This is a genomic window from Hafnia psychrotolerans (assembly GCF_014639435.1).
GTDB lineage: Bacteria > Pseudomonadota > Gammaproteobacteria > Enterobacterales > Enterobacteriaceae > Ewingella > Ewingella psychrotolerans.
Genome location: NZ_BMFZ01000011.1, coordinates 57,672 through 115,342 on the forward strand (window position 1 = coordinate 57,672; position 57,671 = coordinate 115,342).

Genomic DNA, 57,671 nt, shown 5'->3' on the forward strand with positions numbered 1-57,671 from the left:
TTTGTGATGCACATCGACACCAAACCAGTCTGCGCCAATGTTGCTCGTCCATTCACCGGCTTTCACGCGCTCGGCAACATTCACCACGCGGCGTGCGGTGGCAAGCACCAGCGCCATCACCGTGTCGGCGACCGTTTCGGTCAGCACGGTCGGCGTATGCATCAGTGGGATCTCGCGGCGGGTCAGTTCATCGACGTCAAAATTGTCGTATCCCACTGAGATAGTCGACACGCCACGCAGACGCGGCGCGTGATCCAGCAGCTCTTTATTCACCGCACCGCCCGAACCAATGAGCCCTTCCGCTTGTTGCAGTGCGTCAAAAACTTTCGGGCGGTTCTCTTCGGTAATGCCTTCGAACTCGACGATTGAAAAGTGTTTTTCCAGGCGCTGATGCAGGTCGGCGGGCAGTTTTTTATATAAAACGATCGATGGCTTCATTGCACACTCCATAATAAAGGATTGATTAAATTTGATATAAAGTTAAACCGACTGCGGCCTCGCCGATGTTTGCTCAGGTTTCACCATGAGTGTCAGTACCACGGAAACGAGCAAGGACACGGCCATGAAAATAAACGAGGCCGCCGGGCTGCCAGTATTGCCGTTGAGATAACCGACAAACCACGATCCGAAGAAAGAGCCGAGTGCCCCCAGACTGTTGATGAGTGCCATCGCGCCGCCAGCGACATTCCTGGGTAGCATCTCAGGAATAATGGCGAAGAACGGGCCGTAAGGGGCATACATGGCGGCGGCAGCTATCACCAGCAGCGAATAAGATACCCAAAAATGATTGGGTCCGACGGCCCATGACGCAAAGAACGCCAGCGCGCCAACCAGTAGCAGTGGCCAGACGAAAATCTTACGGTTCTGCAATTTGTCAGACGCCCATGATACGACAATCATCGCGACAGTGGCCGCAAGATAAGGTACCGAAGAGAGCCAGCCTGCTTCGACCATCCCCATCTGCATGCCGCTGCGCAAAATTGACGGCAGCCACAGCACAAAACCGTAGACACCAATGCTCCAGGCGAAATATTGCATACACAACAGAATCACATTGCGGGATTTAAACGCCTCGGCGTAGTTATGTACCGCTTTAATGCCTTCTTGCTCTTTTGCCAACTGATCGGCCAGCGCTTTTTTCTCTCCCTGCGTCAGCCAGTTAACCTGCTCCGGTTTATCTTTCACCAGGACCCACCAGCAGAATGCCCAGATCACCGCCGGAATGCCTTCGAAAATAAACATTTCTCGCCAGCCGAAGGCGTGGATCAAATAGCCGGACAGCACCGACATCCACAGCACCGTGACCGGATTCCCGAGTATCAGGAAGGTGTTGGCCCGCGAGCGTTCAGATTTGGTGAACCAATGACTGATATACACCAGCATGGCGGGCATCACGGCCGCTTCAACGATTCCCAGTGCAAAGCGGATCGCCGCCAGCATCGGAATGTTATTGACCACCCCGGTCAGGGAGGCAAAACCGCCCCACAACAGCAGGCACCAGAAAATCAATGTCCTGACGCTGCGGCGTTCGGCGTAAATGGTGCCGGGAATTTGAAAGAAGAAATAACCAAGGAAAAACAGCGCGCCGAGCAAGGATGACATCCCTTTAGTAATACCGAGATCCTCATTGATGCCCGCTGCTGATGCAAAGCTGAAATTGGAGCGATCGACATAGGCCAGACTGTAAGTGATAAATACGATCGGCATGATATACCACCAGCGTCTGATGGCGATTTTGGCTTCGTTCATGACTTTTATCCTCAGTTTCGTGACTGATGTGGTTTATTTACTGTTATATAGGGTGCTCAGTAAGTGTAGGGAACAGAGTAAAAACGGTGTGCGTCATGCGTCCACGAGCTGTGCCCGCGTCGGCAGACCTTCGCTGTCACCGATGGCCTGCACCGCCAGGCTGCCGATTTTATTCCCGCGTTTGACTGCCTGCTCTAGTGTCAGCCCTTCAAGCATGGCACTCACCAGCCCGACGGCAAAACCGTCCCCCGCGCCGACGGTATCTACCACATTGTCCACCTTGCAAGCGGCAACCTGCGCCTGCTCGCCGTCTGCATTTTTATACCAGGCGCCGTCTGGACCGGTTTTGATGATCACGGCTTTTACTCCCTGTGTAAGATAAAAATCAGCAATGCCTTCCGGTGTTTTCTTTCCGGTCAGCAACTGACCTTCGCCGAGGCCGGGTAATACCCAGTCGGCAGCAAAGGCGAGGGCATTAATCTCTTCCCGCATCGTCTGCTGACTACCCCATAACACAGGCCGAAGATTAGGGTCGAACGATATACTCCTTCCCGCTTTTCTCATCTCCTTAGCCGCCAGTTTCGACAGTTCCCGCGAAGTGTCCGACAGCGCAGCGGCGACGCCGGAGAGGTGCAGATGCCGGGCTGCGCAGAAATAAGCCGGGTTAAAATCGGCCACTGAAAGATGACTGGCCGCCGAATTTTTACGAAAGTACTCAACGCGGGGATCGCAGCCTCCGATCTCTTTTGATTTCAGCTGGAAGCCGGTTGCATAGTGATCATCCACGGTGACTTGACTGGCATTAATCCGTTCTTTTTCCAGCTGCTTGAGCACGAAACGGCCGAACACGTCATCGCCCACGCGGCTGGCCCATCCGACCTTCAGCCCTAAGCGCGATAGCCCGATGGCAACATTCAGTTCGGCACCCGCGACCTGGCGTGTGAACTGTGTCACCTCTTCAAGCGGGCCGGTTTCGCAGGCGACAAACATCGCCATGGCTTCACCGAGAGTCACCACATCCAGTGCGGCTTGAGACGATAATTCCGACATGCTTTGGTTCCTTATGCTTGCGCGGTGTCCTCACGCAACATTTCAACGTAGTGACGGGTCACGGCGGTCAGATCCTCACCTTCTAGTGGGAACTCAATCCCACGCGGCACATCTTGCGGCAGTTTTTCCAGCAGTGGCTTCCAACTGCCATCGGCGTCGTCCAGCGCCACGGCGTGCCATTTTTCGCCGCACTTCTGGGCTGCTTTTACGTGAATGTAGCCGACATGCTGCGCCACTCGATCGGCTGCGGCCATCGGGTCCTGTCCGACCCACAGCCAGTTGGCCATATCAAAGGCCATAGTCAGCGGTAAATGCAGGGACTGTGCCGCGAACATAAACGCGTTCAACTGCGATAAAATGCCGCAGTCGGAGGTTTGGTCATTTTCCACCACCAGTTTAACTGGGTGCGACCCCAGTATGACTTTTAGCGGAGTGAGGTCTTTACCGGCTTTGAAATATCCCAGCGCCAGTTTTAGTGAGCGTGCGCCGAGTGTTGCCGCTTCCTCCAAAAATGTTGCCAGTGACGGATTCACCTTTCCGCCCTCAACAAACAGCGATTCAGGCACGGAATAAACGGTAAATAAATTTTTCTGGCGGATTTTTTCTGCCAAATCTGGCAAGTTGCTCAGATCTGCGGGCGTAAACAATTCGCGGCGAATCTCAACGCCGTCGGCACCGGCATCGGCAATCACCGGAAGTAGTGCAACCTGCCCGCCCAGTGCTTTCACGTTGTCATTACCATAAGCAGACATGACCACCACAATCTCTTTTTTCATCTCAATATCCTTGTAAAAACCGGCCCGGTATTGCGGGGCAATATTCAATTTTAGACGGATAAATAGGGTGCAGATTTTTGTTAACTCTTTGCTGTCTCTCAATTCACGCTATATGGGACCGGTTCCATTGGGAAGTGGCAAGAATAAAAAATATGATCCCGCTCACGAAGAAACGGCGCGGCAGGAGGAGATTAGAGAAGAATTATCGGGTTTGATGAGCTTAATGCTTTGATGTTGACCCGCGCACAACCAGTTCGCCGGAAAATTCCTGCTCACGGATCGGTTCCTGGTTGCCCTGAATGCGGGTCACCAGTTGTTCAAGTGCCGCGACGCCCATGTCGTAGGTCGGTTGTTTTAGCGTGGTGATACCCACGCCAGCCAGTTCCGCCCATTCCAGTTCGTCAAAGCCCAGCAAGCCGATGTCTTGGCCCCAAACCAAGTCTATCCGGCGCATGGCGCGTGCGACTTGCAGGGTCAAGGCACCGTTGGCTGACAGCACGGCTTTATGTTTGTCCGGATAGCGCGCGACGAAATCACGTAGCAAGGTTTCCAGCGCGGCGGTGTCGCTAAGTTCAACTTCACCCTGTTCAGCGACGTGCTGTGGCTCGCGTTGCATACGCTGTAAGAACGTATGCAGACGATCGAGGCGGGTGTTGATGGTCACCGGTTCACTGAGGAACAAGATGGCCTCGAAACCTTGATTCAGGAGATGATCGGTCACCATCATTGTGGCTTGGGCATTGTCCAGCCCGACCACATCGCAGGAGAAGTTCGCGACTTTACGGTCAATCAGCACCATCGGTAAATTGGCTTGTTGTAGCGTAGAAATGGCCGCCTCGCGCATGCCGACCGCGTTGACCACCATGCCATCGACACGGTAGCTACTAAGGAGTTGCAGATAGTGCTTTTCCTGATCCAGCTGGTTATTGGTGTTACACACCAGCAATGTCAGCCCTTGCTGGCGGCAGGCGGCTTCAACACCGCGCATGACATCAACAGAATAGGGATTGGTAATATCAGCGAGAATCAGCCCAATCAGCCGTGTCTGACCGCTTTTCAGGCTGCGGGCCATCTGGCTCGGCTGGTAATTCAGCAGGGAGATGGCCTGTCCGATGCGCTCTTTGAGATCATCGGACAGCAGGTGTTGTTCACCGTTGAGATAACGCGAAACGCTGGTTTTTCCGGTCTGTGCTGCACGGGCAACGTCACGTATCGTGGCGCGGACTGCTGCGCCCGGCTCCTGTTTTTTGCTCACAACCTTTCTCCCCTCATGCTCATCCCACGGAGACTAGCACAGAGTGTCGAAAGGCTGTAACCGCTAGCCATATAAAGTCAGTGCACTCCTTCCACCGTCCTCGCCGCCGGAACAGCCTGTCTCTGTGGACGACTGCTCAACGTGAAGGCGGAAATTATCGTGACGCTGAAGGCAATTCCCCCGAGGATCAGGTAGGTATCACTAAACCCGATGCGGTCATACAAACTGCCCGCAAAGGCGGAAAGGAAAATCGCCGCCAGCTGTTTGGCGAAGTTAAAGCCAATCAGATAAATGGTCGCCGAGAACCGGACATCAAAAATCTGCGTGATGTATTTGAACACGCCGACCAGCAGGAACGGCACTTCCAGCGCATGCAGCATTTTCAGCAGGATCACTTCTACCGCCGTGGTGGCAAAAGCAGAACCCACGATGCGAATCGACATGATAGTCCCCGCCAGCAGCAACGTGTTTTTCGCGCCGATGCGGTTAATAATCCACGGCGAACAGAACATGATCAGCGCGTTGCACAGCTCACCTGCGGTGGTCACGTAGCCGAACATCTCGGTACCGTGCTGCGGTGAGGAGAAGAAGCTTTTAAAGAAGGTGGCGAACTGCTGATCGAAGACGTCATAGACGCAGGCAACGCCCACTACGTACAAAATCAGCATCCAGAGTTTGCGCTCTTTAAGTAACAAAGCCGCCGTTTTCAGCGAGAATTGCGACTGATTGGCACCGAGTTTATCTAGCACCTGCGCATTTTTATTTTCCTGCGGTCGCGAGATCAGCAGCAAAATCATCAAAATCACCGCCGCGCCAGACCCCATCCAGAACACAATATCCGGATTGATGTTAAACAGTACGCCTGCGGTTGAGGCGCAAATCCCCCAGCCGAAACAGCCGAACATCCGCGCTTTGCCGTATTCGAATGAACTATTGCGGCTAACCCTTTCGATATACGCCTCGGTTGCGCCGGAACCGCCCGCAAAGACGAACCCGATGTACGCGCCGCCCAGAATGGCGCCGAGCACGATATTGATTTTCAGTAATGGCGCGAACACGTAAATAAAGAACGGCGCGAAGAGGAACAGGAGGACGGCGATGATCCACAGCAGGTGTTTCTTCAGGCCGAGCTTGTCAGAAATAATGCCGAAGAACGGCTGAAACAGAATGGCAAATAGCGACATGCTGGAGAAAACAATGCCGGTTTCCGTTTTGCTCAGGCCAATAACGTCAGACAGCCAGATCGGTAAAAAAGGATAACAGGTGGCCATAATGAAGAAGTAGAGAAAGAAATAGCTGCCAAATATCCAGAAGTTGGTATTTTTTTTATAGAAGCAACGATCGCCAGTTTGTGTAGGGTTCATAGTGATTTCCTTGCCGAAACCATCAAAACCGGCACCGAAGCGCCGGCGTTTTTTTATGTTTATCTGTTTTTGATACCAACCGATTAAACGCGCTCAAAACTCAGCAGCAGCGCGCTTTCCGGGTCCAGCACCGGCAGCGTCAGCCCGACATTCGCCAGCCATTCACCGTTCAGCACCGGAGAGTCATGCAACCACGCGGGTTGTACGCGCATGGTGTGGCCACTGCCACCACCGGCCAGCAGTGCCGGTTCATCCAGCACCGTCACGCGATAACGGGCCGTGGGTTTCAACCCAGGGACCCGGAGCGAGCCGGGCAATGACCAGGTGGGCATCCTGAGTTGGCTGACCAAAAACACGGCGCGATCGCGCTTTTGGCTGACGACGCCGTTAATTAGCATCGCATTGTCATGGCTGTCCACGCGGAACACATTTCCGCTGTGCAGCAACGGACGTAACTGCTGATGCAAAAGGGTATATTTCGCAAAACCAGCGCGCTCGGTATCGCCTTCTTTCACCGGATCCAGCTCAATGCCCATATGGCCGAACAGCGCGGTCAGGCCACGGAATGCAATGCTGTGCTGGCGCGAGGTGGCGTGGCACAGTTTGTTGCCGATGTGCGAACCCATCACTTCCGGTGGGAAGAAATAGCTCATGCCGCGCTGAATTTTCTGCCGCTCCAGTGCGTCGTTGTTGTCTGATGTCCAGAAGCGGTGGCTGCGTTTCAACACTTCATAATCAATGCGACCGCCGCCGGAGGCACAGGATTCAAATTCAATCTGCGGGAAGCGTGCTCCCAGGACGTCGAGCAGGCGGTAGAACTGCTGCGTTTGCGCCGTCAGTGCTGCCCGGCCTTCGTGCCCAGGCTGGACGATCTCGCGGTTCATGTCCCACTTCACGTAATCGACATCGTGTTCGCCGAGCAGCCAGCTCATGCGTTCCACCAGATAGTCAAACACCTGCGGATTATTCAAATCGAGCACGAACTGATGACGACCGCTCGGTTGCTGATAACCCGGCAACGCCAGCAGCCAGTCGGGGTGGGCGCGGTACAGATCGGAGTCCGGATTAATCATTTCTGGTTCGACCCAAATCCCAAATTCCATACCGAGATTTTTAACATGGCTGATCACCGGTTCCAGCCCATGCGGGTATTTCTTCTCATCGAGATACCAGTCGCCAAGTGCGGCACGGTCGTGGTCGCGGCCGCGGAACCAACCGTCGTCGATAATGAAGCGTTCAACGCCCAATGCGGCAGATTCTGTCGCCATCTGCATGATATAGTCTGGATCGTGATCGAAGTAGATGCCTTCCCAGGTATTCAGATGCACCGGGCGGGGTTTTCCGGCCGGGAAACGCAAAATTTGCTCACGCACGAAGCGGTGAAATTGCTGGCTCATGAGGTTTAGCCCGCGGGCAGAATAGCTGGCGTATAGCCAAGGTGTTTCCAGCGTGTCACCTTGTTCAAGGCGTTGTTCGCCCGGTAGATAGAGCGCTTCGGCTTGCACCAGACGGCGACCGTCGATTTTGATGTCGGCGCGTAGGCGGTGATTGCCACTCCAGCCCAGATGCATTCCCCAGACTTCTCCCTGTTCTTCGCTAAACCCCTGATGACCGATCATCATGGCTGGAAAATATTCCGAAGATGTTTTGCCGCGCCGGTTTTCCTGAATAATGCCGCCGTGCTCCAGCAAGGTGCGGTGTGGCTGGAATTCCTTGATCCAGCGGCCATGAAACGCCATCACTTCGGCGGCGCGTTCGGGCAGTGGCAGCGTGACAGCCAGGCGCGTCAACTGATAGGTACCGGGCTTGAGGTTGGTCAGTGCATTGCGTGCTTGTAAAACGCCGCTGTCATCAAGGCGCAGTTCACTGCGAAATTGCAGGCCGGCGATGGCATCTTCCGTGGTGATCGTCAGCTGATTTCCCTGCTGTTGTACGTCAACCGTATTGAACACCGGCGACCAGTCCAGACCGTCACGATGTCCTTCCACACCCGGCGTACCGAAAGAACCGCGCCCGGAATCGACGCTGAAATTGACCGGTGCTTCGACATCAATCCGACCGTTGGGCACCGCGCGGCTGAGGGTGATCACATCGTCAGCCGAAAACTGACTCAGGCGGTTTCCCCAATAAAGGATTTCGGCGAATGGCGTACAACGCACGATCAGGCTGGTTTGTTCACTGGTTAAATGAACGATCTGGTTTTCCATAGTGTCACGACTCCACAGGGTAACTTGCAGCGATAAGATGCTATCTGGTGGAGTAACTATTGATCCGAAACGTTTCGGATAGGAAATGTGATGATGCAAATTTGTGATGTAGGGTGGAAAAATAATCTAAAGGAGAACTATAACTGCGGTGGATGCGCGGTGACGCCGGCCTGCAATTCCGGCTGCCAGAGAACCTGCAAATTCCCCATGGGTTCGTTGCGGATCAGCGCCATGGTCATCTCGGCGATTTGCAGCCCGACCGCTTCGCGGGTGCCTTGCCGGATCGCGGTGACTGCGACGTCCGGCAGGCTGTCAGACGGCAAACCGTCATAAATAATCAACGACACTGCGCCACTGAGCAGCAATCCGGCCTCGTACAATGCCAGTGCTGCGCCTTCGCCGTGCATATTACAGTCGCAGACAATCGCCGTCGGTGGCTGAGGTAACGCCAGCAGCGCCTGCGTCGCCTGATAACCGGCGCGGCGGCTTGGGCTGACTTTGTTCACGTATTGCGGATTCAGCGGCAATTTATTTGCCACCAGCCCGTCGAGATACCCCTGATGGCGCTGGCTGATAAAGGATTGCTGATTGTTTTCACCAAGAAAAGCGATGCGCTGGTGGCCGAGTTCAGCGAGATGATCGACGGCCATTTGCATTCCTGCGCGGTTATCGAAATCGAACCAGGCGTAATCCTGCGTCAGGCAGTGGCTGCGTCCGAGTGCCAGAAACGGAAAATTGCGCTGCTGCAAATCCAGCAGGCGCGGATCGTCATTCAGCGTATGTGCCACCAGCATGGCGTCCACACGCTTGCTTTCGATCAGCCTTCGCCACGAAAACGTCCCCAGTTCATCCGGCACCAACAGCAGGTCGATTTCATGCTTCGCCAGTTCGCGGGTGATACAGCCGACCATTTCGACAAACGCCGAATTGCTTAACGGGTGGGAAGTGAAGGGGAAAATGAGGCCAACGGCGTCGATCTTACCCATCTTCAGGCGACGAGCGAGGGTATTGGGCCGGTAGCCGCGCAGATCCGCCGCCGCTTGCACTCGCGCTTTGGTGTCTGCTGAAACGTCATGGTAACCGTTCAGCGCACGACTGACGGTGGTCACAGAGAGACCGAGATCTTTGGCGATAGCTTTCAGAGACATACTGGCATCCGGTGCGCAATGGAGAGAAGCGGTTGCCGGAGGATAACATAAAACGCAAAAACGGAGCCTCGCGGCTCCGTTCATATTTTGGATATCAGCGATTTTACTGCAACGGGCTGAGGGTGATCTCAACGCGGCGGTTCTGCGCTTTGCCTGCTTCGGTGCTGTTGCTGGCGATCGGGTTATCCGGGCCGGCACCGGTGGTGCGTACGCGGCTGCCCGCCACACCCTGAGTGATCAGCGCGCTACCGACGCCGTCAGCGCGTTGCTGTGACAGCCTCATGTTGAGCGCACGGGTACCGGTGCTGTCGGTATAACCCACCACGTTAACCGCCGTTTTCGGATACTCTTTCAGCACCATTGCCACGCCGGTCAGCGTGTTAGCGCCTGCCGGTTTCAGCGTGCTGCTGTTGGTGTCAAAGGTCACGTTATTCGGCATATTCAGCACGATGTTGTCGCCCTGGCGGGTTACGCTGACGCCGGTACCTTTCATTTTGTCTCGCAGTTTAGCTTCTTGCACATCCATGTAATAACCCGCACCACCGCCAAGCGCAGCGCCTGCTGCGGCACCGATCAGCGCGCCTTTGCCACGATCATGTTTAGATGATGAGAGCATCCCAACGCCCGCACCCAGAACGGCACCCAGACCAGCACCAATGCCGGATTTACCCGCTTCGGATTCGCCAGTATATGGGTTGGTGGTACAGGCTGACAGGCCCATCGTGATGCAAAGTGCGCCTGCAACTACAAGAAGTCGTTTTTTCATCTTATTTCCTTTTTGGATGTTTTCTTTCTGTTCTTTTCTCAGAACCTGACCGCTGCATTATGACTGCACGTCTTCCGGTAAGTTGCACCGAAAATGGTGACAAAACATAAACAAATGCAACACAAGGACTTCAGCCCTGCGGCGTTCTTACGCTCTTTATGCGGAATTTCGTGTCGTTAAGCAGTAGGAGAATTCCGGTTATCCGTTTTCATGTCTTTAAGGGGGGTTGGGAACTTATTCACAAAGGGGCTGATACCAACGCAGAACCCAGGTAGGAAGACCGGTTCCGGGATGAACGGTGTCGTTGATCACTAAGAACTCTTCTTTGCGGTAGAAAGCCACAGCCCGATGGTTTTGCTGATAAACCTCCAGCAGCAATAGCGGGAAAAACGCTTTGGCTTCCTGCATTAAGCGTTGCGCGACACCTTTGCCGTAGACACTCTCTTTAACAAACAGCGCGCCGATAAACTGCTGGTTCAACACGCTGATAAAGCCATCGATCTCGCCGTCTTCAGCACAGGAAACCCAGGTTTTTGCCTGCGGCAGAAAGGTTTCGCGCACCATTGACGCGCTTTCGTACCAGTATGACGCTTCAATAAACGGGTGCGCCACGAGCGTGCTGCGCAGCCACAACCGCATGATGGCTTCCGTGTCGGCAGGTTGCGAGAGGCGGATCATGCCGGTTGATTTTTTGGGTGACAGAAACAGTAGGTCTGATGATCGTTCACCAGTCCGGCGGCCTGCATAAACGCATAGCAAATGGTCGAACCGGTAAATTTAAAGCCTTTCTTTTTCAGCGCTTTGGCCATCGCATCAGAGACCGTGGTTTTGGCCGGTACGCCTTCTGGCCCCGGCGGATTATTGATGACCGGTTGATGCTCAACAAAGCTCCAGATGAACGCAGAGAAATCTTCCCCATTGGCCTGCATGGCTAAATAAATCTGTGCATTCAGGATGATAGCTTTGATTTTTCCGCGATGACGGACGATCCCGGCATCGAGAACCAGACGTTCTACATCGTCATCCGTCATTTTGGCGATGCGCACGGGATCAAAATTGTGGAAGTTCTGGCGGTAGTTTTCGCGTTTTCTCAGGATGGTGAGCCACGACAGCCCGGCCTGCTGGCCCTCGAGACACAGCATTTCAAACAACTCACGGCCATCTTTAACTGGCACGCCCCATTCCTTATCGTGGTACTCAAGATAAATCGGTTCTTTTGAGACCCAACTGCAACGTGTCGTCATTCAATTGTCCTTCTAAGTAGATCGGCATGCATGGGAGCAGTGTGTGGCTTCTCGGATAAGTCTGCAACGTCGTTATTTACCGCCTGCCAACTTGACGCTGGTCGGATCTGAACAATATTTAAAGCCATTCATTACGAAATCCTTACGTTTTCCTGGATTCAGGACCGCTGATATTTTGGGGCATTACGACAATGACAGGTAAGAAAAACGCCGTATTACGGCTTACACAGGGCGCTTTCGCTGTGGCGCTGTGTGTGGGCTTACAAGCGCCGGCGCGGGCTTACGATCAACTTTATGTGTTCGGCGACAGCCTGAGTGACACCGGCAACATCGGCCGCTGGACCTTCGACAGCAGCTCACATCCGCTGTACGACGAAATTCTGGCAGACAATATCGGCACGACGCTGACGCCGTCCTCCAAAGGTGGCCTGAACTATGCTGAAGGCGGCGGTGTGGCGGTGCCAGGGCTTGATTCCGATTACACCACACAGGATCAAGTGAAAAATTATCTGACGTCGACGGGGGGTAAAACCGACCCGAACGGGCTGTATATTCACTGGATTGGCGGTAACGATTTAGCCGCCGCCGCGCTCAGCCTGAACCCGATTTCTGCTGTGAAGATTGCCATCAATAGCGCCACGCAGGCCGCTGCGCAGGTGAATGACTTACTGAAAGCCGGAGCCGGAACCGTAGTCGTGCCGACCGTGCCGAATATCGGGCTGACGCCAGTGCTAATGGAGGGCATTATTCAGGTCGGCTTGCTGCCCGTTCAGCAGCAGGCACTGGCAGCCGCTTATCAATATTTGAATGCGCAAAATACGCCAGACACCGATGCGCGTACCGAAGCGATTCATAATGCGCTGAAGGCCTCGACCACCGCTGGCCTGAATTCGGCGTTGGTGCAGGACCTGCTTTCTAAAGGGTTGATTGCTGCTTATGACGCGCTGAAAAGCGTGGCGAGCGATCTGACGGATACGTACAACACCACCGAGGACATTGCGCTGGCAAATACCGGCGGCAATATTGCGCGGGTGGACATCAACGGGCTATTCAACGAAGTGATTGCCGATCCGGCGCTGTACGGTTTTGCCAATACCGCGGGTATGGCTTGCCCGGTAGGAACGTCGGCCTCTGAATGTACGTCGAACCTGCCGGGTTTCGACAGCAGTAAATCCTTCCTGTTTGCTGACCATTTTCACCCAACACCGCAAGCGCATGCACTGATTGCCGAATATATGCAGTCGGTGATCAACGGTCCGCTGGAGGTCACTGCGCTGAATCGAGGTTCGTTGGCGCTGGCGCGAAATACGCAGGGTTTACTCGACAGTCGCTATCAGCAGTTACGCTCGCAAGAGAATGAATCTGGCACCTTCGGCATGTTTGGCGGGTATGCCGGGCAGCGTCTGGACAGCAAAATCAATCCGTCGCTCGGTGATGGGGATGCCACCACTAACTCGGGCAATATTGGCATGGATTACCAGTTAACCGATCGCTGGATGATGGGGCTGATGCTTTCCGGTTCAGACGACAAACAGGATCCGACCGACCATTACAGCTACCGCACGCGCGGCTGGATGGCCACCGCCTTTACCGGCGTGAAAATCGCCGATAATGGGTGGATCAATGGTGATATCCATTATGGCTCACTCAACTACGACGACATCAAACGCAGCATCACGCTCGGGCCAACCACCCGCACCGAGCGCGGCGATACCGACGGGAAACAGATTGGCGGACGCGTCACCGCAGGCTGGGATTTCCCGATTTTGCCGGTGCTGAAAACCGGCCCTGTAGCGCAGTATCGTTGGGATTACAGCAGCATTGACGGGTACAGTGAGAAGGGCAACAACAGCACCTCAATGCGCTTTGGCGACCAGACGTCGCATTCCCAAATCGGCGCACTGGGCTGGCGTTTGAATGCTGAGCTCGGCATCGTCAACCCGTATGCGCAGGTGACCTATGACCGCCAGTTCGGTGACAAAACCTATACCGCCACGGGCGCCATTAAATCTACCCGCACGCACTTTAGCCGCACCACTGGCGAACAAGATGACGATTGGGTCGACATGACCGTCGGCGCGAATATACAAATCACTCACAGTATCTCGGCCTTCGCCGCTGTCTCGCAAACCACCGGCCTGGATTCCGGCGAGCAAACGTCCTATAACGCGGGGATCAGTGCGCGGTTTTAAAATTAAAATTTAAGGGGCGTAACGCCCCTTCCTTACTTGCTTATGTCCTCTCTGGACTGTCCTTGATTTGTATTTTATAGAAAACAAACTGAATCCATTCGCCTCTAACATAGTCATTCTGGCTGATTATCTTCCGTTCAGCGGGTATACTGTTCGGCTCTATATAAACCCACTTTCTCGCGTGCGAATCCAACATGCAAAAGTTTGATACCAAGACATTTCAGGGCCTGATCCTGACACTGCAAGATTATTGGGCGCAGCAGGGCTGCACCATTGTTCAACCGCTGGATATGGAAGTCGGCGCGGGGACTTCCCACCCGATGACCAGCCTGCGTGCACTCGGCCCTGAGCCTTTTGCGGCAGCCTATGTTCAGCCATCACGCCGCCCGACTGACGGTCGCTACGGTGAGAACCCGAACCGCCTGCAACACTATTATCAGTTCCAGGTGATGATCAAACCTTCTCCGGAAAACATTCAGGAACTGTACCTCGGCTCCCTGAAAGAGCTGGGTCTTGATCCGCTGATCCATGATATCCGCTTCGTTGAAGACAACTGGGAAAACCCAACGCTGGGCGCCTGGGGCCTCGGCTGGGAAGTGTGGCTGAACGGCATGGAAGTGACACAGTTCACTTACTTCCAGCAAGTTGGCGGCCTGGAATGTAAGCCTGTGACCGGTGAAATCACTTACGGTCTTGAGCGTCTGGCGATGTACATCCAGGGTGTGGACAGCGTTTACGATCTGGTCTGGAGCGACGGCCCGCTGGGCAAAACGACCTACGGTGACGTGTTCCATCAGAACGAAGTGGAGCAATCCACCTATAACTTCGAATACGCCGACGTTGATTTCCTGTTCTCTTGCTTCGAACAGCACGAGAAAGAGGCGCAAACTCTGCTGGCGCTCGAAAAGCCTCTGGCATTGCCAGCGTACGAGCGCATTTTGAAAGCGGCACATTGCTTCAACCTGCTGGACGCACGCAAAGCTATTTCCGTGACTGAACGTCAGCGCTACATTCTGCGCATCCGTACCCTGACCAAAGCGGTAGCTGAAGCGTATTACGCTTCCCGCGAAGTGTTGGGCTTCCCGATGTGCAAAAAGAACGAGAAGTGAGAAACAGTGATGACTGAAAAAACATTTCTGGTGGAAATCGGCACGGAAGAACTGCCACCGAAGGCTCTGCGCAGCCTTGCTGAATCTTTTGCGGCTAACCTGACTGCCGAGCTGGATGCGGCGAATCTGCCACACGGCGACGTCAAATGGTTTGCAGCACCTCGCCGTCTGGCACTGAAAGTCTCTGCCCTGCACCAATCACAGGCCGATCGAGAAGTTGAAAAACGCGGCCCTGCGGTTTCTCAGGCATTTGATGCCGAAGGTAAACCAAGTAAAGCCGCAGAAGGCTGGGCTCGCGGTTGCGGTATCACCGTGGATCAGGCCGACCGTCTGGTCACTGACAAAGGCGAATGGCTGGTTTACCGTGCGCACGTCAAAGGTGAAAGCGCGCAGCATCTGCTGGCACCGATGGTTGCCACCTCGCTCGCCAAACTGCCTATTCCTAAACTGATGCGCTGGGGCGATTCTGACGTGCAGTTTGTGCGTCCTGTTCACACCGTGACCTTGCTGCTGGGTGATGAGCTGATCCCGGGTAAGATTCTCGGTATCGATTCTGCCCGGACTATTCGCGGCCACCGCTTTATGGGTGAGCCGGAATTCACCATCGACAACGCCGATCAGTATCCGCAAATTTTGCTCGAGCGCGGCAAAGTCATCGCTGATTACGAGCAGCGCAAAGCCATCATCAAACAGGGCGCCGAAGCGGCGGCCAAACAGATTGGCGGCATCGCTGATCTGAGCGAAAGTCTGTTGGAAGAAGTGGCCTCGCTGGTGGAGTGGCCGGTGGTGCTGACCGCCAAATTCGAAGAGAAATTCCTGGCTGTTCCGGCTGAAGCGCTGGTTTACACCATGAAGGGCGACCAGAAGTATTTCCCGGTGTACGACGCGGCGGGCAAACTTCTGCCAAACTTTATTTTCGTCACCAATATTGAATCGAAAGATCCACAGCAAATCATTTCTGGTAACGAAAAAGTGGTGCGTCCACGTCTGGCTGATGCTGAGTTCTTCTTCAATACCGATTTGAAAAAGCGTATCGAAGACCATCTGCCGCGTCTGGCTACCGTGATGTTCCAGAAACAGCTCGGTACGCTGCGTGATAAAACTGACCGTATTGAAGCGCTGTCTGGCTGGATTGCCGATAAAATCGGTGCCAACGCTGATAACGCAAAACGTGCCGGTCGGCTGTCAAAATGCGATCTGATGACCAACATGGTCTTCGAATTCACTGACACGCAGGGCGTGATGGGCATGCACTATGCACGTCACGACGGCGAAGCGGAAGAAGTGGCGGTTGCACTGAACGAGCAGTATCAGCCACGCTTTGCTGGCGACGCCTTACCGGCTTCCTCCGTCGCTTGTGCGCTGGCCATCGCCGACAAGATGGACACGCTGGCCGGTATCTTTGGCATCGGACAGCATCCGAAAGGTGATAAAGACCCGTTCGCACTGCGTCGTGCAGCGCTGGGTGTGTTGCGTATTATTGTTGAGAAAAACCTGTCTCTTGATTTGCAAACCCTGACCGAAGAAGCGGTGCGTCTGTACGGCGACAAGCTGACTAACGCCAAGGTTGTGGATGACGTGGTTGATTTCATGCTCGGTCGTTTCCGTGCCTGGTATCAGGAAGAGGGCCACAGCGTTGACACTATTCAGGCTGTGCTGGCGCGTCGTCCGACCAAACCGGCTGACTTTGATGCCCGTGTGAAAGCGGTCAGTTATTTCCGCACGCTGGATGAAGCCGCGACGCTGGCTGCTGCCAATAAACGCGTTTCCAATATTCTGGCGAAATCGACGGATACGCTGCTTGAGAATGTTAGCGCCTCGGTGTTGAAAGAGCCTGCCGAGCTGAAACTGGCAACGCATCTGGTGGTTCTGCGTGACAAGCTGACGCCGCTGTTTGCTGCCGGTCAGTACAAAGAAGCCCTGGTTGAACTGGCTGCACTGCGCGAAACCGTCGATACGTTCTTCGATACGGTGATGGTGATGGATGAGAACGAAGCGGTTCGAATCAACCGTTTGACACTGCTGTCTAAGTTACGGGAGTTGTTCTTGCAGGTAGCGGATATTTCGCTGCTTCAGTAAGCAGGGGACTTTTCAGCTTTATTAACGCTGAAGAAGCAAAATATTGAGCGAGGCCGGGTTACGATCCGGACCTCGTTTTTTTGTTTTTAATTTCAAATTTTTTTAAATTCAAATTCAAATTCAAAATCAAGGTCGTGGGCTTGCCGCCCACACCGCTTTAAGACCTTGGGCTGCCGCCCAAACTGGCCCAGAAGGTGCGTAAGCGCGCACCCTCTGGACTCCCGCGCTTTTTAAAAACAGCAGCTGCGCGGGTCACAATGGCCGTGTTTCAGGGGCCACAGCGATAGCCGTAAAATGTCAGCCCTTACGGGCTTCCCGGCTGCGGGTTCGAGCCAACGGTAAAGATGTTGTCTCTCCACCGACTTGCCGGTGACATTTTGAACACGGCCGAAGCTTCTTTAAATTCAAAATCAAAACCCGTGTGGTGTTGACCTTTAAAATGTCGAGGCCGCATTCAAAATGGCGCCGAGCAAGCGGTTCAATACCTGAGGCTGAAACCCACAGCGAGGGTACCGCCGAAGCGGTGATACGTTAAATGCTGCCGACGCTTTTTTAAGTTCAAAATCGGAACTGTTTTTATCTTTTTAAAAAAAGTATGGGCCGCATTCAAAATGGCGCTGAATGAGAGGTGAGAAACGGCGAGCGGGTTTACTGCGAGCTGGTCCGAACCCGAAATGAAGGAACCGCAACGCGGCGCTATTTTGCGGCTATAACCCAAGTACCTGAAACACGGCCATCCCGATTCAGCGATAGCGCGCAGTTAAAAAAGCTCGGATTCTTAAGGCCCGAGCGACTGCGGGCCTTAAGGCCGGTTTGGGTGGCAACCCAAGGTCTTAACCTTGAATTTAAAAAAGCGGGTGTGGGTGGCAACCCAAGGTCTTAACCTTGAATTTAAAAAAGCAGGTGTGGACGGCAACCCAAGGTCTTAACCTCGAATTTGAACTTAAAACTTTTCCAACGCTTTTTTAAAAAGCGTTCTCCCCCCAGATGTTCTATCCTATAACCCGCATGGAATGCATAAACTCGGCAGGGAACTTGCCGGCAAAAGAACATTGAAATCAGGAGTCAGGACTCATGGCTGTAGGGATCAGAAGCGGTGTATTTTCTCGCTGGCTGGCGCCGTTTATCGCACTGCTGGTAGTTTTTCAGCTTACTGCATGCGGCGATAAAGAACCGGAACAACGCAAAGCCTTTATCGACTATTTGCAAAATACCGTAATGCGCAGTGGGCAGAACCTGCCATCACTGAGTGAAGATCAGAAACAGAGGTTTGGTAATTATGCGAATGACTACGGCATCATTCTGTCGTATTCACGCCAGATGAAGCAGGCCGTGGAAAGTAGTTTGGTTCCTGCGGTTAGCGCCATTGGGCAGATTCGTACACCGCAAGACTACATGACACAGCGTACTGAGCTGCAACAGTCGGTGGGTGCATTGAATCTGCTGAGTGCGCAAATTCGCGATTCCAAGAACAAAGCGGATACCGCTATGGCTGCTCTCAAGCAACCAAGCGATCTTAAAGCCGTTTACGCGCAGGTTTACGCTAACGTGGTGACTGAGCCAGCCAATGTGCTGACTCCGCTGGTGCCAGCGCTGACCAGCTTCACGCAGGACATTATTGCGGTAGGGGATTACCTGCAACAGCAGGGTGCTAACGTTGCTTTTGCTAACGGTGGCGTGCAGTTCCCGACGCAACAACAGGCAATGCAATACAACACCATGATGTCGAATCTGGTGGGTAAACAGCAGACGTTGCTCAGCGCGCAGAAAGTCGCGCAAGGTGATTTTAGCCGCTAGCCATTAATCATCTGATTTATAAAAGAAATATGACCACGCTATACTCGGCGTGGTTTTTTTATGGGGCGAATGGTCGTTTTGCACAAAAAATTTATAAACAATCACAATTTTTTTCCTGCAAAGAGGACGAAATTCATCTATTTTTTCAGCAACTTTATATATTCACGCTTTCTGCTAATTAAGGGTTTATTGATGAAACGTTTGACGATGACTTTGCTGGCTGCGCTGGTTATGGCACCGACAATCACGATGGCTGCTGACAGCGCCTCCGCTGATTTTACCCCGGCTCAGCAGGCGGCTATTGGCAAAATTGCCTCTGATTACCTGCTTGCGCACCCTGAAATCCTGGTCCAGGTCGGCCAGAAATTGCAGGCCCAGCAGGCGGATCAACAGCAGCAGCAAACGCAGGCAGCGGTGCTGGAGAATGCCAAAGCGCTGGTCAGCGATCCGGCCACTCCAAGCTATGGACCTAAAGATGCCAAAGTCGCGTTCGTGGAATTCTTCGATTACCAGTGTCTGTACTGTAGCCACATGGCGCCGTTGGTTGAGCAAACCGTAAAAGCTAACCCGAACGTGCGTTTCGTGTTCAAAGAGTGGCCAATCTTCGGTGACCGCTGGAAAGAGTCTATCACTGCCGCTGAAACCGGCATGGCGATATGGAAAGAGAAAGGGTCACAGGCTTATTTCGATTACCACAACAGTATTTACCGCACCGGTCATGACGAAGGCAAACTGACTAACGCAGATATCGCCGGTGCTGTGAAAGCGGCTAAAGCCACCACCCCAACCGCTGCCCAGTTGAAAGCCACTCACGAAGCGATCGCTTCCAATGATCAACTGGCGCGCACTTTAGGTTTTAGCGGTACGCCGGGCTTTATCGTAATGCCAACCCACGGCGCAACCAGTGAAAATACCACCGTACTGCCGGGCGCCGTCTCTGCCGACGATTTGCAGGCCGCCATCGTGAAAGCGCAGGGCGGGAAGTAATTCTTTAAAGGCATGCTTTAATACAACGGCGGGCTGTCTGACAGCTCGCCGTTTTAATTCCCCTTATCCTTTTCTTTCAACCTCTCCCTCCGTAAACGCATTCCTGCGCGGTTCAGACCCAGCTGAATGCTTTTTAAGCGAAATACGCAAGTTCGACGAAAAATACTTTGTGATGAATATCACATTTTAATAACAAAACATCCCTTCAAAAGAGTGATTAAAGTCACATTCTCATCACGATGACGCGTGTTTTTTGAGCGTCATGTTGAGTTTTCAAGCCGTTTTTGTGATCAGCGTCACCTAAAGTGGCTGTGTGGTGGGGTGTGGTGTGTGATCTTGCTCACGTCTCGCGCACTGGCTACGCGGTGCCATAATCACGTGGTAGAGTCCGCCTCGCAGACAGCAATTCGACGGACGGATTTTTAAAGCAGTGGCACAAAGACCCGTATTAACCGTCACCGATAATTAACAAATATAACGCGCTCTTATTGTTAGCGCGTATCAATAGGGGTGCGTTTTATGCTTTCACCAAACGTTAAGGTCGGAGTTCAAAACTTTGGCCGTTTCCTGAGTAATATGGTGATGCCTAACATCGGGGCATTCATTGCCTGGGGTATCATTACTGCTCTGTTCATTCCTACCGGCTGGCTACCCAACGCCACGTTAGCCAAGTTGGTCGGCCCGATGATCACTTATCTCCTGCCATTGCTCATCGGTTTCACCGGTGGTCGTCTGGTCGGCGGTGATCGTGGGGGCGTGGTCGGCGCAATCACCGTAATGGGTGTGATCGTCGGTGCGGATATGCCGATGTTCCTCGGCGCGATGATTGGTGGTCCGCTGGGTGGTTGGTGTATCAAACGCTTTGACCGTTGGGTAGACGGTAAAATCAAAAGCGGCTTCGAGATGTTGGTTAACAACTTCTCGGCCGGTATCATCGGTATGCTGCTGGCGATTCTGGCCTTCCTGGCAATCGGCCCGTTAGTCGAGGCCTTATCTAAAGTGCTGGCTGCTGGCGTACACATCATGGTTATTCATAACCTGTTGCCGCTGGCCTCTATCTTTGTTGAACCGGCGAAAATCCTGTTCCTCAATAACGCCATCAACCACGGTATCTTCTCTCCACTGGGTATCCAGCAGGCGACTGAAACCGGTAAGTCTATCTTCTTCCTGATTGAAGCGAATCCGGGTCCGGGTATGGGCGTGCTGATGGCCTATATGTTCTTTGGCCGTGGCAGTGCCAAGCAGTCTGCGGGCGGCGCGGCAATTATTCACTTCTTCGGTGGTATCCACGAAATTTACTTCCCATACGTGCTGATGAACCCACGCCTTTTACTGGCGGTGATTCTGGGCGGTATGACAGGTGTGTTCACTCTGACCGTGCTGAACGGGGGTTTGGTTTCTCCGGCTTCTCCGGGTTCCATCCTGGCCGTACTGGCGATGACGCCAAAAGGGACTTACTTCGCGAACATTGCTGCTGTCGTGGCGGCGTTTGCGGTCTCCTTCGTGGTCTCTGCATTCTTGCTGAAAACCACCAAGGTAAAAGAAGGCGACGATCTGGACGACGCAACCCGTCGCATCCAGGACATGAAAGCGGAATCTAAAGGCGGCAAACCTTCTGCTGCTGGCGTTGCGGGCGACCTGTCTACCGTGCGTAAAATCATCGTAGCCTGCGATGCTGGTATGGGTTCCAGCGCCATGGGTGCTGGCGTGCTGCGCAAAAAAGTGCAAGATGCGGGTCTGACCAACATTAGTGTCACCAATAGCGCAATCAATAATCTGCCGGACGACGTGGATCTGGTGATCACCCATCGTGACCTGACTGAACGTGCCATGCGTCAGGTGCCCCATGCCCAGCATATATCGTTGACTAACTTCCTCGACAGCGGCCTGTACACTGACCTGACTGCGCGTCTGGTTGAGGTGAACAAAACCAGCCAGTACAAAGAGAAAGTCAATACCACGTTGAGTGACAGCCTGGTATCAGAGCAGGAAAACGAAAACCTGTTCCGTCTGAGCGAAGCTAATATCTTCCTCGGCCAGCAGGCAACCAGCAAAGAACAAGCTATCCGTTTTGCGGGTGAGCAACTGGTCAAAGGGGGTTATGTTCAACCTGAATATGTTGAAGCCATGCTGGACCGCGAACAGCTGACGTCTACCTACCTGGGGGAATCTATCGCTGTGCCACATGGCACCATAGAAGCCAAAGATCGCGTACTGAAGACCGGTATCGTATTTTGTCAGTATCCGGCGGGTATCCGTTGGGGCGAAGAGGAAGATGACTCAGCCCGTCTGGTTATTGGTATCGCGGCGCGTAATAATGAGCACATCAACGTGATCACCAAACTGACTACGGCGCTGGACGAAGATGGCGTGATTGAGCGTCTGGCGAACACCACCAGCGTTGAAGAGGTTCTGAGTATTCTTCGCGGTTAATTAATGATTCGCAGCCGGAAGGCTCCAGATCATTACCCAAAATAATTGATGTTGCAGCAAGGCGGCAAACGAGAGCATCCCGATGAGCAGACATAGGTCAGTGATTCGGGTGAACGAACGCTACTAACGCCGCTGCGGCTCAAGTATGAAGGGGAATTAGAGCGTCACTCAGCGGGTCTTACGAGACCCGCTTGTTGATTCGGAGCCGGGCGGCTCCCCAGCTTTACCTCAAGCTTTTTACCCTAAAGCATGGCCCCCGATTTGAAGGAAATATTATGAAAGCATTACATTTTGGCGCCGGTAACATCGGCCGCGGTTTCATTGGTAAATTACTGGCCGATGCTGGTGTTGAGCTGACATTTGCAGACGTCAGCCCGGTATTACTCGAAGCACTGAACAGTCGTCATAGTTATGATGTCCATGTTGTCGGTGAGCAGGCGAGCGTTGAGCCTGTCAACAATGTTAATGCCGTCAACAGTGCCGGTCAGGATGCGATTAACCTGATCGCTGACGTTGATTTGGTGACCACCGCCGTTGGCCCGACTGTGCTGGAAAAAATCGCACCGAATGTCGCCAAAGGTCTGGTTCTGCGTCATCAGCAGGGTAATGAATCTCCGCTTAACATCATTGCCTGTGAAAACATGGTGCGTGGGACCAGCCAGTTCAAACAGCACGTCTTTAACGCGCTGCCGGAAGATGAGAAAGTCTGGGTTGAAGCCCACGTTGGTTTTGTTGACTCTGCGGTTGACCGCATCGTGCCTCCGGCGGCGGCCGGGACTACGGATCCGCTGGCAGTGACGGTTGAAACCTTCAGCGAATGGATTGTCGATCAGACTCAGTTTAAAGGTCCGTTGCCAGCCATCGCCGGTATGGAACCGACAGACAATTTGATGGCTTTCGTTGAGCGCAAACTCTTTACGCTCAACACCGGTCACGCGATTACCGCGTATCTCGGTCAGCAGGCGGGCCACGCGACCATCCGAGACGCTATCCTGGATGAGAAAGTCCGTCTGGTGGTGCGTGGTGCGATGGAAGAGAGCGGTCAGGTGCTGATCAACCGTTACGGTTTCGACCCGGAAAGACATTTTGCTTATATCGAAAAGATCATCTCACGCTTTGAAAATCCGTACCTGCACGATGATGTTGAACGCGTTGGCCGCCAACCGCTGCGCAAACTCAGTGCGGGGGATCGCCTGATCAAACCTCTGCTGGGCACGTTGGAATACCGCCTGCCACACAACAATTTGGTGATCGGTATCGCCGCGGCGATGCATTACCGCAGTGACGAAGATCAGCAGGCCAAAGAGTGGGCTGATCTGCTGGAAAAAGTCGGGCCGAAAGCCGCGTTGGCCCAGGTATCCGGTTTGCCGGAGGACGGTGAAGTTGTTGCCCAGGCCGTCGGTATCTACGATAAAATGCACTAAATGATGCCCTAAGTGATTGGTGTTGCAGCAAGACAGCAAGCGAGAGAATCACGATGCGCTGACATCAGTCAGTGTTTCGGGTGAACGAGAGCGGCTAATGTAGCTGTAGCTTCAAACACATAGGGGATTGCACGGATGACAGCAGAGGCGTTATGGACACACCTGAAGCCGTAATTCATGACGCGACTCTTACAGTAAGTAACTCGATGGAAAAAGCACAGGCGTTTGAAAATAGGGTACTGGAGAAGCTGAACGCAGGGAAAACTGTGCGCAGCTTTTTAATGACGGCCGTGGAATTGTTGGCGGAAGCGCTGGATATTCTGGTCGTGCAGGTATTTCGTAAAGACGATTACGCCGTCAAATATGCCGTCGAACCTTTACTGAATGGCAGTGGCCCGCTGGGTGATTTAAGCGTACGCCTGAAACTGATTTACGCGCTCGGCGTGATCAGCCGCCACGAATATGAAGATGCCGAACTGCTGATGGCGTTGCGTGAAGAGCTGAATTACGACGGTGAAGATTACCGCTTCACCGATGACGAAATCCTCGGCCCCTTTGGTGAGTTGCATTGCGTGACCGAACTGCCGCCTGCGCCAACCTTCCCCAAGCCCGGCGAAGCCGACGAATCGTTGATCGCCATGCAACGTCAGCGCTACCAGCAAATCGTCCGCTCTACCATGGTTCTTTGCGTTACCGGGCTGATCGCTCATATCAGTAATCAGCAGCCGTCACGCTTATCACCGGTTCAACGCTGATGCTTATTGAAGTGCATGGCGCACCTCGCCAACCAGCAGCCACAGTGCGGTGAGTGCCATCATGCCGCCCATGATCGTATTGAACAGTTTCAGCTTCCACTCAACACGTAACGCCTGACGTAACCTGTCCCCCATCAACACCCACACCAGAATGCACGGAAGATTGATCAGCGCGAAACCGATGCAAATCAGCAGTGTGTGATGCAGCATATTGCCGTTCGGTGGCGTAAACAGAATGGCCACGTTGGTCGCCATTAGCCACGCTTTTGGGTTGATTGCCTGAAACAGCGCACCGCCGACCAAATTCATCGGCTGCTGTTTCTCGCCCTCTTTTGGCGTACCTGAACGGTAGATTTTCCACGACAGCCAGAACAAATACGCGCAGCCTACCGCGGCCATCGGCAGACGCACCGCGTTTATCCAACTGAGTAAAATCGCCAGCATTGAGGTCATCAGCGCGCACTGCACGACACAGCCGAGCGTGATCCCCAGCATCATCGGCACGCTGCGGCGCAATCCGAAATTGACCCCCGATGCTGCCAGTAGCAAATTATTCGGCCCCGGCGTGATCGACATCACCGTGACATAACTGACAAAAGCGGTATCCAGCATTTTTATTCCTTGGTATCTAAAGTCTGTCCATACAGAGTAAGCAGTCAGAGAGTTAGGTAACAGAACCAAAAATACGCTATTGTCATGGTTACAGTTGAGTGAAAAACAAACTGTACCTATTCACTTTTGCGGAACTGATACCATGGTCGATACGCTGAGCTCGCTCACCGATATATCTAACGATACGCGCTATAACCAGCTGGCAGATAATCTGGCTGAAGCCATCCGCCGTGGCACATTGCCTGCAGGCAGCCGCTTGCCGTCAGTGCGACGCAGTGCTCAAACCCATGCGGTCAGTATCAATACCGTGGTGGCGGCTTACCGGCGGCTTGAAGATCGCGGTCTGATCGAAGCCCGACCGCAATCAGGTTTCTATGTACGCACCGCGCTACCGGCGCTGGAGGTTCGCCATCAGCCCCATACGCCTGCTGCCGAACCCGCGGGTGATGTTCTGGACCTCATCGATACCGTGTTTGCCGCGCAAGTTAATCCGGCCTATACCAATCTTTCGCTGGCTTGTCCGCAGGCCAATGATTTCTATCCCGGTGCCAAACTGGGTCGCATCATGGCGTCGTTACTGCGTCGTCAGCCGCATATCATTGGGCAGTACGCACTGCCGCCGGGAAACCTTGGGTTGCGCCAGCAGATCGCCCGCCGTTCTTTAGGGTTGGGTATGATGCTTGAAGCGGGGGACATCACCCTGACACATGGCTGTATGGAAGCCCTGCAATTGGCGCTGCGGGTGACGACCCAGCCGGGCGACAGCGTGGGGTTGGAGACGCCAACTTACTTTTACCTGCTGCCGCTGCTGGCCAGTCTGGGGCTGAAAGCGGTGGAAATCCCAACGGATCCGCAGACCGGGATCTCGCTTGATGCGTTGGAGTTGATGCTCAATGAAAAGCGTCTGAATGCGGTGATTGCCATGCCGACGGCGCAGAATCCGATGGGCTTTACCATGCCGCTGGCGGCGAAAAAACGTCTGGCGCACTTGATGAACGATCATCAGGTGCCGCTGATTGAAGATGGTCTTTACGCTGAGATCCAATTCAGTGACGCACTCTCCCCAGCGGTAAAATCTTTCGACCGAAATGGCTGGGTGCTGTTTTGCACCAGCTTCACCAAAACACTGGCACCGGATTTTCGTGTTGGCTGGATAGCCGGTGGTCGCTTTGCTGAGAAGCTGCGCAAGCTGAAGGCGGTGTCCTCGATGTCGGAGTCTTTTTTGCTGTCACAAACGCTGGCGGTGTTTCTTGAATCCGGCGGTTACGACCACCATCTGCGCGCGCTGCGCCGCCGTTACGCCGCGCAGGTTGATGAAGCACGGGCGCTGATCTCCCGCTATTTTCCTCAAGGGACTTGCGCGACACAACCAATGGGCGGCTTTGTGTTCTGGGTGGATTTTCCTCCCGGTGTCGATACCGTGGTCCTGTTCCAGCAACTGCTGGATGAGAAAATCTGCATGACGCCAGGCACGCTTTATTCGCCGAGTGGGCGCTATCGCAATGGCCTGCGGCTGTCGTGCTGTTATCCTTTTAATGCCCGCTATACCGCCGCGCTAGCGCGTCTCGGGCAGCGTGCCTGTGAAATGAGCGGACTGCCGCCGGGATTGGCAACAACAACGGCTGACGCTCGGGCTGATGAAACGCGTACTTCCTGATACACTAGACGTTATTATCTTGAGCAACATCGTGCCGAAGCGGCACGCACGGGTCGAAAACACTATGAAAGAAGTCGAAAAAGCCGAAATTAAACGCCTCAGCGACATGCTGGACGCATTGAATCACAAAGATGCCGCTGTTATTCAGCAGGGCAACTCTGAACTGATTTCCAAGCATGAAGACGAAAAAGAGAAGCTGGCAACTGAAATCGCCCGCTTGAAAAATGTGCGGGTCGTCAAACTGAGTGCAGAAGCGCAGAAGCTGGCAACACTGCCGTACAGCCGTGAAATTACCAAAAAAGAGCAGGCCGATATGGGCACGCTGAAGAAAGTTGTGCGCGGTATTGTGGTGGTTCACCCGATGACAGCGCTGGGCCGTGAAATGGGCTTGAAAGTGGTCACCGGTTACGCCAAGAAAGCTTTCTGATGAGCTAACGGCCTCCCTTTAGCCGGGAAGGCCGTTACATTGATCTCTTCCTCTAATCCAACACCCTTCTTCCTCAAACCTCAATGTTGTTGCGGTTCACCCGTGATATCTCAGGTTACCTGTGACCTCAAAAGGTCTCCCAGTTTCCTTGTTCTGCGCTGGCCGGGCGAGGCAGCGCGGCAACTTTAGCCGGCGCGGCGCGCTGCACATCAGACGTGACGAAAGTATCATTCTCTGACAAGCGGAATACGGATACCGCATTGGTCAGAACGCGTGACTGATCTTCCAGCGAGTCTGCTGCGGCAGCCGATTGCTCTACCAGCGCGGCGTTTTGCTGGGTGGTGCTATCCATTTCAACGATGGCCAGAGATATTTGCGCAATCCCACGGCTTTGTTCATCGGATGCTGATGCAATTTCTCCCATGATATCGCGTACGTGAGTGACCGCCTGAACGATATCCTGCATGGTGCGGCCGGTATTTTCGACCAGTTTGGAACCGGTGTTCACACGCTCAACCGACTCGGCGATCAGCCCCTCGATCTCTTTGGCCGCCTGTGCGCTTCGCTGCGCCAGTGACCGCACTTCGGAGGCAACGACGGAGAATCCGCGGCCCTGTTCGCCCGCCCGTGCTGCTTCTACTGCGGCATTGAGCGCCAGAATATTAGTTTGGAAGGCAATACCGTTGATCACGGAAGTAATTTCAGCAATGCGTTTTGAACTGCCAGAGATTTGCTGCATGGTGACGACCACATCACCGACCTGCTTGCCGCCGAGTGTCGCCGTTTGCGAGGCATCGGCCGCCAGCTTACTGGCATGATGGGCATTCTCGGCATTCTGTTTCACGGTTGAACTCAACTGCTCCATGCTGGCGGCGGTCTCTTCGACGGCGGCGGCCTGCTGCTCGGTACGTGATGATAAATCGGTGTTCCCCGCCGCAATCTCAGAGGCGGCGTGCGACACCTGGCTGACACCCATCCGGATCTCATAAATCATATTGCGCAGATTTTGGCTCATTCCAGCCACCGCATTCATCAACATGCCCAACTCATCGCGACGCGGAGTGGACTGCGCAGCCGTCAGGTCGCCCTTGGCAATCAGCTCTGCTGTCACCAGCGTAGCGCGCAGTGGATGAGTAATTTGACGGGTAATGCGCCAGGCGATCAGTGCACCGATAAACAGCGCCACCAAGGCGATTATCGCCATCAGCATCAGCGCCCGGCTGATATCCCGATGCGTATTATCCAGCTCATTTTTAAAGATGTTGCTGACCAGTGTATTCATCTCTGCCGCTTTTACCGACAGCACCTGTGAGTTCTGCTGTTCTTGTTGGTAAGCGGGCATATAGGCCACAATGCGGGACTTGTAGGTTGCCAGCGCGGACATCAGTGGTGCCAGCGTTTCCTGTTGGTTGGGTAGCAACAGAGCGTTGAGTTTCTTGGCGTTGGCCTGGGTGTCATCAATCGCTTTTAGTAGCGTCTGTTCGGATTCTTTATCCATCTTCAGTAGCAGGCCACGCACGTAATAGCGCACGCTGATCAGTCTCTGAACCACATTGGCTAATGAAAGGCGAATGACCGGATCGGCATCTTCTACCCGCAGTTGTTCCTGCAAACGTTGAACGACATCTTCAGTTTCCGACAGATTCCAACTCTTACGGACGGCGTCTTTTTCAGCCACCGCTTTTTTAAACGCGGCCTGTGCCTGGTTGTACTCTTGAATTTTTACCGGAACCTGATCGAAATTAGTTTGGCTTTTTGTGTCCCAAACCAGCCGACCTTTTGCCGATTCGACAAGCTTTTGTAATTCAGCAATGCTGTGCTGATTTCTGGCCAGATAGTCAGGATCGTAATTGAGCTGATACAACGTGCGGCTGATTCTGGCCTCATTCAGTAATGTATTCATCTGGTTACTGAAATCCACTTTTTCGGCACGATCGTTAATGTCTTTGAACTTCACCATACCGACAGTGGCGATCACCATCGCGATGATCAAAACCAAACCAAAACCCAGTCCGAGTTTGGTACCGACTTTGAGGTTTTCAATCCGCTGTGACAGACCTGTTTTATTTCCCATAACTGTTCTCCACCGACGTCCTTGCTTATGTAAGTTGTATTTTCCGTGAAGCTTTGTTAAGAGCATATCGGAAGGACTTAAGAGAAACTTTAGGGGGAAGGCGGACTTATTTAAGAACTGCGAACGGGGTCTGGTATTGGAATAAATAGGCGGCGGGATTAGGACATAAAAAAGGCGGGGAAGGCCCCGCCATTGTGCGAACGTGTAACCGGTTAAGGGTGGCGCGAAATTACTTCGCTTCGGCCAGACGTTTTGCTGCTTCGTCCCAGTTCACTACAGCCCAGAACGCTTTAATGTAATCAGGGCGTTTGTTCTGATATTTCAGGTAATAAGCATGTTCCCACACGTCCAGGCCCAACAGCGGGAAACCTGACACGCCAGAAACGGCTTCGCCCATCAGCGGGCTGTCTTGGTTAGCAGTAGAAACCACGGCCAGTTTGCCGTCTTTCAGAACCAGCCACGCCCAGCCTGAGCCGAAACGAGTGGTTGCTGCTTTTTCGAAAGTCTCTTTGAAAGCGTCAACGCTGCCGAAGTCGCGTTCGATAGCTGCTTTCAGGTCGCCCTGCAGGGTAGTGCCTGTTTTCAGGCCCTTCCAGAACAAGCTGTGGTTGGCATGGCCGCCTGCATTATTACGCAGCGCAACTTTCTTGTCTGCTGGCACTTTATCGAGGTTTGCGATCAGCTCTTCAACGGACAGCTTTGCCAGTTCTGGCAGGCTTTCCAGCGCAGCGTTAGCATTGTTAACGTAGGCTTGGTGATGTTTAGAGTGATGGATTTCCATCGTTTCTTTATCGAAATGCGGTTCGAGTGCGTCGTATGCGTAAGGCAGTGATGGCAGTGAATAACTCATGTTCATCGTCTCCATAGTGTAGGGCGGCACTGTCTGATGTAAGTACCGCGTAATCAGTCGGATCATTATAGTTAATTAAATGATATTGAAAATGATTATCTATGCTCCGCACTTTGTACGGGTATTCGTAACGTACTGTTATACGTGCCTTAGAGCGCGTTTAACTCAGCATTGTCGCAAACGGTCTAAGGCGTGATTAGGACCATTCTGCCGCGATGTTTATCCTTTCAGTCTCCGCGCATGTGTATACACCGTGGCCCGACCCGGTTTACTGAAACCGACCAGTGTCAGATTGCACTTCTCGGCAACATCAACGGCAAGCGTTGTGGCGGCGGAAACGGCAAACAGAATTTCGACACCGCACATAGCGGCTTTTTGCACCATTTCATAGCTGGCTCGGCTGGATACCAGCACCGCGCCTGCTTGCCATTCCGGTTTTTTCGCCCGCCAGCCGAGAACTTTATCCAATGCGACGTGGCGGCCGACATCTTCACAGCCACCAAGCAGCTCACCGAGTGGGCTTAGCCAGGCACCTGCATGGGTGCAGCCGGTCACTTGGCCAATGGTCTGTACCGATTTCAACTGATGCAGTGCGCTATCCAGATGGTCTAAATTAAAAGTCTGAGTAAAGGGCAGCGGAGCGAGGGGACGAAAGAGATCGCCAAGTTGTTCGATGCCACAGACGCCACAGCCGGTACGTCCAGCCATTGCGCGGCGGCGCTCTTTCAGCCCGGCAAAGCGGCGGCTTGATAACTCAATATTAACTTCTATGCCGTTGCAGTTGGATGACACCTCAATTCCGTAAATATCTGCGACCGAATCGACAATCCCTTCTGATAGTGAAAACCCCAACGCGAAGGCGTCGAGGTCTTTCGGTGAGGCCATCATCACCACATGCGAGATACCGTTGTAGACCAATGCGACGGGGACTTCCTCGGCGATCCAGTCATCCTGCGTGGCATCCAGATGTCCGCGCTGCATCACCTTTTTGCGGGTGGCTCCGATGATCTGAGTCACTTTTTGGTCATCTTTTTCGTCAAATTCGTTTACGAGATGGACATCCATTGGCAATAACCTTATAAACACCCCGGATACAATAAACCACAATTACAATCCGGTTTTAGGCCACTATTTTAGCGCTTCTCGCCACGACGGGCAAAGCGTCAATGTGAATATGATGTATTAATAAATGATAGGAAGGAGTCTTTCATGCAGGTCAGCAGAAGACAGTTATTTAAGATCTGCGCGGGCGGTATGGCAGGAACCACCGCGACACTACTCGGTTTTGCGCCGTCGCTGGCGCTGGCGGAAACCCGTCAATATAAGTTGCTCCGCTCGCGCGAAACCCGCAACAACTGTACCTATTGCTCGGTAGGCTGCGGAATTTTGATTTACAGTCAGGGCGACGGTGCTAAAAACGTCACAGAGAACATCTTCCATATAGAGGGTGACCCGGACCATCCGGTGAGTCGTGGCTCGTTGTGCCCGAAAGGTGCGGGTGTACTGGATTACATCCACAGCGAAGGTCGCCTGACTCATCCAGAATACCGTGCAGCAGGGTCTGATAAGTGGCAGCGCATCAGTTGGGATGAGGCGATTTCCCGAATTGCTCGCCTGATGAAAGATGACCGCGATGCCAACTTCGTTGAGAAAAATGACAACAACGTAACGGTCAACCGCTGGCTGACCACCGGCATGCTCTGCTCTTCTGCGGCCAGTAACGAAACCGGCCTGCTGGATCAGAAATTTACCCGCGCGCTCGGTATGGTCGCCATCGACTGCCAGGCGCGTCTGTGCCACGGCCCGACTGTTGCGGCGTTAGCGCCGAGTTTTGGTCGTGGTGCGATGACCAACAACTGGGCCGACATCAAAAATGCCAATGTGATTTTAATCATGGGCGGCAATGCGGCAGAAGCGCATCCGGTCGGATTCAAATGGGTGATTGAAGCAAAAACGCGGAATAACGCTAAAGTCATCGTGGTCGATCCGCGCTTTAACCGTAGCGCGGCCGTGGCCGACATTTACGCCCCCATCCGCGCGGGTTCTGATATCGTTTTCCTGCTGGGTATGATCAACTACCTGATCACTCAAGATAAAGTTCACCACGACTACGTCCGCGAATACACTAACGCCAGCCTGTTGGTGCGGGATGATTTCGCCTTCAACGACGGCCTGTTTACCGGTTTTGACGCGGTGAGAAAAACCTATAACAAAGAGAGTTGGCACTACCAACTGGATGAAAAGGGCTTCGCCAAAAGTGACAAAACCCTGCAGGACCCGCGCTGTGTCTGGAATCTGCTGAAACAGCACGTTTCCCGTTACACACCGGAGTTGGTTGAGCGTCTTTGCGGTACTTCGAAAGAAGATTTCCTGCTGATAAGTTCCATTCTGGCAGAAACCTGTGCGCGCGATAAAACCGCCACCATTCTCTACGCGCTGGGCTGGACGCACCACTCAAGCGGTGCGCAAACCATCCGCTGTGCAGCGATGATCCAATTGTTGCTCGGCAACGTCGGCATGCCGGGCGGCGGTGTCAACGCGCTGCGTGGGCACTCAAATATTCAGGGTTACACCGACCTTGGGTTACTGTCACTGAATCTGCCTGGGTATATGAGTTTACCGTCTGAAAAACAAACCCATCTCGCTGATTATCTGAAACAAACTACGCCAGCACCGCTGGTGGAAGGACAGGTTAACTTCTGGAAAAACACGCCGAATTTTTTCGTCAGTATGATGAAAAGTTTCTGGGGCGATCACGCCACGGCGGAAAATGACTGGGGCTACGACTGGCTACCCAAGTGGGACAAAAGCTACGACGTGATGCAACAGGCCGAGCTGATGACCGAAGGCAAAATGAATGGTTACATCGTGCAGGGCTTCAACCCGTTGGCGGCGTTCCCAGACAAAAATAAATCCTCGCGTGCTCTCGCCAAACTCAAGTACATGGTGGTGATCGATCCGCTGGTGACCGAGTCCTCCAACTTCTGGCAGAATCACGGCGAGATGAACGACATTCAGACCACCGACGTGCAGACTGAAGTATTCCGCCTGCCGTCGTCCTGTTTTGCCGAAGAGAATGGCTCGATTGTAAACTCCGCCCGCTGGCTGCAATGGCATTTCCAGGCAGCAGAGCCACCGGGTGAAGCGTTGCACGATGCTAAAATCATCGCCCGTCTATTTATGAAACTGCGCGAACTGTACCAGAAAGAAGGCGGTGCTAATCCGTTGCCGGTGCTGAATATGGCGTGGGATTATCACGACCCGCTTGACCCGTTGCCGGAAGAGATCGCCCGCGAAGCCAACGGCAAGGCGCTGGCGGATATTACCGATGACAAAGGTCATCTTCTGGCGAAAAAAGGTCAGCAGCTCTCTACGTTTGCCCACCTGAAAAACGATGGCAGCACCGCCAGCTTCTGCTGGATCTATACCGGCAGCTGGACCGAAGCCGGTAACCAGATGTCGCGCCGTGACAATGCGGACCCATCGGGTTTAGGTTGCACTTCCGGTTGGGCCTGGTCTTGGCCGCTCAATCGCCGCATTTTGTATAACCGCGCCTCGGTTGACCCGCAGGGCCAGCCGTGGGATCCAAAACGCGAAATCATTCGCTGGGACGGGCGTCAATGGGGTGGTTTTGATGTCCCCGATTACAGCAATGCTGAGCCGGGCAGCGGTGTCGGGCCGTTTATCATGCAGCCTGAAGGCATGGGACGCCTGTTCGCCGTGGACAAAATGGCCGACGGCCCGTTCCCGGAACACTACGAACCGATTGAAACACCGATCGGCACCAACCCGTTGCATCCGAACGTGATCTCCAACCCGGTGGCGCGCATCTTTGCCAGCGACTTGCCGAACATGGGCACAGCGGCAAACTTCCCGTACGTCGCCACCACCTATTCCATTACTGAGCTGTTCCGCCACTGGACTAAGCACGCGCTGCTTAACGCCATTACTCAGCCTGAGCAGTTTGTCGAGATTGGCGAAGCGCTGGCGAAGTCGAAGAATATTGTGGCGGGCGACAGTGTCAAAGTGTCGTCCAAACGCGGCTATATTCTGGCGAAAGCCGTGGTGACCAAGCGTATCAAAACCTTAACCATTGACGGAAAACCCGTCGACACCATCGGTATTCCCTGTCACTGGGGTTTTGAGGGTGAAACCCGCAAAGGCTTCCTGGCCAATACGCTGACGCCGTCGGTGGGTGACGCAAACTCGCAAACGCCGGAGTTCAAGGCGTTCCTGGTTAACCTGGAAAAGGCGTAACGGAGACGAATTATGGCAATGCAATCTCAGGACATACTTCGTAAGTCCGCAACGAATGGTTTTACTCCGGCTCCGCGTGTCCGCGACCATCAGCCGAAGGTGGCGAAGCTGATTGATGTCACCATCTGTATCGGCTGCAAAGGGTGTCAGGTGGCCTGTTCCGAATGGAATGACCTGCGTAACGACGTCGGCCACAACAGCGGCGTGTATGACAATCCTATGGATCTCAGCGCGAAATCCTGGACGGTGATGCGTTTCTCCGAAGTGGAAGAAAACGGCAAACTGGAATGGCTGATCCGCAAAGATGGCTGCATGCACTGCGCCGATCCGGGCTGTCTAAAAGCCTGCCCGGCAGAAGGCGCGATCATTCAATATGCCAACGGTATCGTCGATTTTCAGTCCGAACACTGTATCGGTTGTGGTTACTGCATCGCCGGTTGCCCGTTCAACGTGCCGCGTATCAACAAACAGGATAACCGTGCTTACAAATGCACACTGTGTGTCGATCGCGTGAGCGTCGGCCAGGAACCCGCCTGTGTCAAAACCTGCCCGACCGGTGCCATTCATTTCGGCACCAAAGACGCGATGAAGTCTCTGGCCGCTGAACGGGTTAGCGAACTGCAAGGACGTGGCTTCAAGCACGCCGGACTATACGATCCTCAGGGTGTCGGCGGGACGCACGTCATGTATGTGCTGCATCACGCCGATAAACCTGAGCTGTACCACGGTCTACCAAAAGACCCGACCATCAGCCCGGCCATTACTCTGTGGAAAGGCATCTGGAAACCGCTGGCAGCGATCGGCTTTGCCGCGACTTTTGCCGCCAGTGCATTCCACTTCCTCGGTGTAGGACCGAACTATGTGAAAGAGGAAGAGCATGTGAAAGAGGAAGAGGAAGAAAAACATGATGATGAGGAGATGCTCCCATGAAAAAAGAGAAGTTAATCCAGCGCTATAACCTGCCGGAACGCCTCAATCATTGGATCGTCGCTTTTTGCTTTGTGCCTCTTGCACTCAGCGGACTGGGGTTCGTCTTTCCGTCATTTAACGGGTTGCTGAACATTTTCGGTACGCCTCAGATGGCGCGCATTCTCCATCCGTTCTTCGGTGTGGTGATGTTCGTCTCTTTCCTTGGGATGTTTTTCCGCTACTGGAAACACAATCTACCGGAAAAAAACGATCTGGTATGGGCGAAAAATATTCACAAAGTGCTGACCAATCACGAAGTCGGCGATACCGGGCGCTATAACTTCGGCCAGAAATGCGTGTTCTGGGCCGCCATCAGTTGTCTGATGTTACTGATGGCGAGTGGTGTCGTGATCTGGCGTCCGTGGTTTGCCGGTTACTTCCCCATCCCGCTGATCCGTCTGGCGCTGGTGATGCATTCTGTCGCGGGTGTCGGATTGATTCTGGTCATCATCATGCATGCGTACGCCGCGACGTGGGCAAGAGGGTCGATTACCGCCATGACGGAAGGGAAAGTGCCGGGATCATGGGCGAAGTATCATCATCCACGCTGGTATCGTGAGGTGCTGGCGAAGCAGCAGAAAAAAGAAGAAGACGAGAGGAAAGCCGGATGAGTATCCAGATTGTCCCGCAGGATGAACTGTCCGACGGCAGAAAAACGGCGGAGAATATTCCGCCGCTGCTGTTCTCCAACCTCAAAACGCTCTACCAACGGCGCGCCGATCGTCTGCGCAAACTGGCAGAAGATAGCCCGTTGGGCGGGTATCTTGATTTTGCAGCATCGATTTGTGACGCGCAGCAGCAGGTGTTGGAGGTGTTTCCGCTGAATATCGATCTCAGTGAGGAATTGCAGCAAGCCGCTGGAAAACCGCCGCTCGATTGCGAACTTTTTCCGCGTACGCCACACTGGCTGAAATTGCTGGATGCGCTGATTGCGGCGCTCAAACCGGATGCCTCCGAACCGGTGCTGGGCGTGCTGGGACGTCTTGAGCATTCGCCTGGCCTGCAACGCGAAATGATGGCGACGCAACTGCTGAATCAGGATTTCAAACACGTTCCTGCCGATGAGGCGCCGTTTATCTGGGCTGCACTGTCGCTCTACTGGGCACAGATGGCGGCGCAGCTGCGAGCTGTCGGCCGCGCGGACTACGGGGAAAACCGCCAGTTTTGCCCGGTATGCGGCAGCATGCCGGTTTCCGGGGTGATCACGATGGGGACGATCAGCGGCCTGCGTTATCTCCATTGCAGTTTGTGCGAAACCGAGTGGCACGTAGTACGCGCCAAATGCAGCAATTGTGAAGAGATGCAAAACATCAACTACTGGTCGCTGGACAGCGAACGGGCAACAGTAAAAGCCGAAACCTGCGACGACTGCGGCTCTTACCTGAAAATCATTTATCAGGAACAAGATCCGCAAGCTGACGCGGTGGCCGATGATTTGGCAACGCTGCCTCTCGACCAGTTGATGGAAAAGAAAGACTTTTCCCGCAGCGGTATAAACCCTTTCCTGCTCCCCGCTCAGTAGCCGTAACTAACGAGCAGCCCGTGAGTAAAACCTCGCGTGGCTGCTTGCTTTATCCTGCCTAATCATTCCGTGCTCCTTCCTCTGAAAAGTTGTGAGGCGGCTCGAAGAGTTCTCTTTACATTCCGACGGTTATCTTTCCACGGCCTATTCTTTATGCAGTGCTCCGTTTTCTTTGTTCCCCTACGACCGATGCAGCATAAGGATCATTATCATGGCTTATGACAAAAACCCTCAGGCCGTTAAACCGGAAGAGTATGGTTTCCCACTAAAACTACAAAAACGCTACGATAACTTTATCGGCGGTGAATGGGTCGCGCCGGTGAAAGGACAATATTATTCTAATCTGACGCCGATCACTGGCGAAGCTTTGTGTGAAGTGGCGAGTTCCAGCAAGGAAGATGTTGAACTGGCATTGGACGCCGCGCATGGCGCAAAAGCCGCATGGGGCAAGCGCTCAGTGCAGGAGCGCGCCAGCATTTTGAACCGGGTTGCGGACCGTATGGAGCAGAATCTCGAGTTGTTGGCCAATGCTGAAACCTGGGACAACGGCAAACCTATCCGAGAAACCACCGGTGCCGATGTGCCGCTCGCCATCGACCATTTCCGCTATTTTGCCGCCTGTGTCCGTGCGCAGGAAGGTGGGATCAGCGAAATTGACAGTGAAACCGTGGCCTATCATTTCCATGAACCCTTGGGTGTGGTGGCGCAAATTATTCCGTGGAACTTTCCATTGCTGATGGCCTGCTGGAAAATGGCACCAGCACTGGCTGCCGGTAACTGTATTGTGCTCAAACCAGCCAAGCTCACGCCGCTATCCGTACTGCTGCTGATGGATCTGGTGAAAGATATCCTGCCACCGGGCGTGATCAACGTGGTGAACGGTGCGGGCGGTGAGATTGGTGAGTATCTTGCGACCTCAAAACGTATTGCCAAAGTGGCCTTTACCGGTTCGACCGAAGTCGGCCAGCAGATCGCCGGTTATGCGGCGCAGAACCTGATCCCGGCCACATTGGAGCTGGGGGGTAAATCCCCGAATATTTTCTTCGCCGACGTGATGGACAAAGAGGACTCCTTCTTCGACAAGGCGCTGGAAGGTTTCGCGCTGTTTGCCTTCAATCAGGGTGAAGTCTGCACCTGTCCGAGCCGTGCGCTGGTGCAAGAGTCGATTTACGAACGCTTTATGGAAAGGGCCATCAAACGTGTGGAAGCCATCAAAACCGGTAACCCGCTGGATGCTGAAACGCAGATGGGCGCGCAAGTCTCTGCCGGGCAGATGAAAACCATTCTGGATTACATTGAGATCGGTAAAAAAGAAGGTGCGCAGGTGCTGACGGGGGGCGCGAAGAAAAAGCTGGAAGGCGCACTCAACGAAGGTTACTACCTGCAACCCACTATCCTGCTGGGCAAAAATAACATGCGGGTATTCCAGGAGGAGATCTTCGGACCGGTACTGGCGGTGACAACCTTTAAAGACATGAAGGAAGCGCTGGAAATCGCCAATGACACACCGTACGGGCTGGGTGCAGGCGTCTGGAGCCGCGACGGTAACGTGGCCTATCACATGGGGCGTAACTTGCAGGCGGGCCGCGTATGGACCAACTGTTATCACGCCTATCCGGCGCATGCCGCGTTCGGGGGTTACAAACAGTCAGGAATTGGGCGGGAAACGCACAAGATGATGCTGGACCATTATCAGCAAACTAAGTGTTTATTGGTCAGTTACTCAGACAAACCTATGGGCCTTTTTTGAGTCTGCTGGCTATTTTCAGCTTGGGCAGTGCTCGCACTCCTCACGTACTTTAAGTACGCGTCCAGGTACTGCGCGCTGTCCGTACTGAAGCTGGCTATGCACTGAGCTAAATGATGAGCCAATAACGTCCTTGCCAGGATGTTATTGGCTTTTTCATTCTTAGGCCGCGTTATTCGGGGCGACGAACACCTGACGTCGGCGGATAAACACGGCGACCAGCGCCAGCCAGCACAGGCCGCTAATCAGGTTGAACAGATTAAACAACCCACTGCCGCCCCCGACGTAAGCCACTTTCGCCAGTTCGATACCTAAGGTGAATACCATCATGCTGATCATCCCCATCGCAGCAGAAACAGTGCCTTTACTCATACTGCTGGAGAACAGGGTTAAACGGTATAAACCGGCATTCGCCACGCCAATACCGAAGGCGTAGAAGCTCAGCCCGGCGGTCATCCACAGATAGGCATGGCCAGAGAGCAGGGTCGCTGCCGCAGCGATGATCAAGCCGATAATCATCGGTCCGGCACCCAATTTGATTAACTGCTCAACGCTGCGTTTACCGGTCAGTTTTGCCAGCGTCACGTTACCGACAATCAGCGCGCCGAAAATCGGCACCTGTAATAAGCCATATTCAAATGGAGGCAGACCTTCGCCACTGATTAAAATCACTGGCGACTGCGCGATCCATGCCAATAGCGGCAGGCTGGCAAAACCAATCGCCAGTGCGCCACACAGGAACTGACGATTTCCCAGCACCTCTTTATAATCATTCCACAGGCTTTTCATCGAGAAGGCTTCGCCAAGGCGTGAAGCGGTTTCTGGCATGGATTTCCACAATCCCCAGAAGGCAATCGCGGCCAGTACGGCGAACAGCACAAACATGGTTTCCCATGGCGCGAATTGTACCAGCGCCGCACCCGCTAACGGCCCGAGCAGCGGAGCGATCAGCGCCACGTTGGCCATCATTGCGGTGATTTTAATACACACCGACTCTTCGAAAGATTCCTGAATGGCTGCGTAACCCACCGCGCCAATAAAGCACAGGCTGATACCTTGCAGGAAGCGCATCACCATAAATTGTTCGATGCTTTGCACGAACAAAATCGCCAGACAGGTGATGATGAAAAAACCGACACCCGCCAGCATCACCGGTCGACGTCCGCGGCGGTCAGACAGCGGTCCCAGTAGCCATTGCAGGAACATACCGCCAGCTAAATAGGCGGTCATTGAGGTAGGCACCCACTCTTCGCCAGCGTTAAAACCCGCCACCACGGACAACATGCCGGGTTGAATCATATCGTTGCCGATATAAGTGGCGAATTCAAAAAGCACCAGGCACAGAGGAAACAGCAGAGCCCGACGGCCCAAAAGGGACGCAGTATTTGGAGAATTATGCATTGTTGTTACTTCACAGACGTAAGGCTAATGATTTGAAAAAAGAGAAAATCATTAGCAAAAAATAGGGACTGTCCGGGCGGGTAAGGCAAGCGGGGCAGTAATGGTGATCATTTTGCCGATTTATTGAACGTAACGCAATCAACCTTTGTGGCGTAAAGCATTTTCTGAGTTTGTGGTTTATAGCTTGTTAGCGACAGCAAAGCTGATTAACCTGCCGACAGCGCAGTAAAACCTCCGTCGGGAGAAGGAATAGGCCGTCAATGAGTCAAAAAATCAGTTGGATAGATAACCTGCGGGCCATTGCTTGCATGATGGTAGTGATGATCCACGCCAGCACGGCGCAGGTGGTAAATTTTCAGGCGATCCATGATGTTGAATGGACGGTAGCTAATCTGCTTAACTCCGCCTCACGGGTTAGTGTGCCGCTGTTTTTTATGATTTCCGGCTATCTATTTTTTGGCGAGAAAAGTGCGACCAAACGCCATTTTTTGCGCGTGGGATTATGTCTGCTGTTTTACAGCGTGATAATGCTGATGTATATCTACAGCCTGACTAATATCGGTTTTTGGCCTTCTCTGCAGAATATCCTGCAAAAGCCGGTGTTTTATCATCTTTGGTTCTTTTACGCGATTGTCGTGATCTACCTTCTCTCGCCATTCATCAGAGTGAAAGAGGTGGTGGGAAGTTATGCACTGGTGGCAGGGATTGTCCTCGGTGTGCTGGCGAACCCGCAGCTCCCCGTGCTGAACTGGCAGGGTTTTCACCTTCTTCCCTTGGATCTCTATATTAGCGGCGATACTTTCTATTACCTGCTCTATGCACTGATGGGGCGCGCCATTGGCATGATGAATACGCAAAAAACCGGCATCACTGCGGCGGCTATTGGCCTATTTATTCTCAGCACGCTGGGGATCGCCTGGGGAACACGCTATCAATCGTTGATAAACCAAAACTTTGCCGACACCTTCTACGTCTATTGCGGCCCGCTGGTGTTCGTTGCCGCTCTTTCTTTGTATGTTATCGTCAAAAATAGCTTATCCGGGCGCATATTGCCGGGATTAGCGCTGGTTTCCCGTCATTCTTTGCCAATCTACGGTTTTCACGCGATGATCGTTATCGGTCTGCGCGCTGCGCATATTGGTTTCCCTCAGTGGCCGCTGGTTAATATCGCTTTTCTCTTTACCTGCGGTCTTTTTGGCAGCCTGGGGTTGGCGATATTGCTGGGAAAAGTGGATACACGAAAGTGGGTGAGTTAACGCTCTTCCCATCTCTCCTGTGCCCGACGGAACTGCCTACCGGAAGAAAATCCTGCCGCCAGTGCGGCTTTCTCGATGCCCAGTCCCTGCTGTAGACGCTGGCTGGCGATGGCAATACGCAGTTGCTCATGATAGTCGCGCACGCTGATCCCCAGATGTTGTTTAAAAAGGCGGGTGAGGTGGCGGCTACTGATGTGGGATTTGGCGGCGACCTCTTCGACTTGCCATGTGGATTCCGGTTCAGCGGCCATCAGGTTTTGTGCGCGGTGTACGGCCGGATGCAGGTGGTTGCGGTAGCGCAGCCACGGCGACAGTTGTGGGTCATCACCTGCGCGGCGGAAATAGACTACCATCTCGCGGGCGACGTCCAGCGCGGCCTGCGCACCCAGATGGCGGGAAATAATGTGCAGTGCGAGATCGATACCCGCCGTGATCCCTGCGCTGGTTAGTACAAAACGGTCTTCGACAAAAATTCGGTTATCTTTCACTTGCGCGGTCGGTACCTGCTGGCGCAGACGGGCGATCACGTCATGGTGAGTGGTGCACTGGTAGCCATCGAGTAGACCCGCCTGACCGGCCAGCAGACTGCCGGAGCAGATACACACCAGCGTCAGATCGCCCCGTTCGATGGCGGCTTTTTGCTGCCTCAGCCAGTCGCGCGTGATCATGGCCACCGGGCTGACAAAGTTTTCTGCGGAGTGCTCAACGCCAGGCATGATCAGAATGCTGCCTTCCGGCAGGCTCGCGGGCAGTGGCTGTAAATGCGCCACCGTCAGCCCGGTGGACATCATCACTTCCGGCTGTGGGCCGATATAATGCAGCTGAAATTGTCCGGCTAGCCGTAGCGCTTCCGCCGGACCGGCCAGATCTAACGACATCACGCCCGGTAGCGCCACAAAATAGACATTTCGCTGCATATCGCCTCATTTCTTCGTCAGTACAAAAGCCTATCTTCACACAGCCTGGTCGAGTTCCGCCAGCACGCCGTCAACGTCAGTAATGGTCGCGAAGCGATCAGCCAGTACCAGTTCGGTATGACGCTTGATGGCCGTGGTAGAGAATATGCCGCCATCGGCGTGTGCCATCGGGAAAGTCATGGTTGCTTCGGTCACGAACGTCACTTTATAACCGATGTCCGACGCCACACGCGTTGTCGTTTCGCAGCACTGCTCGGTCCTTAGGCCCGCGATGATCAAATGCGTGATGCCTTCTTCGCGCAGCCATGTGTCCAGACCGGATTCCAGCAGTGCATTGTGCACGTGCTTGTGAACCGTTTTTTGCGGTGTATGGCTGAGGAAAGTCATCGGCGTTACCCATCCGGATTCCAGCGAAAACACACCTTCGGGATTGACGTGAAACACATCAACAATCGGGATATTGCGTGTCTGGCAGCCGTCAATCAGGCGGCTAAGCGCATGCTGAAATGCAGGGAGATCGTCTTCCTGCCAGAAAGGGCGATGCTCGAATGAGCGTTGAACGTCGATATTTAACAGGGCACTTTTAGTCATTTTCGGACTCCATCTTGTGAGAGTGAAGCCAGTTTGCACCTGAAATAATGCTGAGAAAATGCCAAAAACGGACAGGGTACTGACCGGGACGGACGACCTGCTTCTTTACGCTATCAGGTTGCATAAAAATGTCCTCGTGAAAGTTAATATCAGGAGGACATAATAAAATGAAGCCATGTTTTAATTTCGCGATTGACGTTGCAGGCTAGAACACCAACTGCACTTTCGATGCTTTGGATTTATCCAGTGCAAACTCCAGCGCTTCCACCAAATCCCCTTGTGGGAACTCGGCGGAGAGCAACGGCATCGGGTCGACGGTTTTATTGGCCAGCCACGCCACGGCGGTGTTGAATTCCTCAGTGAAGCGGAAGCTACCGACCCAGTTAATCTCTTTGGCAATCAGCATCATCAGGGGGAAATCATTCACTACCGGTCCCATACCGACCTGTACCAGCGTACCGCGCGCGCGCGTCACTTCCAGACAGCGACGGATGGATGAAGGGTGGCCGGAGGCATCGAAGGACACATCGAAAAAGCCTTTCTCCGTCTGATAGGCTGAGAAATCGCCCTGTGCGGCGTCCAGCGCTTGACTGGCACCGACCGCCAGTGCCAGCGTGCGGCAGCGCTCACTCGGGTCGGTCACGATGATTTCAGCTGCACCCTTAGCCTTAGCGGCCAGCACAATCAGGCAACCAATGGGGCCGACACCGGAAACAAACACAGTCTTACCCTGAATATCGCCGGCCTGATTGACGGCGTGGATCGCAACCGCCAGCGGCTCGGCGAATACCATCAGGCGGTCGCTGACCTTGCTATCAAAGGGAATACACTGGCTGCTCTCGACGATTTTATACTGTGTAAACGCCCCGTTAATGTGTGGAAAGTACATGGCGCTGCCGAAAAATTTCATCGTCGTACACTGGTTTTCATCGCCGGACAGGCAGTATTTGCAGGTTTTACAGGGTTTGCTGGGGTTCAGCGCCACTTTCTGACCGGGCTGCAAATGCGGGTTGTCGGATTTCTCCACCACGCCGACCACTTCATGGCCCAACACCATGGCTTCACGTACTTTAAAATCGCCGACCTGACCGTGCTCATAATAGTGCAAGTCCGAGCCGCAGATACCGCCACGGGTCACTTTGACCAGCGTTCCCTGTCCCTGGTAGTCAATCTTCTGATCGACCACTGAGACCTCTTTTTTACCGGTGACGATGCAGGATTGGGTGTCAATATTCATCATTTTCACTCTTTATTGGACGCCGTGACGACAGTATTTACGGCAGGATAGACACCAGTAAAGAGGGTTTCTTTGGGCATAAATGTGATCGACATCACTTTAAACAGTGTTACGAAAAGCTGTTACCCATAACTTGAATGACCTCAACTTTTACACCGTCCTTTGGCGTGAATAACTCAGAATCAAGTGTGTGATCACACCGCCAACCAAACCCCAGAAGGCCGAACCGACGCCGAGCAGTGAAAGCCCTGAAGCAGTGATCAAGAAGGTGACAATCGCGGCATCGCGCTGACTCTCTTCAGCCAGTGCGCGATGCAAGCTGCCGGAAATAGTCCCCAGCAGTGCCAGCCCAGCGATGGCGTGAATCAGGGGTGTCGGCAATGCGGTAAACAACATGCCAATCGAGCCGCCAAACAGACCGGCCAGAAGATAAAACCCTCCCGCTGCCACGGCCGCCGTATAGCGTTTTTTGGGATCAGGATGAACATCCTCACCCATACAGATCGCGGCGGTAATGGCAGCGATACAGATGGTAAACCCCCCGAACGGTGCCAAAATCAACGCAGCCAGCGCAGTCCATGAAATGAGCGGAGAAACCGGCAGTTTATAGCCATGCGCTTTTAGGGTGGCGATGCCGGGTGCATTCTGCGACGCCATAGTGACCACGAAAAATGGAATACCGATGCCCAGCAGCGTGGCAAGTGAGAAATGCGGCATGATAAATGCCGGTATCGCAAACGTCATGCTCTGGCCTTGTAAGGCGATTCCCCCTTGCCATGCGGCGACAACCAGCCCGGCAGCCAGCGTCAGGACAATCGCGTAGCGGGGCAGCAAACGGCGTGCCAGCAGATAAACCAGACACATCGCGCCTGCTAGCGGGAAATTGCTTTGCAGCGAGGTGAAAGCATCCAGCCCGAAGCGTAACAAAATACCGCCGAGCATCGCCGCCGACAGCGCCTGCGGAATGTATTGCATCAGACGGGCGAACAGGCCGGTTACGCCGCACAACAGAATCAGCCCGGTGGCGAAAATAAAGACGCCGATGGCGTCGTTAATTGAGGTGCCCGGTAGGCTGGTAACCAGCAGCGCCGCGCCGGGCGTTGACCAGGCCGTCACTACTGGCGTGCGGTACCACAGCGATAACCCGATGGATGTCACGCCCATTCCAAGGCCGAGCATTGTCAGCCAACCGCCGATTTGCGCCGCGCTGGCGCCTGCGGCCTCGGCGGCCTGGAAAATAATCGCTGCCGAGCTGGTGTAGCCGACCATCACCGCGACAAAGCCGGCGAGCACAGCGGAAAAGGTGAAATCCTTTAAACGGGAATTCATGATTGAAAATCCTTCTGATCAGGCGACGATGGCGGCATTCTGTGGGGCGTTATAACGCACTCAACATATCATTGTGCGTTATAACATACAACACCCCTTCAGCAGCCGGCATGAATAAAGGAAGTCCTATGCCAGAACTCGCCCAAAATGTCATCAGCGCTGCATTGCCACGGCCTGCTGACCATATTTAACAGCGAACTTCTGGAATGCGCGCCATGCCGCGGTTTCCTTTTTATACTGTGCTTTAATGCGGATTCCTGGCATGCCTACCGCAATGAAAGTACAGATATCGTCCGTTTTCATGACCTGATACATTATCCCCACACTTGGCCTTGATGGATTGTTACCTGCTGCATCGGTTTATTTGAGGAGAGCATCATATGAGTTCATCGGAAGCGATCACGGTTCACCCACTCACCCCAATGGATCGTGCTGGTTGGGAAATTCTGTGGCGCGATTATCTGGACTTTTACCAGTCAGAGTTTGAACCGGCACAGTTCGACTACACCTTCCAGCGCTTGTCGCAGCCTGACTATGCTGGCATGTTTGGTTATGTGGCAGAATATCAGGGGAAACTGGTTGGGCTGGTGAACTGTATTAATCACGATCACGGCTGGTATATGCAGCAGGTGGTCTATTTGCAGGATTTATACGTAGATGAAAGCGCGCGCAAGTTGGGTGTCGGGCAAAAATTGATTGAAGCGGTGTACGCCTACGCTGACCAGAATGACAAAGCCAACGTCTACTGGACTACTAAAACTTCGAACCACACCGCACGTAAACTGTATGACCGAGTCGGAGTACTGACGGATTTCATCAAATATCAGCGCTAATGGGCGCTATTACAGCGCTTTTAACGCTTTTACCATGGTCAGATTGGTCGGCGTATAACCCAGGCTGGTATACAACGCCTGCGCCGCGCTGTTGTGGTAAAACACATTCAGGCCGATGGATTTCAAACCCAGCTCGCGCACTTTCTCTTCCAGCTGTAAAAAGGCAGCGCGGGCATGTCCCTGACGGCGAAATTCGCTAAACACCGACACTTCATAGATGAAAGCACTGCGTTCGCCCTGACGTTCGCTGACCGCAAACCAGATATAACCGACGATTTGCCCATCGACATCGGTTCTAATTTCAAACAAATGATGATCCGGCGTGGCCACACCTTGTGGTAGTGACCGTGCTATTTCATCCTGCGAACGTGTCAGTGCGTTTTCTGGCATCCAGCGGCCTGAGGTGACATTTTCGTTGGCATAGTCCGTGACCAGCTGCTCAAAAAATTGCGGGTAAAACGTTTCGCTCATCGGCGAGAGTACCGTCATGGTGATTAATCCTTCTTCGGTTTCTTATAAGGGGTAACAAAGCATTCGCTGACGCTGGTGCCATTGGTTTCTACTGTGGTGATGACATAGCCCTTATCGTTGAGAACAATCGCGCTGTAGGGCAATAGATCCTGCCTGGCACTGGTCATCTTTTCAAATTCGCGGAGAAGCTTGGCTTTGGCATCGGCCTGTTCAGGTTTATCCATTCCTGAAACGTCAATGAATGCTTGTTTAAACACCGTACTTAGCCCGTTTTTTTCTATCCGACTTTCAACGATAGCTTTCACGTTAGCCGTTACGTCATTGCCCAGTAAAAACATGCTGACTATCTGATACGTCAGTACATTATTTTTCTTACTGACCACAAAACCGTTCTCGAACGATTTCATCTTCAGGTTGTTGGGATAGGTAAACTCATCCAGGCAGATGGTTTTGTCGCCCACCTTAAACTGATTAAATCGCGCTTTGATCTCCTTGGGGGATGAGGCTTGCGCTGCAGATACCAGCAGCGGCAGGAGCATCATAAAGGCAAGGTTCCGTTTTTTCATGGTCTATTCCTGGAGTAAAAAGCCCGACATCAGGGGGTTTCAGCAGTATAGGGAGGCCGGTGCAGGATGCGAACGTTTATCTTTGCGGATGTGACGATCTTCACTGACCCGGTTTGGATGGGGGATTGACCGCTCGTCTGTTCCGAACAACGCTGTTTTTAACGACACCTCTTCACTTCTGCGCTATATTTTTCACCCTTTGACTTTATTTTTTCAGGAGATGACCATGAGTCAACCTTCGCTGACACTCTATTCCGATGCCAATTATTTCAGCCCCTACGTCATGTCTGCTTTTGTGGCGCTGACGGAAAAAGGTATACCTTTTGAGCTGGAAACCGTGAATTTAGCCGAGGCCGAAAACCTGAAAGATCACTATTCAGCACTCTCAGTGACCCGTCGCGTGCCGACTCTGGCGAATGGCAGCTTTGTGTTGTCGGAATCTTCCGCCATTGATGAATATGTTGAAGAGCTGTTCCCCGCACCTACCTTTCCGGCGATCTATCCGCAAGACCCGGAAAATCGCGCCAAAGCCCGTGAAGTTCAGGCGTGGCTGCGCAGCGATTTAATGCCTATCCGCGAAGAACGTTCAACTGAAGTGGTATTTGGCGGCAAAAAATGCCCGGCACTGACGCCACAAGGTCAGGCTGCTGCCGAAAAACTGATCGGTGCCGCTGAACGCCTGCTGGAAGACCGCGAAAACTTATTTGGGGAATGGTGCATCGCCGATACGGATTTGGCGTTGATGATCAACCGGTTGCGCCTAAACGGTGACGCGGTGCCAGAAAATCTGGCGGCCTACGCGGAGGCCCAGTGGCAACGCCCGTCGGTTCAGGAATGGTTAGCGCTGTCGGCCGGTGATTAACTCTGCGTTAGCGGTTTTTATTCGTTTCTGAGCAGAAAATATAAATCGCATGTTGACCCTGCCCGTCATCAATCGGGAGGCTGGTGTAAAGCGTATTGAGCCAGTGCACGTTGGTGTTATAGCCGAGATGGCTCCCGGCGGCGGTGCCGCTGTGGCCACGTTTTTTGACACGTCCCTCAGCCGTTGCTCAGTATCTTAGTCAGGAAAAATCGGGTATGGGTGGCCGGGGTATCCTCCGGCGCGCGGGAGTCGGCGATGTAATCTTCCAGTGCCATCTGCATGTGGTATCCCATCTGTTCATAGAAAGGCCGCGCCTGGAAACTGAACGTATCGACCAGCGAATACCGGCAGCCACGTACTTTGGCTTCTTCTTCCGCTTCGGTAATCAGCTGCGTGCCGACATTTTTTCCGCGCAGCGATTCATCGACCCACAGCATCTGGATGTACATCCATTTTCCGACGGTTTCAGCCACAATTCCGGCTTGTTTCTTGCCATTTTCATCCTCTACAAATACCCCTAACTCACGGAGTGTCGGCTGAGGAATAAAGTTTCTATTGAAACTGCGCAGACCATTTTTGATCTCTTCGAGGTCTTCGGTGGTGGGCGCATGGGTGAGACGGGTCTTCATGACAGGATTCCTTTTTAGCGTTTTGTTGTCGCGAGCCGAACTGCAAAAGCGATAAAAACAGTGCCGGTCAAACGATCCAGCGTTCTAACGACTGTCGGACGGCGCAACCAACGGGACAGCGGACGTGTGGCGGAAATCATGGTGACAGACCATAACGTGCCGATAACCGCGTGCATGGCAGCCAGGCCGAAAATATACGGGCCGACCGGATAACCGGTCGCCACAAACTGAGGCAGGAAGGAAACGTAAAAGACGCCGACTTTTGGGTTTAGCACGTTGCCGAACAACCCTCTGACGAAAGGCGAATTGCCGATGCGTAAGGCTTTCGTCCTGCCTTCCGGCGCGGCCATGTTCATTTCGCTGCGTGGTTTCAGCAGCATTTGCAGGCCGAGCCAGCCCAGGTACGCTGCACCGATCCACTTCAGCACCGTAAAGGCGACTTCTGAGGCGGCCAGAACCGCGCCAAGCCCGAGAGCCACCATCGCGCCCCATACCAGACAGCCAGTACTGATCCCAAATGCCGACAAGAGCGCTTTTTTACTGCCCTGACTGGCTGCCGTGCGCAGAACCAGCGCCGTGTCGAGGCCAGGCGTAAGCGTTAAAATGCCTGCAGCCAGCGCGTAAGAAAGCAGAGATTCGGTGACGGTCATGACTTTTCCTGATGAGCAAAAAAATCAGAATAGTGAACCTGGCAGGGAAGATGCAATGTGCAGACAAAGAAAATCTGCAAGAGGATGCGTGGAAAACAAAAAAAGCCTGCGGAAGATGATCTTCCATAGGCTTTTGAGAGGGTATTGGAGCAACCGCTTTGCGTGGTGATTACTTATAGATTTCAGCGTTAGCGTGCATACGATTGTTACCGGTCACAGCAATAATACGGTAAGAAGAGGCGCCGGCTTCGCTTGCCTGAGCTGCCAATTTACTTTCCAGACCACCAAGCGTGGTTGGGCCTGCAACTGAGATCACACCGATTTTTTGTGCGCCGTCGGCAGGTTGTGAAACTTGTTGAGCAGCAAAACTACCGAAAGAGATCAGAGAAAGGGTTGCAGCTACAGCAAAAATTTTGATGTTTTTCATGACAATTATTCCATTCAGATTATGAGGTTGAAAGGCGATTTCCTTTCGATTGGTGAATAATAGACCTGTCTGGCATAGATGGAAAACGGATTGATTTGAGTAAGTCATTCAAAAAATTTGCTCTATATTTTACGTGGTTTTACAGGCTGCTGTGGCCGATTGACGAAACGCCATTGTTGCTTACGCCGGTTGAAAAATACGTCATAAACTGACGAAAATTTGTCCTTCCCCCTGATTTTGAGCGAGTTTCCCCATTTCTGCTAGACTGCACCTGCAGTGCCAGAAACGGTTTGTGGTGTTTTTCCGCCGACCGGTAAGTGGAATGTGGGTGGTTCCGCTCTTGTTTAGCCAAATTGGCTCGACACAATTGATGGTGAGACCATGCGTTTTACTCACGTCACGGTAACAAAATTTATTTGGAGGAGTTAGCAATGGGGATTTTATCCTGGATTATCTTTGGTCTGATTGCGGGTATTTTGGCGAAGTGGATCATGCCGGGTAGAGATGGCGGCGGTTTCATTCTGACTGTGGTTCTCGGTGTTGTCGGTGCCGTTGTCGGTGGTTATATCAGTACGTTTTTTGGTTTTGGCCGGGTCGATGGTTTCAACTTTGGCAGCTTTATCGTTGCCGTGATCGGTGCGCTGGTCGTGCTGTTCATCTATCGTAAAATTCGCAGCTGATCATGCTCCGCTGTGCCTGACGATTAAAAGCCGCGCAGTGTCGCGGTTTTTTTTGTCTCAAAATGACTCTTTGATGAAGTCGAGGAGGTTGGAATACTCCTCGCAGACCTACTATATGCCTGAAAAAAAAGGTTATCTGGTGGAAAGTCAGTCTGAGCTAAATCGCCACTAAACCTCGTACATTTTCCGTTTCCATGTCTTCCCCACGTCCGCGCTTGACGATGCTACCGCGCGACATCACCAGATAGCTGTCAGCGAGTTCGGCGGCGAAATCATAGAATTGTTCGACCAGCAGGATGGCCATGTCGCCTTTGGCGGCCAGCTGTTTGATCACCGCACCAATCTCTTTGATGACCGATGGCTGAATGCCTTCCGTCGGCTCGTCGAGGATCAGCAGGCTGGGTTTGCAGGCCAGCGCGCGGCCGATGGCGAGCTGTTGCTGCTGGCCACCGGACAAATCACCGCCGCGGCGATGCTTCATTTCCAGCAGGATCGGGAACAGATGGTAGATTTCATCCGGCACCTGTTTCGCATCGCTACCGGAAAAGCGTGACAGCCCCATCAGCAGGTTTTCTTCTACAGTCAGGCGCGGAAAAATTTCGCGGCCCTGCGGGACATAGGCGATGCCTGCCTGCACGCGCTGATGCGGTTTACGGGTGTTGATCACCTGATCCTGCCAGCTGATGGTGCCAGATTTCGCCGGGATCAGTCCCATCAGGCATTTCAGCAGCGTGGTTTTGCCCACGCCATTGCGGCCGAGCAGGCAGGTGACTTCGCCGATGTTGGCCTCGAATGACAGGCCGCGCAGAATGTGACTACCGCCGTAAAATTGGTTCAGTTCATTGACTTGCAACATGCTTTCCCTTCCTCTGCTTAAACCTCATCGGCCTAAATAAACGTCGATAACCTGCTCGTTAGCTTGCACCTGTTTCAGCGAGCCTTCCGCCAGCACTTGCCCCTGATGCAGCACGGTGACGTGGTCGGCGATGCTTTCCACAAAACCCATGTCATGCTCGACCACCATCAGCGAATGTTTGCCCGCCAGTTGTTTGAACAGCTCAGCGGTGTATTCGGTTTCGGCGTCGGTCATGCCCGCTGCCGGTTCGTCGAGTAACAGCAAATGTGGCTCCTGCACCAGCAACATGCCGATCTCCAGAAACTGTTTCTGGCCGTGCGACAGTAAACCCGCCGGACGATACCGTTCTGCTGTGAGCCTCAGCGTACCGAGCATTTCATCAATGCGGTCACGTTGTTCGCTGTTCATTTTGGCGCGCAGGCAAGCCCAGACTGATTTATTGGTTTTCTGCGCGATCTCCAGATTTTCGAACACAGTCAGCGCTTCGAAGACCGTCGGCTTCTGGAATTTACGGCCAATGCCGGATTGCGCGATGCGCACCGGATCGAGCTTGGTCAGATCGGTGCGCTGATCGTAAAACACGCGTCCGCTCTGCGGTTTGGTTTTGCCGGTGATGACGTCCATCAGCGTGGTTTTTCCCGCGCCGTTCGGGCCGATCACGCAGCGCAGCTCGCCGACACCAATGTTCAGCGACAAGTTGGTCAGTGCCTTAAAACCATCAAAACTGACGTTGATGTTTTCCAACTGCAAAATCGGGTCGGTCTGTTCGCGGTGCCTGTCTGCCAGATGCGGCTGAGTAAACAGGTCTTCGGTCATGGTCATCGGGCTCATCAGGATTTCCTCTTGCGCAGCAGGCCAATCACACCGTGCGGCAGGAACAGTGTCACGACAATAAACATGCCGCCGAGCACGAACTGCCAGTATTCAGGGATGGCGACGGTGAACCAGCTTTTCGCGCCGTTGACGATGCCCGCGCCGAGAATCGGGCCGATCAGCGTGCCGCGCCCGCCGAGCGCCACCCAGATGGCGGCCTCGATGGAGTTGGTCGGAGACATCTCGCTGGGGTTGATGATGCCGACCTGCGGCACGTACAGTGCACCGGCCAACCCGCACAGCATGGCGGACACCGTCCAGACGAACAGTTTGAAACCTTTCGGATCGTAACCGCAGAAGATCAGCCGGTTTTCGGCGTCGCGCACAGCGGTCAGAACGCGGCCATATTTGCTGCGCGCCAGCGCAAAGCCGAGCGCAAGGCTGAAGACCAGCACCAATACGGTCATCAAAAATAATCCGACGCGAGTGCCGGTGGCAGTGACCTGAAAACCGAGCAGGGTCGTGAAACCGGTGAAGCCATTATTGCCGCCAAAACCCGTTTCATTGCGGAAAAACAGCAGCATACCGGCGTAGGTCAGCGCCTGCGTCATGATCGAAAAATAGACGCCTTTGATTTTCGAACGGAACGCGAAGTAACCGAACACAAACGCCAGCGCGCCGGGGACCAGCACGATCAGGCACAGCGCCCACGCGAAATGCTGAGTGCCCGTCCAGAACCACGGCAGCTCGGTCCACGAGAGGAATGACATGAAATCCGGCAGGCCGCTGCCCGCTGCCTGACGCATCAGATACATGCCCATCGCATAGCCGCCGAGCGCAAAAAACAGACCGTGACCGAGCGACAGCAAACCCGCATAACCCCACACCAGATCGAGGGCGATCGCGACGATCGCATAGCACAGGATCTTACCAACTAATGTCAGCGTATACGTAGAGATCGCTAGCGGGTTATCCGCCGGCAGCAGCGCCAGAAATGGCATGATAAGCAGCGCGATCAATACTACCGCGCCCACGGAAATTGCAATCTTTGGCGCTTTTTGCACGCCGGTTAGGGTTAGAGGTTGGCTCATCAGTCAATCACCCGGCCTTTGAAGGCGAAGAGTCCCTGCGGACGTTTCTGAATAAATAGGATAATCAGCGCGAGGATCAGGATTTTCCCCAGCACTGCGCCGATTTCTGGCTCAAGAATTTTGTTCATAATGCCCAGACCAAAGGCGGCGACTACCGTACCGGCCAGTTGCCCAACGCCGCCGAGCACCACCACCAGGAAGGAGTCGATGATGTAACCCTGGCCCAGTTCGGGGCCGACGTTGCCCAGTTGTGAGAGCGCCACGCCGCCAAGCCCCGCGATGCCGGAGCCGAGGCCGAACGCCAGCATATCGACGCGGCCGGTTGGCACACCGCAGCAAGCGGCCATCGCACGGTTTTGTGTCACGGCGCGTACGTTCATGCCGAGTCGGGTTTTATTAAGCAGCAGCCAGGTCAGGCCAAGCACCAGCAGGACAAAAATGATCACCGCGATACGGTTGTACGGCAGCACCAGATTCGGCAGCAACTGAATGCCGCCAGAGAGCCAGCCGGGGTTGGCAACTTCGAGGTTCTGCGCGCCAAACAGCACGCGCACACCCTGGATGAGGATCAAGCTGATGCCCCAGGTCGCCAGAAGCGTTTCCAGCGGACGGCCATATAAATGACGGATCACCGTGCGCTCCAGCGCCATGCCGATACCTGCGGTAATGAAAAACGCCACCGGCAGCGCGACCAGCGGATACAGTGCCAGCAGCCCCGGTGCATAGTGCTGGAATAGCGACTGCACCATATAAGTGGAATAGGAACCGAGCATTAACATCTCGCCGTGGGCCATATTAATCACGCCCAATAGTCCGTAGGTGATCGCCAGACCCAGCGCGGCCAGCAGCAGAATCGAACCGAGCGACAAACCGGTAAACGCCTGGCCGAGCAAATCGCCGATCAGTAACCGGTGCTGCACTGCTTTCAGGCTGACGGCAGCGGCGGCGCGCACCGTGGCATCGGCTTCCGTTTTCGGGTCGGTCAGTTTTTGCAGACGGCTCTGGGTATCTGGATCGCCGGAGGTGCCGAGTAGCTCGACGGCTTTCAGGCGCACCTGCGGGTTGGCGTCGGCCAGTTGTAAGTTTGCCAGCGCGATGGCCAGGGCATCATGCACCGTGCGGTCTTTTTCCGCCTCAAAACGATGAGTCAGCAATGGCAACTGGTCGGCTTGCGCTTCGCGTTGTAAGGATTTGGCGGCTTGTAAACGCACGGCGCTGTCGGTGCTGACTAAGCGGTGGGCGGAAAGGGCGTTAGCGATCAGAATGCGCAGACGGTTGTTCAGCCACACTTTTTTGGTATCGCCCTGCGGTTTGGCATCACCTTCCAGCGGCGTGAGCTGTTTGCCATTTTGCGTGAAGGCGTGTTTAGCCTCGTCGATAACGACATTTTCCTGCTTCAGTGCCTCGAGCAGCGACAGTCTTTCCGGCTGCGGATCCGCCGCCCATTGTTGTAATAGCGTGGCTTGCTGGCTGCGGCTGGCGGCGGCAAAGTCATTCGCCGCCCCGGCCTGCGCCAGCAATGGCAGGCAGCCAAGCAGGAAAAACAGAGATCGGGTGAATATTTTCATCATGTCTTCGCCATAAAAGTAGTATTTCTTTTCAACCTCAACTTTAAGGTCAAAACCTTGGGCTCGCCGCCCAAACTGGCCCAAAGGAGGCATAAACGTGCCTCCTTTGGAATCCTGCGTTTTTTCTCTGAGACACCGACAGCTTCGCGCCATGCAGGCACCGTGTGCCAGAGGCTCCTGTTCTCGCCGCAAAATCCCGCCGCTACGCGGTGCCTTCGCTGCGGGATTCCAACCCGCGCAAAAAGACGCGCGGTTTTCCACCTCTTGCTCAGCGGAATTTTTGACTGCGGCCTGGAGGCTATGTAAGTCAAAAGAAAACAGCAGCCCAAACTGCTTTTGACCTTAAAAATGCCTCAAAGGCGCAGTCAAAACGACGTCGAATGAACGGTGAGAAACCGCTCGGGTCTTTTTCCGAGCGGGTCCGAACCTGAAATGAGAGCACCGCGTAGCGGCGGCGTTTGCGCCGTGAACGAAAGCTCCTGAAACACGTTCCCTGCCAGCAGCGATAGCTGTCGGTGTCACAACCAAAAAGGCGCGGGATGTCCAGAAGGGGCGCGCCTTGGCGCTCCTTCTGGGCAGGTTTGGGCTGCAAGCCCAAGGTCTTAGCGGGTGTGGGCTGCAAGCCCACGGTGTTCCGCGGTGTTAGCGGGCATGGCTAGCCAGCCCTAATTCGTCGTCTTCACTGGGGTATCCGGCTTCTTATCGTTCCCAGCAATGTACGGACTCCACGGCTGGGCGCGGATCGTTTTGTCGGTCTGCCAGACCACGTTGAACTGCCCGTTGGATTCTATTTCCCCGATCATCACGGGTTTGTGCAGATGATGGTTGGTCGCATCCATGGTCAGCGTGAAGCCAGACGGCGCGGCGAAGGTCTGCCCGGCCATGGCGGCGCGGACTTTATCCACGTCAGTCGTTCCGGCTTTTTCCACCGCCTGGGCCCACATATGGATGCCGACGTAGGTCGCTTCCATCGGGTCGTTGGTGACCGCAGAGTCGGCGTTCGGCAGTTTGTGGGCTTTGGCGTAAGCCTTCCATTCGGCGACGAATTTCTTGTTGGTCGGGTTATCGACGGACTGGAAGTAGTTCCACGCCGCCAGATCGCCCACCAGCGGTTTGGTGTCGATGCCGCGCAGTTCTTCTTCACCCACCGAGAACGCCACCACCGGTACGTCAGTCGCTTTCACGCCTTGGTTCGCCAACTCTTTGTAGAACGGTACGTTGGAGTCACCGTTGATGGTGGAGATCACCGCTGTTTTGCCGCCTGCGGAGAATTTCTTAATATTGGACACGATGGTCTGATAATCGCTGTAACCGAACGGCGTATAGACCTCTTCGATATCACTGTCTTTCACGCCTTTGGAATGCAGGAAGGCGCGCAGAATTTTGTTGGTGGTGCGCGGATAGACGTAGTCGGTGCCGAGCAGGAAGAAGCGTTTGGCTGCGCCGCCGTCTTCGCTCATCAGATATTCCACCGCCGGAATGGCTTGCTGGTTAGGCGCAGCACCGGTGTAGAACACGTTTGGCGACATCTCTTCGCCTTCATACTGCACCGGATAGAACAGCAGACCGTTCAGCTCTTCGAAGACCGGCAGCACCGATTTACGCGAGACCGATGTCCAGCAACCAAACACCACGGCGACCTTATCCTGCGTCAGCAGTTGGCGGGCTTTTTCGGCGAACAGCGGCCAGTTAGAAGCCGGATCGACCACCACCGGTTCCAGCTTTTTGCCCAGCACGCCGCCTTTGGCGTTGATGTCGTCTATGGTCATCAGCGCGATGTCTTTCAGCGGCGTTTCAGAAATCGCCATGGTGCCGGAAAGGGAGTGCATGATGCCGACTTTGATGGTCTCGGCAGCCTGTGCGCTCCAGGCTAATCCCATGCTGACTACGATGGCGGACAGAGCAAAGGCTTTAATAAAACGTCGACGTTGCATAGATGTACCCTCGAAAGTGAAAATGATTAAGAGAACGCTGTTATGGTGAAAGTCGAAAAAATATTTAAAAAAGTCATGACGAAAGGCTCCCGTCATTCTCCGCCCGGGCCTGATGCAGCATATGCAGGGTAATTTTGCGCACCTCGGCTTTACTGACGGCAATATGGTCGTGTAGTTGGCGTTGTGCCTCCTCAGTGTGTTGCCCGATGATGGCGAGCAAAATGCTCGCGTGTTCTTTGTAAGTGGCGTTCACCCGCTCGTCTTTGGTGAAATCCAGCCGGCGGATGATGCGGATTTTCTCGGTCAGCTCGCGGTGAATACGAGCCATCTCCGCGTTACCGGCGGCCGCCACCAGCGTCATGTGAAACTCTTCGTCAAAGCGCGATACCGTCTGGCCATCTTCCAGCCGTGGCTGGTCTATCCAAAAGTCTTTCAGTTCGGCCAGTTGCAAGGGCTGAGCCTCCGGCAGACAAGCGCACAGGCGTTTCACCGCTTCCAGCTCCAGCACAATACGTAGGTCATACAACTGCTCGAAGAAGTCAAAATCGAACGGCCTTACCTGCCAGCCGCTGCGGAAAAACACTTCGACATAGCCTTCGCGTTCCAGCCAGAACAGCGCCTGACGCACCGGTGTGCGGCTGACCTCCATGCGGTAGGCAATGTCGTTCTCGCTGAAGCGATCGCCCGGCAGCAGGCGGAAGCTGAAAATATCGACCTTTAGCTGCTGATAAATACGTTCCGCCAGTCCTTCCGGACGGTTATTTTTAGTGCGAGCCGATTTGGCGTCTGTCAGTTGCATAAAAAGTCCCTTGTGGTTTTCACCTGCTTAAACCGCTAAATCCAGCCACAGCAGCGCATCGCCCGGTCCGACCGGACGGCCTTGCTGGCAACTGATTTTCAATACCGTTCCGGCGCACGGCGCGTTCACTGACAGCTCCATTTTCATGGCCTCAACGACAATCAGCGGCTGGCCTTCGACCACGTGTTGGCCCGGCTCCACCAGGATTTTCCAGATATTGCCATTGAGATCGGCGCTGACCAGATGCCCATCCTGGTCGGCATCGTCTTCGACCCACTGGACGGCGTTGGCGGCCGCTTCTACCGCCGCGC

The 57,671-nt window shown here is 53.8% G+C and carries 52 protein-coding genes (2 of these 52 cut by a window edge); 19 read left to right on the plus strand and 33 right to left on the minus strand.

Annotation, left to right across the window (positions count from 1 at the left end):
- The 11 genes from ghrB to IEV89_RS17915 all read right to left on the minus strand — a co-directional run.
- Positions 1-438: the 5' portion of a glyoxylate/hydroxypyruvate reductase GhrB gene (gene ghrB, locus IEV89_RS17865; protein ID WP_188474872.1), read on the minus strand. 540 nt of this gene lie to the left of the window's left edge; 438 of the gene's 978 nt are visible here — the first part of the coding sequence; its start codon is at positions 436-438; its stop codon lies off the left edge, out of view.
- A 42-nt stretch (positions 439-480) separates the two neighbouring features.
- Positions 481-1,749: an MFS transporter gene (locus IEV89_RS17870; protein ID WP_188474873.1), complete on the minus strand. Its 1,269-nt coding sequence runs from the start codon at positions 1,747-1,749 to the stop codon at positions 481-483.
- 93 nt (positions 1,750-1,842) lie between these two features.
- The gene (locus IEV89_RS17875) at positions 1,843-2,799 is read right to left on the minus strand and encodes a sugar kinase (protein WP_188474874.1); all 957 of its coding nucleotides are present in this window, start codon (positions 2,797-2,799) and stop codon (positions 1,843-1,845) included.
- Positions 2,800-2,810: 11 nt separating this feature from the next.
- Positions 2,811-3,575 carry a sugar phosphate isomerase/epimerase family protein gene (locus tag IEV89_RS17880; RefSeq protein WP_188474875.1) on the minus strand — a complete coding sequence of 255 codons (765 nt, stop codon included), beginning with the start codon at positions 3,573-3,575 and terminating at the stop codon, positions 2,811-2,813.
- Between the two features lie 220 nt (positions 3,576-3,795).
- On the minus strand, positions 3,796-4,830 hold the full coding sequence (locus IEV89_RS17885) for a LacI family DNA-binding transcriptional regulator (RefSeq protein ID WP_188474876.1): 1,035 nt from the start codon (positions 4,828-4,830) through the stop codon (positions 3,796-3,798).
- A 77-nt stretch (positions 4,831-4,907) separates the two neighbouring features.
- A complete protein-coding gene (locus IEV89_RS17890; protein WP_188474877.1) occupies positions 4,908-6,194 on the minus strand; it encodes an MFS transporter in 1,287 nt (428 codons plus the stop codon).
- An 83-nt stretch (positions 6,195-6,277) separates the two neighbouring features.
- Positions 6,278-8,401 (minus strand): alpha-galactosidase, encoded by a 2,124-nt coding sequence (locus tag IEV89_RS17895; RefSeq protein WP_188474878.1) that lies wholly within the window; start codon positions 8,399-8,401, stop codon positions 6,278-6,280.
- Between the two features lie 137 nt (positions 8,402-8,538).
- Positions 8,539-9,549: a substrate-binding domain-containing protein gene (locus IEV89_RS17900; protein WP_188474879.1), complete on the minus strand. Its 1,011-nt coding sequence runs from the start codon at positions 9,547-9,549 to the stop codon at positions 8,539-8,541.
- 103 nt (positions 9,550-9,652) lie between these two features.
- A complete protein-coding gene (locus IEV89_RS17905; protein ID WP_188474880.1) occupies positions 9,653-10,315 on the minus strand; it encodes an OmpA family lipoprotein in 663 nt (220 codons plus the stop codon).
- A gap of 234 nt (positions 10,316-10,549) precedes the next feature.
- Positions 10,550-10,993, minus strand: a complete 444-nt coding sequence (locus IEV89_RS17910) for an N-acetyltransferase (protein ID WP_188474881.1) — start codon at positions 10,991-10,993, stop codon at positions 10,550-10,552.
- Positions 10,990-11,559 (minus strand): DNA-3-methyladenine glycosylase I, encoded by a 570-nt coding sequence (locus tag IEV89_RS17915; protein ID WP_188474882.1) that lies wholly within the window; start codon positions 11,557-11,559, stop codon positions 10,990-10,992. Before IEV89_RS17915 ends, IEV89_RS17910 begins: the two co-directional genes overlap by 4 nt.
- Positions 11,560-11,750: 191 nt before the next feature.
- Between IEV89_RS17915 and IEV89_RS17920 the strand changes: the two genes are divergently transcribed.
- The 8 genes from IEV89_RS17920 to IEV89_RS17955 all read left to right on the plus strand — a co-directional run bounded on the left by IEV89_RS17920 (position 11,751) and on the right by IEV89_RS17955 (position 24,335).
- Positions 11,751-13,751, plus strand: a complete 2,001-nt coding sequence (locus IEV89_RS17920; RefSeq protein WP_188474883.1) for an autotransporter outer membrane beta-barrel domain-containing protein — start codon at positions 11,751-11,753, stop codon at positions 13,749-13,751.
- A 194-nt stretch (positions 13,752-13,945) separates the two neighbouring features.
- Positions 13,946-14,860, plus strand: coding sequence for a glycine--tRNA ligase subunit alpha (gene glyQ, locus IEV89_RS17925; RefSeq protein ID WP_140475572.1), 915 nt, complete (start codon positions 13,946-13,948; stop codon positions 14,858-14,860).
- Between the two features lie 9 nt (positions 14,861-14,869).
- Positions 14,870-16,939: a glycine--tRNA ligase subunit beta gene (gene glyS, locus IEV89_RS17930; RefSeq protein ID WP_188474884.1), complete on the plus strand. Its 2,070-nt coding sequence runs from the start codon at positions 14,870-14,872 to the stop codon at positions 16,937-16,939.
- A gap of 1,074 nt (positions 16,940-18,013) precedes the next feature.
- Entirely contained in the window at positions 18,014-18,736 is a 723-nt protein-coding gene (locus tag IEV89_RS17935; RefSeq protein WP_188474885.1) for a DUF3053 domain-containing protein, read from the plus strand.
- 192 nt (positions 18,737-18,928) lie between these two features.
- Entirely contained in the window at positions 18,929-19,723 is a 795-nt protein-coding gene (locus tag IEV89_RS17940) for a DsbA family protein (RefSeq protein WP_188474886.1), read from the plus strand.
- A 519-nt stretch (positions 19,724-20,242) separates the two neighbouring features.
- On the plus strand, positions 20,243-22,156 hold the full coding sequence (locus IEV89_RS17945; RefSeq protein ID WP_188474887.1) for a PTS mannitol transporter subunit IICBA: 1,914 nt from the start codon (positions 20,243-20,245) through the stop codon (positions 22,154-22,156).
- Between the two features lie 275 nt (positions 22,157-22,431).
- Positions 22,432-23,580, plus strand: coding sequence for a mannitol-1-phosphate 5-dehydrogenase (locus IEV89_RS17950; protein ID WP_188474888.1), 1,149 nt, complete (start codon positions 22,432-22,434; stop codon positions 23,578-23,580).
- A gap of 206 nt (positions 23,581-23,786) precedes the next feature.
- On the plus strand, positions 23,787-24,335 hold the full coding sequence (locus tag IEV89_RS17955) for an MltR family transcriptional regulator (protein WP_308420894.1): 549 nt from the start codon (positions 23,787-23,789) through the stop codon (positions 24,333-24,335).
- 3 nt (positions 24,336-24,338) lie between these two features.
- Here IEV89_RS17955 and IEV89_RS17960 read toward each other — a convergent pair whose 3' ends face one another.
- Positions 24,339-24,947 (minus strand): LysE family translocator, encoded by a 609-nt coding sequence (locus IEV89_RS17960; RefSeq protein WP_188474890.1) that lies wholly within the window; start codon positions 24,945-24,947, stop codon positions 24,339-24,341.
- 142 nt (positions 24,948-25,089) lie between these two features.
- Here IEV89_RS17960 and IEV89_RS17965 point away from each other — a divergent pair, with 142 nt between their 5' ends.
- A complete protein-coding gene (locus tag IEV89_RS17965) occupies positions 25,090-26,604 on the plus strand; it encodes an aminotransferase-like domain-containing protein (protein ID WP_188474891.1) in 1,515 nt (504 codons plus the stop codon).
- 64 nt (positions 26,605-26,668) lie between these two features.
- Positions 26,669-27,031: a YibL family ribosome-associated protein gene (locus tag IEV89_RS17970; protein ID WP_188474892.1), complete on the plus strand. Its 363-nt coding sequence runs from the start codon at positions 26,669-26,671 to the stop codon at positions 27,029-27,031.
- Positions 27,032-27,158: 127 nt separating this feature from the next.
- Here IEV89_RS17970 and IEV89_RS17975 read toward each other — a convergent pair whose 3' ends face one another.
- The 3 genes from IEV89_RS17975 to fdhD all read right to left on the minus strand — a co-directional run bounded on the left by IEV89_RS17975 (position 27,159) and on the right by fdhD (position 31,020).
- Complete coding sequence (locus tag IEV89_RS17975) at positions 27,159-29,105, minus strand: methyl-accepting chemotaxis protein (protein ID WP_188474893.1); 1,947 nt, start codon at positions 29,103-29,105, stop codon at positions 27,159-27,161.
- A gap of 229 nt (positions 29,106-29,334) precedes the next feature.
- The gene (sodA, locus tag IEV89_RS17980; protein ID WP_188474894.1) at positions 29,335-29,955 is read right to left on the minus strand and encodes a superoxide dismutase [Mn]; all 621 of its coding nucleotides are present in this window, start codon (positions 29,953-29,955) and stop codon (positions 29,335-29,337) included.
- A gap of 219 nt (positions 29,956-30,174) precedes the next feature.
- Complete coding sequence (fdhD, locus tag IEV89_RS17985; protein ID WP_188474895.1) at positions 30,175-31,020, minus strand: formate dehydrogenase accessory sulfurtransferase FdhD; 846 nt, start codon at positions 31,018-31,020, stop codon at positions 30,175-30,177.
- A gap of 144 nt (positions 31,021-31,164) precedes the next feature.
- Here fdhD and fdnG point away from each other — a divergent pair, with 144 nt between their 5' ends.
- The 5 genes from fdnG (at position 31,165) to exaC (ending at position 38,453) form a co-directional block, all read left to right on the plus strand.
- The gene (gene fdnG / locus IEV89_RS17990) at positions 31,165-34,212 is read left to right on the plus strand and encodes a formate dehydrogenase-N subunit alpha (RefSeq protein WP_188474896.1); all 3,048 of its coding nucleotides are present in this window, start codon (positions 31,165-31,167) and stop codon (positions 34,210-34,212) included.
- A gap of 12 nt (positions 34,213-34,224) precedes the next feature.
- On the plus strand, positions 34,225-35,142 hold the full coding sequence (gene fdxH, locus IEV89_RS17995) for a formate dehydrogenase subunit beta (RefSeq protein ID WP_188474897.1): 918 nt from the start codon (positions 34,225-34,227) through the stop codon (positions 35,140-35,142).
- A complete protein-coding gene (gene fdoI / locus IEV89_RS18000) occupies positions 35,139-35,792 on the plus strand; it encodes a formate dehydrogenase cytochrome b556 subunit (protein WP_188474898.1) in 654 nt (217 codons plus the stop codon). Before fdxH ends, fdoI begins: the two co-directional genes overlap by 4 nt.
- Entirely contained in the window at positions 35,789-36,703 is a 915-nt protein-coding gene (gene fdhE, locus IEV89_RS18005; protein ID WP_188474899.1) for a formate dehydrogenase accessory protein FdhE, read from the plus strand. The genes fdoI and fdhE overlap by 4 nt, the downstream gene beginning before the upstream one ends.
- Before the next feature lie 211 nt (positions 36,704-36,914).
- Positions 36,915-38,453: an acetaldehyde dehydrogenase ExaC gene (gene exaC / locus IEV89_RS18010; protein WP_188474900.1), complete on the plus strand. Its 1,539-nt coding sequence runs from the start codon at positions 36,915-36,917 to the stop codon at positions 38,451-38,453.
- A gap of 159 nt (positions 38,454-38,612) precedes the next feature.
- On the opposite strand, the gene IEV89_RS18015 is transcribed toward exaC, so the two are convergent.
- Complete coding sequence (locus IEV89_RS18015; RefSeq protein WP_188474901.1) at positions 38,613-39,851, minus strand: MFS transporter; 1,239 nt, start codon at positions 39,849-39,851, stop codon at positions 38,613-38,615.
- 260 nt (positions 39,852-40,111) lie between these two features.
- Here IEV89_RS18015 and IEV89_RS18020 point away from each other — a divergent pair, with 260 nt between their 5' ends.
- On the plus strand, positions 40,112-41,107 hold the full coding sequence (locus IEV89_RS18020; protein WP_188474902.1) for an acyltransferase: 996 nt from the start codon (positions 40,112-40,114) through the stop codon (positions 41,105-41,107).
- Here IEV89_RS18020 and IEV89_RS18025 read toward each other — a convergent pair.
- The 5 genes from IEV89_RS18025 to IEV89_RS18045 form a co-directional block, all read right to left on the minus strand.
- Positions 41,104-42,024: a GlxA family transcriptional regulator gene (locus IEV89_RS18025; protein WP_188474903.1), complete on the minus strand. Its 921-nt coding sequence runs from the start codon at positions 42,022-42,024 to the stop codon at positions 41,104-41,106. The two genes, IEV89_RS18020 and IEV89_RS18025, sit on opposite strands and share 4 nt — an antisense overlap.
- 36 nt (positions 42,025-42,060) lie before the next feature.
- Positions 42,061-42,615, minus strand: coding sequence for a cysteine hydrolase family protein (locus tag IEV89_RS18030; RefSeq protein ID WP_188474904.1), 555 nt, complete (start codon positions 42,613-42,615; stop codon positions 42,061-42,063).
- 205 nt (positions 42,616-42,820) lie between these two features.
- Positions 42,821-43,852, minus strand: coding sequence for an L-idonate 5-dehydrogenase (idnD, locus tag IEV89_RS18035; protein ID WP_188474953.1), 1,032 nt, complete (start codon positions 43,850-43,852; stop codon positions 42,821-42,823).
- Positions 43,853-44,002: 150 nt separating this feature from the next.
- Positions 44,003-45,181, minus strand: a complete 1,179-nt coding sequence (locus IEV89_RS18040; RefSeq protein WP_188474905.1) for a benzoate/H(+) symporter BenE family transporter — start codon at positions 45,179-45,181, stop codon at positions 44,003-44,005.
- A gap of 153 nt (positions 45,182-45,334) precedes the next feature.
- Complete coding sequence (locus tag IEV89_RS18045; protein WP_188474906.1) at positions 45,335-45,484, minus strand: hypothetical protein; 150 nt, start codon at positions 45,482-45,484, stop codon at positions 45,335-45,337.
- 77 nt (positions 45,485-45,561) lie between these two features.
- On the opposite strand from IEV89_RS18045, the gene IEV89_RS18050 reads away from it, so the two are divergent.
- Positions 45,562-46,014, plus strand: a complete 453-nt coding sequence (locus IEV89_RS18050) for a GNAT family N-acetyltransferase (protein WP_188474907.1) — start codon at positions 45,562-45,564, stop codon at positions 46,012-46,014.
- Positions 46,015-46,023: 9 nt separating this feature from the next.
- On the opposite strand, the gene IEV89_RS18055 is transcribed toward IEV89_RS18050, so the two are convergent.
- Together IEV89_RS18055 and IEV89_RS18060 are read right to left on the minus strand one after the other, a co-directional pair.
- Positions 46,024-46,503 carry a GNAT family N-acetyltransferase gene (locus tag IEV89_RS18055; RefSeq protein ID WP_188474908.1) on the minus strand — a complete coding sequence of 160 codons (480 nt, stop codon included), beginning with the start codon at positions 46,501-46,503 and terminating at the stop codon, positions 46,024-46,026.
- 5 nt (positions 46,504-46,508) lie between these two features.
- Positions 46,509-47,051, minus strand: coding sequence for a hypothetical protein (locus IEV89_RS18060; RefSeq protein WP_188474909.1), 543 nt, complete (start codon positions 47,049-47,051; stop codon positions 46,509-46,511).
- A 226-nt stretch (positions 47,052-47,277) separates the two neighbouring features.
- Here IEV89_RS18060 and yfcF point away from each other — a divergent pair, with 226 nt between their 5' ends.
- Positions 47,278-47,913, plus strand: a complete 636-nt coding sequence (gene yfcF, locus IEV89_RS18065; protein ID WP_188474910.1) for a glutathione transferase — start codon at positions 47,278-47,280, stop codon at positions 47,911-47,913.
- A 176-nt stretch (positions 47,914-48,089) separates the two neighbouring features.
- Here the strand turns inward: yfcF and IEV89_RS18070 are convergent, their stop codons facing one another.
- The 3 genes from IEV89_RS18070 to bhsA form a co-directional block, all read right to left on the minus strand.
- Complete coding sequence (locus tag IEV89_RS18070) at positions 48,090-48,542, minus strand: GNAT family N-acetyltransferase (RefSeq protein ID WP_188474911.1); 453 nt, start codon at positions 48,540-48,542, stop codon at positions 48,090-48,092.
- A 14-nt stretch (positions 48,543-48,556) separates the two neighbouring features.
- On the minus strand, positions 48,557-49,192 hold the full coding sequence (locus IEV89_RS18075; RefSeq protein ID WP_188474912.1) for a LysE family translocator: 636 nt from the start codon (positions 49,190-49,192) through the stop codon (positions 48,557-48,559).
- 169 nt (positions 49,193-49,361) lie between these two features.
- Positions 49,362-49,619, minus strand: coding sequence for a multiple stress resistance protein BhsA (gene bhsA, locus IEV89_RS18080; protein WP_188474913.1), 258 nt, complete (start codon positions 49,617-49,619; stop codon positions 49,362-49,364).
- A 431-nt stretch (positions 49,620-50,050) separates the two neighbouring features.
- Between bhsA and IEV89_RS18085 the strand changes: the two genes are divergently transcribed.
- Positions 50,051-50,299, plus strand: coding sequence for a GlsB/YeaQ/YmgE family stress response membrane protein (locus IEV89_RS18085; protein WP_188474914.1), 249 nt, complete (start codon positions 50,051-50,053; stop codon positions 50,297-50,299).
- 157 nt (positions 50,300-50,456) lie between these two features.
- Here the strand turns inward: IEV89_RS18085 and urtE are convergent, their stop codons facing one another.
- The 7 genes from urtE to uca all read right to left on the minus strand — a co-directional run.
- Positions 50,457-51,155, minus strand: a complete 699-nt coding sequence (gene urtE, locus IEV89_RS18090) for an urea ABC transporter ATP-binding subunit UrtE (protein WP_188474915.1) — start codon at positions 51,153-51,155, stop codon at positions 50,457-50,459.
- 24 nt (positions 51,156-51,179) lie between these two features.
- Positions 51,180-51,977, minus strand: a complete 798-nt coding sequence (gene urtD, locus IEV89_RS18095; RefSeq protein ID WP_188474954.1) for an urea ABC transporter ATP-binding protein UrtD — start codon at positions 51,975-51,977, stop codon at positions 51,180-51,182.
- An 8-nt stretch (positions 51,978-51,985) separates the two neighbouring features.
- On the minus strand, positions 51,986-53,059 hold the full coding sequence (gene urtC, locus IEV89_RS18100) for an urea ABC transporter permease subunit UrtC (RefSeq protein ID WP_188474916.1): 1,074 nt from the start codon (positions 53,057-53,059) through the stop codon (positions 51,986-51,988).
- Entirely contained in the window at positions 53,059-54,627 is a 1,569-nt protein-coding gene (gene urtB / locus IEV89_RS18105) for an urea ABC transporter permease subunit UrtB (RefSeq protein ID WP_188474955.1), read from the minus strand. The genes urtC and urtB overlap by 1 nt, the downstream gene beginning before the upstream one ends.
- Positions 54,628-55,292: 665 nt before the next feature.
- Entirely contained in the window at positions 55,293-56,561 is a 1,269-nt protein-coding gene (urtA, locus tag IEV89_RS18110) for an urea ABC transporter substrate-binding protein (RefSeq protein WP_188474917.1), read from the minus strand.
- A gap of 73 nt (positions 56,562-56,634) precedes the next feature.
- On the minus strand, positions 56,635-57,360 hold the full coding sequence (locus tag IEV89_RS18115; RefSeq protein ID WP_188474918.1) for a GntR family transcriptional regulator: 726 nt from the start codon (positions 57,358-57,360) through the stop codon (positions 56,635-56,637).
- A gap of 27 nt (positions 57,361-57,387) precedes the next feature.
- Positions 57,388-57,671: the 3' end of an urea carboxylase gene (gene uca, locus IEV89_RS18120; protein ID WP_188474919.1), read on the minus strand. 3,349 nt of this gene lie beyond the right edge of the window; only the last 284 of its 3,633 coding nucleotides appear in the window; its start codon lies beyond the right edge, outside the window; the stop codon is at positions 57,388-57,390.

Coding starts and splice junctions, on each gene's coding strand:
- IEV89_RS18015 (WP_188474901.1), bottom strand. CDS start 39,851: ATGCATAATTCTCCAAATACTGCGTCCCTTTTGGGCCGTCGGGCTCTG.
- IEV89_RS17870 (WP_188474873.1), bottom strand. CDS start 1,749: ATGAACGAAGCCAAAATCGCCATCAGACGCTGGTGGTATATCATGCCG.
- IEV89_RS18025 (WP_188474903.1), bottom strand. CDS start 42,024: ATGCAGCGAAATGTCTATTTTGTGGCGCTACCGGGCGTGATGTCGTTA.
- IEV89_RS18060 (WP_188474909.1), bottom strand. CDS start 47,051: ATGAAAAAACGGAACCTTGCCTTTATGATGCTCCTGCCGCTGCTGGTA.
- fdhD (WP_188474895.1), bottom strand. CDS start 31,020: ATGGATGTCCATCTCGTAAACGAATTTGACGAAAAAGATGACCAAAAA.
- IEV89_RS17935 (WP_188474885.1), top strand. CDS start 18,014: ATGGCTGTAGGGATCAGAAGCGGTGTATTTTCTCGCTGGCTGGCGCCG.
- urtA (WP_188474917.1), bottom strand. CDS start 56,561: ATGCAACGTCGACGTTTTATTAAAGCCTTTGCTCTGTCCGCCATCGTA.
- fdnG (WP_188474896.1), top strand. CDS start 31,165: ATGCAGGTCAGCAGAAGACAGTTATTTAAGATCTGCGCGGGCGGTATG.
- IEV89_RS17970 (WP_188474892.1), top strand. CDS start 26,669: ATGAAAGAAGTCGAAAAAGCCGAAATTAAACGCCTCAGCGACATGCTG.
- IEV89_RS18115 (WP_188474918.1), bottom strand. CDS start 57,360: ATGCAACTGACAGACGCCAAATCGGCTCGCACTAAAAATAACCGTCCG.
- yfcF (WP_188474910.1), top strand. CDS start 47,278: ATGAGTCAACCTTCGCTGACACTCTATTCCGATGCCAATTATTTCAGC.
- IEV89_RS18040 (WP_188474905.1), bottom strand. CDS start 45,181: ATGAATTCCCGTTTAAAGGATTTCACCTTTTCCGCTGTGCTCGCCGGC.
- IEV89_RS17900 (WP_188474879.1), bottom strand. CDS start 9,549: ATGTCTCTGAAAGCTATCGCCAAAGATCTCGGTCTCTCTGTGACCACC.
- IEV89_RS17910 (WP_188474881.1), bottom strand. CDS start 10,993: ATGATCCGCCTCTCGCAACCTGCCGACACGGAAGCCATCATGCGGTTG.
- IEV89_RS17905 (WP_188474880.1), bottom strand. CDS start 10,315: ATGAAAAAACGACTTCTTGTAGTTGCAGGCGCACTTTGCATCACGATG.
- fdoI (WP_188474898.1), top strand. CDS start 35,139: ATGAAAAAAGAGAAGTTAATCCAGCGCTATAACCTGCCGGAACGCCTC.
- IEV89_RS17940 (WP_188474886.1), top strand. CDS start 18,929: ATGAAACGTTTGACGATGACTTTGCTGGCTGCGCTGGTTATGGCACCG.
- IEV89_RS18075 (WP_188474912.1), bottom strand. CDS start 49,192: ATGACCGTCACCGAATCTCTGCTTTCTTACGCGCTGGCTGCAGGCATT.
- IEV89_RS17895 (WP_188474878.1), bottom strand. CDS start 8,401: ATGGAAAACCAGATCGTTCATTTAACCAGTGAACAAACCAGCCTGATC.
- IEV89_RS17875 (WP_188474874.1), bottom strand. CDS start 2,799: ATGTCGGAATTATCGTCTCAAGCCGCACTGGATGTGGTGACTCTCGGT.
- bhsA (WP_188474913.1), bottom strand. CDS start 49,619: ATGAAAAACATCAAAATTTTTGCTGTAGCTGCAACCCTTTCTCTGATC.
- urtC (WP_188474916.1), bottom strand. CDS start 53,059: ATGAGCCAACCTCTAACCCTAACCGGCGTGCAAAAAGCGCCAAAGATT.
- IEV89_RS18085 (WP_188474914.1), top strand. CDS start 50,051: ATGGGGATTTTATCCTGGATTATCTTTGGTCTGATTGCGGGTATTTTG.
- IEV89_RS17920 (WP_188474883.1), top strand. CDS start 11,751: ATGACAGGTAAGAAAAACGCCGTATTACGGCTTACACAGGGCGCTTTC.
- IEV89_RS18020 (WP_188474902.1), top strand. CDS start 40,112: ATGAGTCAAAAAATCAGTTGGATAGATAACCTGCGGGCCATTGCTTGC.
- IEV89_RS17965 (WP_188474891.1), top strand. CDS start 25,090: ATGGTCGATACGCTGAGCTCGCTCACCGATATATCTAACGATACGCGC.
- idnD (WP_188474953.1), bottom strand. CDS start 43,852: ATGAATATTGACACCCAATCCTGCATCGTCACCGGTAAAAAAGAGGTC.
- glyQ (WP_140475572.1), top strand. CDS start 13,946: ATGCAAAAGTTTGATACCAAGACATTTCAGGGCCTGATCCTGACACTG.
- IEV89_RS17915 (WP_188474882.1), bottom strand. CDS start 11,559: ATGACGACACGTTGCAGTTGGGTCTCAAAAGAACCGATTTATCTTGAG.
- IEV89_RS17890 (WP_188474877.1), bottom strand. CDS start 6,194: ATGAACCCTACACAAACTGGCGATCGTTGCTTCTATAAAAAAAATACC.
- urtD (WP_188474954.1), bottom strand. CDS start 51,977: ATGACCATGACCGAAGACCTGTTTACTCAGCCGCATCTGGCAGACAGG.
- IEV89_RS18070 (WP_188474911.1), bottom strand. CDS start 48,542: ATGAAGACCCGTCTCACCCATGCGCCCACCACCGAAGACCTCGAAGAG.
- glyS (WP_188474884.1), top strand. CDS start 14,870: ATGACTGAAAAAACATTTCTGGTGGAAATCGGCACGGAAGAACTGCCA.
- exaC (WP_188474900.1), top strand. CDS start 36,915: ATGGCTTATGACAAAAACCCTCAGGCCGTTAAACCGGAAGAGTATGGT.
- fdhE (WP_188474899.1), top strand. CDS start 35,789: ATGAGTATCCAGATTGTCCCGCAGGATGAACTGTCCGACGGCAGAAAA.
- IEV89_RS18055 (WP_188474908.1), bottom strand. CDS start 46,503: ATGACGGTACTCTCGCCGATGAGCGAAACGTTTTACCCGCAATTTTTT.
- IEV89_RS18050 (WP_188474907.1), top strand. CDS start 45,562: ATGAGTTCATCGGAAGCGATCACGGTTCACCCACTCACCCCAATGGAT.
- urtB (WP_188474955.1), bottom strand. CDS start 54,627: ATGAAAATATTCACCCGATCTCTGTTTTTCCTGCTTGGCTGCCTGCCA.
- IEV89_RS17950 (WP_188474888.1), top strand. CDS start 22,432: ATGAAAGCATTACATTTTGGCGCCGGTAACATCGGCCGCGGTTTCATT.
- sodA (WP_188474894.1), bottom strand. CDS start 29,955: ATGAGTTATTCACTGCCATCACTGCCTTACGCATACGACGCACTCGAA.
- urtE (WP_188474915.1), bottom strand. CDS start 51,155: ATGTTGCAAGTCAATGAACTGAACCAATTTTACGGCGGTAGTCACATT.
- IEV89_RS17975 (WP_188474893.1), bottom strand. CDS start 29,105: ATGGGAAATAAAACAGGTCTGTCACAGCGGATTGAAAACCTCAAAGTC.
- IEV89_RS18045 (WP_188474906.1), bottom strand. CDS start 45,484: ATGAAAACGGACGATATCTGTACTTTCATTGCGGTAGGCATGCCAGGA.
- IEV89_RS17945 (WP_188474887.1), top strand. CDS start 20,243: ATGCTTTCACCAAACGTTAAGGTCGGAGTTCAAAACTTTGGCCGTTTC.
- IEV89_RS18030 (WP_188474904.1), bottom strand. CDS start 42,615: ATGACTAAAAGTGCCCTGTTAAATATCGACGTTCAACGCTCATTCGAG.
- IEV89_RS17955 (WP_308420894.1), top strand. CDS start 23,787: ATGGAAAAAGCACAGGCGTTTGAAAATAGGGTACTGGAGAAGCTGAAC.
- IEV89_RS17960 (WP_188474890.1), bottom strand. CDS start 24,947: ATGCTGGATACCGCTTTTGTCAGTTATGTCACGGTGATGTCGATCACG.
- IEV89_RS17880 (WP_188474875.1), bottom strand. CDS start 3,575: ATGAAAAAAGAGATTGTGGTGGTCATGTCTGCTTATGGTAATGACAAC.
- fdxH (WP_188474897.1), top strand. CDS start 34,225: ATGGCAATGCAATCTCAGGACATACTTCGTAAGTCCGCAACGAATGGT.